This is a genomic window from Streptomyces sp. ML-6, assembly GCF_030116705.1.
In the GTDB taxonomy this organism is placed as follows: Bacteria; Actinomycetota; Actinomycetes; order Streptomycetales; family Streptomycetaceae; genus Streptomyces.
This window is the reverse complement of sequence record NZ_JAOTIK010000002.1, coordinates 1-57,671: the sequence shown is the minus strand read 5'-3', so window position 1 is coordinate 57,671 and position 57,671 is coordinate 1. Positions and strand designations below refer to the sequence as shown.

The following is a 57,671-nucleotide window of genomic DNA, read 5'->3' as shown; positions in this document are numbered from 1 at the left end:
TACCCCCGTCCTGACACGTCTCGCCGACGGCTCATACCTGTCGGTGATCGCCGCCGTGAAGGTACGTGTGATCGACGCGAACATCACGGTGACCTGCGCGGACGGCACCGTTTTCACCGGCTCCTACAGGCTGGTCACCACTCTGACCGACGCCCGCCGATACCCGGCGGCCGCGCTGGTGGGCCTCTACCACCAGCGGTGGGAACACGAATCTGCGTACTACGCGCTCCGCCACACGATCACGAACGGGCGCGTCCTGCGCTCGGGCGACCCGGCCGGCGTCGAACAGGAGATGTGGGCCCTTCTCACCCTCTACCAGGCCCTGTGCACCATGATGGTCGAGGCCGCCGAGTCGCTGCCCGGCACCGATCCGGACCGCTGCTGCTTCACCATCGCGCTCCAGACCGCCCGCGACCAGGTCGTCCAGGCCGCCGCCGTCATCACCGACCCCGCCGATGTCGGCCGCGTCGGGCTGATCGGGCACCGGATCCTGGCCCGTCTCCTGCCGCCCCGACGGCAGCGCGTCAGCACCCGCAAGGTCAAGTCACCGATGTCCCGTTACAGCACCCGCCATGACGACGGCAGGCCCGACACCAGCCGCACGATCACCGGTCTCGACATCAGCGTCCTCGAACCTCGCGAACCGCACCCTCAACTCCCCGCCATCTCCCGCGACGACCGGCACACAGCCCTCGCCGAGCGCCGACGTCACCGGATCCTGGGCCTGCTCGAGGAAGACCCCACCCGCCTCTGGCGCCCCCGTGACATCGCTTCCCACTTCGGCGACATCACCATGGAGACCATGTATCGGCAGCTCTCCAGATGGGCCGATACCGGCCTCATCCACAAACTTGGCCCCGGCCTCTACGCCGCCACTGCATGGACCCCAACACCCCTTGCGTGACCTGCGAAAACGTTAACTACCCGGCCTTGGGTCAAGGCCCGTCCTGCGAGCCCGCGAGCTGGATGCCGGGAAAGCAGAAACGGATCCTCCCAGCTCATCCACCTCAGCCTCGCCGAAATACGACGGCTGATCACCCGCCTCACCGACCGTCGGCCCACACCCGTCGAGCACATCCTGCACTGGTCGACCTGGCGCCGACGACGACAACACCAGGCCCGCATCAGCCACTACAAACGGCGCGGACACAGCCCATGACCTGGCCATCAGTCACGGCAAGCACTGTTGCAGTACTAGTACTGCAATCACAGTTATGGGGTCTGGCCTCGGCGTTTGTAGTGGCTGTGGCGAGCGCGGGTCTGACTGAGTCGTCTCCACCATGACCGGTGCAGATGGTGCGTCGGCGTGAGGTGTTGTGGCCGCAGGATGAGTCCGATCAGGCGGCGTATCTCTGCGACGGACAACGGGATCAGGTGGGTTTGTCCGAGATGGTTGCCCCCTTTGACAGTTCCTGGGCGCGGATGGCGGTCAGTGCGGCGAGTGCGGCCATGGACAGGGTGATGTGCCGGTACCAGGCGTCGTAGCGGCGGACCTGGTAGTGGTCCAGGCCGCACTCGTTCTTCGCGGCCTGGAAACATTCCTCGACCTGAACCGCCCCGGGTTCGGTAGAGATCTCAGATTGTGGTTGTGACCTGGGGTTTCGTGGATTCCATGTAGTAGTTGGCTTCGTACTCGACGGGCGGGACGTGGCCTATCTCACCGTGGAGCCTGCGGTGGTTGTACCAGTCGGTCCATTCGGCGGTGGCCAGCTCGACCTGGGCGAGCGATTTCCAGGGCCGCCGGGGCTTGATCAGCTCGGTTTTGTACAGGCCGATCGTGCTCTCCATCAGGGCATTGTCGTAGGCGTCACCGACCGATCCGATCGAGGCGGCGATGCCGGCGGTGTCCAGATGCTCGGCGAGCCGGAAACTCGTATATTGCGATCCGGCATCCGAGTGGTGGATCAACTCGCCCGGCCGCACCGGATGTTGGTCTCGGTCACGTTGCCACACGGCCATCTCCAGGGCGTCCAGGACGAAGATCGTTTCCTTCACGGTGGCTGCGGACCAGCCCACGATCCGGCGGGAAAACGTATCCACGACGAAGGCGACGTGGACGACACCGGACCAGGTTTTGACGTGGGTGAAGTCCGCGACCCAGCAGCGGTTCGGGGCAGCGGCGACGAAGTCGCGGTCCAGCAGATCCGGCGCCCGTTCGGACTGGCCGCCGGGCAGCGTGGTGATCACGCGCTTGCCGCGGACCGCTCCGGCGATGCCAAGTTCACGCATCAGGCGCTCGACGGTGCAGCGGGCCACGCGGTGGCCCTGCCGGTTCAGCTCACGCCAGATCTTCCTCGCCCCGTAGACACGGTAGTTGGCCTGGAAGGCCTCGCTGATCCGTTCCTTCAGTTCGGTATCGCGCACGGTCCTGGCCGACGGTGTGCTCCGGCGTTTGTGGTGGGCGTAGTAGGTGGAAGGGGCGATCTTGCAGTCGTGCTCGGTGAGCGTCCTGCAGATCGGCTCGACGCCGCCGAAGCGGCCCTTGTGCTCGTCGATGAACGCTACGAGCGTGTGTGTGGCCGGTCGAGCTCGGCCGCGAAGAAAGACGCCGCCGCCTTCAGGATCTCGTTGGCCCGCTTCAGCTCGGCGTTCTCCTTCTTCAACGCCTTGAGCTGGGCGGACTCCTCCGTCGTCGTCCCCGGCCGCTGCCCGGCGTCGATCTCGTGCTGCTTGACCCAGTTCCGCAGCGTCTCGCGGGAGCCGATGTCCAGCTTCTCGACCACCGCCTGCAAGGCCGCGGTCTCGGTCGGGTGGTCGCCGCGGACCTCGGCGACCATGCGCACCGCACGTCGGCGCAGCTCAAGCGGGTAACGGGAAGGTCGTGCCATGACTCGATCCTTTCATGAAATCGAGTCTCCACTTCACCCGGGGCGGTTCAACCTGCCAGCGGGCTCCCGCCACCCGGGCCAGGTCCCTCAGCCGGGTGCCGACCGGGCCGTAGCAGACGTAGTAGGCGATCTCGGTGGGATCGGTGGGACTGCGGCGGGCCAGCACCCAGTGCCCGAAGCCGTTCTCCCACCAGATCCGGACCGGCACCCGGGCCCAGTCATGGAACCGCTGCCCGTGGGCGCCGGCCCCTGCCGACAGGCGCTTCCACGCCTGCCTCGGCAGGCCGGCCATCAGGGCGTCGACCCGGATGTCGGCGCCCCGGGTGGTGATGACGGTGTCGTTGACCTTGGTCGCCAGCACGTGCGCGACCCCGCGCTGCTCCAGCCAGTACCGCAGTCGCTTGGCCTGCCCGTATGCCTCGTCGGCGGTCACCCACGCGAACGGCACCTTCGCGTCCAGGGCGCGCTGGAGCATGGCCTGGAAGTGCTCGATCTTCGTGGCGAACGGCACGTCGTCCGGGATGCCGGCCGCCCGGCACCGCTCCCGGTCGTCCGTCCAGGACTTCGGCAGATACAACTCCCGGTCGATCAACGCCCGCCCCCGCCGGGAGGCGTAGGCGAGGAAGGTGCCAATCTGGGAGTTCTCCGTCCGCCCCGCGGTGCCGGAGTACTGCCTCTGCACGCCGGCCGACCTGGTGCCCTTCTTCAGGAACCCGGTGTCGTCACCGATCAGCACCGCGTCCTTGTCGCCGATGCTCTCCACGACGAAGTCCCGGACGTCATCGCGGACCCCATCAGCGTCCCAGTCAGCCTCGCCCAGCAGCCGCTGCATCCCGATCGGATGTGTCTCACCGGCACGTTCCGCCAGCGACCAGCCGTTCTTCCGTTCCAACGGCGCAACCAGCCCGGACATGTACTCCAGCGCCCGACCCCGCGGCTCCGAGCGGGCAAACCGCGCAGCGAACCGCGCGTGCAACCCCACCAACACCTCACGCCAGGAATCAACTTGACGCACACCAAGATCCACAGACACGACGACACTCAATCACACCAGACCCCATAACTGTGATTGCAGTACTAGTCGTGGGGAGGCAGCCGGTAGGTCCGCTCCCGGTCGACGGAGTCGACACCGTCGACGGCCGCCAAGGCCGCCACGCGGTCCTCCGTGACGGTGCCGGAGAGCGTGCCGAGGACCGGCTGCTCACTCGTGACCGTCAACCCGGCCCGCCGCAGGGCCCCGACCACCTCCGCGAAGCGGCCGGGGTCCACCGCGACGATCACCCCGACGGGCTCGGCCGGCCCCGTCGGCTTGCTCACGGCGCCTGCAGCAGACCCACGCCCACGTCCCGGGCGGGCTGCGGCAGCGGGAACGCCCCGGCCTTCAGTGCGGCGACCAGATCGGCCGCGGAGGCCTCGGGGTTCGCCTCGGAGAGCAGGGCGAGGACACCCGCGACGTGCGGCGTCGCCATGCTGGTGCCCGACATCGTCGCGTAGCCGCCGCCGGGAGCGGCCGAGTGCACGCGCACGCCGGGAGCGGCGATGTTGACCTCACCGCCCTGGCCGTTGAGGCCTCCGCAGGAGGAGAACGCGATCCGCATCGCCTTGTCCAGTGAGCCCACGGCAAGGATGGAGGGACAGTTCGCCGGGACGTCGACAGGCGACACGAAGCCCGGCCGGAGGCTGTGGTTGCCGGCCGCCGCGACGATCACCGTGCCGAGCTGCAGCGCGCGCTCGGCCAGGATCTCGTACGTCTGCGGGAAGAGCTCGCCCAGCTCGACGCGCCCGCCGAGCGACATCGAGATCACCTTCGCGCCCTTGGCGATCGCCCACTCCATGCCCGCCAGGATCTGGCCGTCTGTACCGTCGCCCTCGTTGTTGAGCACCTTGCCGGCCAGCACGCGTGCCTCGGTCGCCACACCGTAGCGGGGTCCCTGCTGGGGTTGGGCCGGACCGGCGGCGGTACCGATACAGTGTGTGCCGTGCCCGTGGCCGTCCTCGACGGTCTCGTCGGCTACGAAGGACGCCGTCTCCTCGATGCGGCCTGCCAGGTCCGGGTGGTCGGTGTCCACACCGGTGTCGAGGACGGCGATCCTCACCCCGCGGCCGGTCAGGCCGGAGGCGTTGGCCCGGATGGCCTGGAGCCCCCAGGTCGTGGTCTGCTCGTCCAGCGCCGGTCCCTGGTCCGCGGCGGCCTCGGCACGGGATTGGCGGGCGAGCACGTCCTCGTCGCCGCGGTAGGCCGGGAAGAACTTGGCTGGCGCCCGGTCGGGGGCGATGATCTGCGAGGCGCGGACCCATCGCTCCGGCTCGGCCGCAAGGATCGCGTCCTCCGCCTCCGCACTGGTCACCAGCGCGAGCCGCTGCTCGGGCCGCACCTCGACGACGGCCACGGCGAGGTCCTCGAAGACCACCGAGACGTCGGGGTTTTCGAGGAGTCCGGAGGCCTCCGCGGCGGCCACTCCCCGGACCCGTCGCACGGGAGCGATGCCCGCGGCCGAAACCAGCGCGTCCAGTCCGCGCTGCTGACTGTTCGGGTCGAGCACGACCACGTACCGTCCGGTGTACTGCGTACCGCGGCTCGTACCGTCGGCTGAGGGCCGATCGGGCTGCTCGCCGAAGGCGTGCATGCTCGTGGATCCGTTCGCCATGAGGTTTCCCGCTTTCTGTGTGCTTCCCCCGGTTCGTGGACGCGCCGGTCCACCGACTGGCAGGTGCCGGGGAGGGTGGGGCGCGGTTCAGCCGTGCATCGGCCCGCAGTGCCGTCGCCCGCAAGGCCGTCGGCATCGCCCCCTCGACCAAGGTCGCACTGGGTGCACGGGCCCGCAACACAGCGCAGCCACCCGGCGTACCGTCCGTGGCCAACCTCTGCGCCCACCTGAGTAGCCGCACTCATGACCCCGCTCGCCCGGCCCGGTTCGCGACTGTCGGCGAATCCCCGAGAGGACGAGGGCAATTACGCTGCGGACCTGAGGGCGGTCTCCGGCAGTGACGATACCCGCGCCTCGGGCCACCAGGGTCACCCAGCCGCTGCCCTCCCGGACGACAGTGAATCCGGCTGGCTCGGCGTGCTCGGCCTGTGCCGCTGTCGGCTGCAGCCGTCTGCCACTCGTACGAGGCCGCGGTCTGGCCCTTGGTTCGGCGTACCGGGACGAACCCGAGCCCGCCCCGGTACGGTTCTGGACGTACGAGCCGTGAGTTCGGCTACGAGCCCCCTTTGGAAAACTCGAACCCACGGCCTTTGGCCGTCTCCTCCAACCGCGTGATCACAGTCTGACAGTCGCCCAGGGCGCGGTGTCCGCCGCCCAGCGGCTGCCAGGTGTAGGTGCCCCAGTAGAGGTGCCAGGCGCCGTAGAAGACGGCGTACTGCTCCGTCGCGTACTCATCCCACTGCTGTGCGTCCAGCCAGGCGTCCGCGGCCGGGTGCTGCTCGCCGCTCCACAGGCGGTATTTGGTCAGATCGACCGTGGCACGGGTGTGGTGGAGGTGGAGCTCCCACCGCAGCCTGCCGGTGTCGCAGTCCCGGTTGTAGATCACGATCCGGCGCCCGGCCAGGGCCTGAAGTTTCCCCGTGATGTTGGACACGCTCTTGTTATGCCGCGAGGGCTTGATCGCTTTGGTAGCGCAGTCGTGTCTCGTGGGGTGTGAGAGGGCGGTTCGTGACTCCTTGGGTGGTTCTGTCGTCACCTGATGGTGTGGGCACGGGCGGAATCTGCTGGTCCGCAGCCGGTGGTCTGCTGGTGTGATCAGATGAGTGAACGCAAGCCGTACCCCAGCGACTTATCGGACGCGCAGTGGGCTCTGATCGAGCCGGTGATCACCGCGTGGAAGGACCGGCATCGTTCGGTCAGCGGCCACCAGGGCGCCTACGAGATGCGGGAGATCGTGAACTCGATCCTCTACCAGGGCCGGACCGGTTGCCAGTGGGCCTACCTCCCGCACGACCTGCCGCCGAAGAGCGCGACGTACTACTACTTCGCCGCCTGGCGGGACGACGGCACCGACCAGGTCATCCACGAACTCCTGCGCTGCCAGGTCCGCGAGAAGGCCCGCCGATTAGAGGACCCGACCCTGGTGGGGTTCTGGCTCGCTTTCCGTGAACCGGTCACGGTGGGTCATGCGACGTAGCTCAAAGGCTGTGGTTCTGGTGCGCTTCTGTGGCGAGAAATTCTTGCGCCGCGGAGGTGACCCGGTCGCGAATGTGCTGCTGGTCCGAAGGTTGATCGTTCGGCAGGTCGAGCGCTCTCGCCAGATCAACGATGGGTTGCAGCGCGTCGGGGTAGTCGAGTTCGGCTGCAGCTTCCTCATAGATCAGCTTCGCTCCGTGCACGGGATCGAGTTGGCACGCCACGATCTGGCTGGCCCACCACTGGGCCGCGGTCCATCGCGCCTTGGCAAGATCGTCCGAGATCAGCGGCAGCAGACCCAACTCTTCCAGTACAAGGTCGAACAGCTCGCGGGCCTGGGGATACTCACTACGAGCGAGGCCAGCCAGCAGGCGAAGCGAGGGAGCCTCGATGTCGGCCATCAGGGCATCCAGGCCCAACTCGACCAGGTAAGCGTCCGAGGGGCGCTGCCAGGGTTCCATGGCCAAGTCTGCAGCGGCCATGCGGATCAGGCTGATCGCTACTACTGCGTCCACGCTGTCGCCTTCTCATCGTCTTTCCGTAGAGGGAAGTCCTATCACCGAGAGGCGGGTGGTTGATCAGGTGGCCAGTAATACGCGCTTGCGTAGCAGGCTGAAACCGGCTCGGCCGAACATCTGGCGCTTGAGCATCTTGATCCTGTTGACGTGTCCTTCGACGACGCCAGAGTTCCAGGGCAGGGTGAGGCCGGCGATGACGGCGTCGCGGTCTCGATCGATGCCGGCCGCGAGAGTGTGGAGGCTGGGAAGGTCGTCCTGGCGGACGGCGTCGAGCCACTGCGGGAGTCGTTCCCCCTGCCGCTCGGTGAGCATTTGGGCGAAGGACCGGACGTGACCGGTCAGGGCGTCGAGTTCAGGGCAGTTGGCAAGGACGGCTTTGAGCCGGAGCTGTTCGATCTCGGTCAGCGTCTCGGGTCGGCTGAGGATCCATCTCGTCACCACGCGGGGTGCTGGCGGTTGCGCGGTGACCGGCCGTGGCGAGGTGCGCTTCTCTCGAAGGTAGGCGCTGACCCGGCCGTAGCTGCCGCGATAGCCCAAGGGAACGATCTCCTCCCAGAGCTTCCAGGCGTTGGTGCAGCCCTCGTCCCAGCGTTCGTCCAGGTAGGGCTTGTACTCGTCGAGGACGGAGGTCCTGTTGTGCTGCCACTGGCCGCGAAAGAGGTCTTCCGGTTTCGCAGCGTCGGCGAGGCTTTTGACGGTGCGGTGGGTCATCTGGAGCTGACGCCCGATGGAACGGCGGCTGTGGCCAGCTTCCAGCAGCGCGTGGACCGTGGCGTGCCGGGCTCGGACGCGGTTAGCGAATCGCTCGCTCCGCCATGGAGAGTTCGCCTTCTCCTCGGGCGGCGCTGGTTCGTCGGCCTTCGCCTCGCGATCGGGGACCAGGACGCGAAGGCACTGGCGGTGGCGGGCGACAGCCCGCTCGGCGGCCTCCCCGAGGTTGTGCCACAAATGCCAGCGGTCGGCGACCTGTGTCGCCTGTGGTGCCCCGGCTGTGGCGCCTTCCGCGAAGAACGGTGCGCGGTCTCGGCAGACGATCTCGATCCCGGGTCGCTTCGCCAGCCATGCGGCCAGGCTGGACGCCTCTCGGTCGGGCAGCAGATCCACCGGCCGGTGGGTCTCGACGTCGACGAGCACCGTGCCGTAGACCCGTCCTTTGCGTGTGGCGTACTCATCAATCCCCACCACTCGCGGGGCCGGGACTGCGGGTTCAGGCAATGCATCGAGCAGCCGTAACACCGCGCTGCGGCTGACGGACACCCCGAAGGCCCGTGCCATCCGGGCGCCGGCCCGGCCGGCGAGGGCGAGACCCACTGCGGCGAGAGTCGACCGTAACCGCTCCGTCCACCTGCTGTGCCGCCGGGTCAGTCCCGGCATTTGCTCAGCGAACGTCCGCCGAGCACACGAAGGCTCCGGACAGAAGAACCGCCGGACTCTCAGTTGCAGGACGACCAGACGTCCCCCACTCGGCACGTCCGCTGGAAACCGCAGGTAAGAGCTGTGCACCCGGGTCGACTCGCTCCCGCAGTCCGGGCATGCCGCCCTGTCCGCCGTACTGCAGGCGTCGATGCGTATCGCCTCGTTGCTCACGTCCAGCGACAGCACCGACACGTCCGCAATGGACGGTAACAGCAGGCCCTCCAGGCGGGGCGCCATCTCTTCCACGACGCCGCACTGTCGACCACATCAAGATCGGCCCTGGTCATTTTCAGGCAACTTCCCGGAGCTCGATCGGAGCGTCAGTCGTCACTCAGCGTGCGCACATCACGGAAAGCGAGCCAGAACCACTTCACGTGAACGAAGCCACCCCTGTATGACGGCGACGTGCACCCCACGTACGATCCCCCTCCACCATGATCAACCCGAGGATCCTCCCACGCCATCCGCCAACGTGACAGTTCCCATCGAACTGCCCGAAGGCGAGGCGAACTTCGTCGTGAAGGTGACGGCGGCGACCGTCCTTCTCAGCGTCGTCCTGCACGGAGTGACCGCGGAACCCGTCGCGCGCTGGTTCGCCCGGCACCCCCGGCCCGGGCAGCCCGACACCACGCCGCCCTCCGCGGCGTGACGACGGGGCGAAGGGGGCGGCGGGGTCACGCCGGGGGCGTGCCGCCGTCGGTCACGACCCCGCCGATGAGGTCGCGTACGAGTTCCGCCGCCTGGACGCGGGTCCGCTCCGGCTCGTCGGCTTCCGTGATCGTGATGGAGAGCTCGGTGAGCGCGCCGTAGAAGGCCCGGGCGACCAGAGCGGCGGGGTGGGGCCGCAGGCGCCCGGCGTCCAGAGCGGCGTTCACGACGTCCAGCACCAGGCCGCCGAGGTGGAGCTGGTCCAGCTCGCGCCACCGCTGCCAGCCCAGGGCGATCGGGCCCTGCTGCAGCACGACGTGCCGGTACGCCTGCCCGCTGCAGACGTCGAGGAACGCGTCGGCCGCCCGGTAGGCACGCTCCCGAGGATCGGGCACGGACATGACCACCGCCCGGATGTCCTCGGTGGCCTGGCGCTCCAGTTCCTCGAAGACCGCTTCGAAGAGGCCGGCCTTGCCGTCGAAGTGGTGGTAGAGCGCGCCGCGCGTCAGCCCGGCGGTGCGCACCAGCTCCTCTGCGGAGACGGCCGTGTAGTCCCGCTCGGTGAAGAGGCTGAGCCCCGTGTCGAGCAGGGTGCGCCGCGTGTTCTCCGCGTATTTCTCGCGCAAGGTTTCCATACGCCATGGATATCACATACGCTATGTATGTCAGATGCGCTTCGTATGAATGGTGGGCGTGATGGAGAAATCAGCGGACGTCGTGATCGCCGGCGCCGGTGTGGCGGGCCTGGTGGCCGCCCGTGACCTCGTGAGGAACGGGGCGGATGTACTGGTCCTGGAAGCACGGGACCGCGTAGGGGGCCGGCTCCTGAACGGCGAGCTGCCCGGGGGCGCCCCCATTGAGGTCGGCGGGCAGTGGGTCGGCCCGGCCCAGCACCAGGCCATGGAACTCATCAGGGAACTCGGTCTGCGCACCTACCCCACCCACGGCGACGGCGAGCACATCGGTGAGTTCCGCACCACCCGCGTCCAGTACACGGGCCGGATCCCCAAGCTCAACCCCCTCGTCCTCGCCGACATCGGACAGACCCAGTACTGCCTGGACCGCATCGCCCGCCAGGTCGCCGCCGCCGATCCCTGGCGGGCACCCCAGGCCGAGGAACTCGACCGTCAGACCTTCGACACCTGGCTGCACCGCACCGCCCGCACCCCGGGCGGCAGGGACTTCTTCCGGCTGATCACCGAGGCGGTCTTCTCCAGTGAACCCGAGGACATGTCCGCACTCTGGGCCGCCTTCTACGTCGGCGCCGCCGGCGGCCTCGACCAGCTGATCAACGTCTCCGGCGGGGCCCAGCAGGACCGCGTCCTCGGCGGAACGCAGCGCATCGCGCTCGAACTGGCCGAGGAACTCGGCGAACGGATCGTCCTCGACGCCCCCGTCACCGACATCGACTGGCAGCCCGCCGCCACCTCCGGCGTCCGCGTCACCACGCGCAGCGGCCTCACCGTCCGCGCCCAGCGCGCCGTCGTCGCCGTCCCGCCGCCGCTCGCCGCCCGCATCCGCTACACACCCGGCCTGCCCGGCGACCGCGACCAGCTCATCCAGCGGATGCCGATGGGCCGCGTCATCAAGATCAACATCGCCTACGAGGAGCCGTTCTGGCGCCACGCCGGCCTCAGCGGCCAGGCCAACAGCACCCACCGCCCCTTCGGCACCGTCCTCGACAACACCCCCCACGACGGATCGTGCGGCGTACTCGTCGGCTTCCTCGAAGGACGCCACGCCGACACCGGATCGCGCATGGACCCCGACGAGCGCCGCGCCCAGGTGATCAACGACCTCGTCGGCTACTTCGGTCCCAAGGCCCGCAACCCCATCGCCTTCATCGAACGCGACTGGGCGGAGGAGGAGTACAGCCGCGGCTGCTACGGAGCCTTCGCCGTACCCGGCGCCCTCACCCGCTTCGGCCCGGCCCTGCGCCGCCCCGTCGGCCCCCTGCACTGGGCCGGCACCGAAACCGCCACCCGATGGGCGGGCTACATCGACGGCGCCGCCGAATCCGGCCACCGCGTCGCCGACGAGATCCTCCCCAAGCTCTCCTGACCCCCAACACGTGAGCGAGGCCCCACCATGACCGACCAGCCCTCCACCCACAGCACCACCCCCGCCCCCGACCTCGACGCCCTGGTCGACCGACTCGCCACCGGCGAACGCGCCTGGGCCCGCACCCACCTGCCCGAACGGCGCGAGCTGCTCCTCGAAGTCGCCTCCGCCACCGCAGCCACCGCCGACACATGGGTGCGCACCGCGGCCGACATCAAGCAGCTCAACCCCGCCTCCCCGCTCCTCGGAGAGGAATGGCTCAGCGGCTCGTACGCGGTGCTCACCTACCTCCAGGCCCTCCAGGAAACCCTGCGCCGCCTCGACGAAGGGACCGACGTCCTCGCCGGCACACGCCTCACCCGGGCCCCCGGCGACCGGCTCGCCGTCCAGGTCCTCCCGTACGACACCTACGACAAGCTCCTCATGAACGGCTTCCACGCCGAGGTCTGGACGACCCCCGGCACCACCGAGGAGCAGCTGCGCGCCACGGTCGGCCTCACCCAGCGCACCCCGCGACGGACCAGGGGCGTGGCCCTGGTCCTGGGCGCCGGCAACATCTTCTCCATCCCGCCCCTGGACGTGCTGTACCAGCTGTTCGCCGAGAACCGCACCGCCGTCCTCAAGCTCAACCCCACCACCGACCCGCTCGCCGACGTCTATCGCGCGGCCTTCAAGCCGCTCATCGACCGGGGCCTGGTCGAGATCGTCACGGGCGGTCCCGAGGTGGGCGGGGCCCTCGCCGGGCACCCCGGCATCACCGCCGTCCACATGACCGGCAGCGAAGCCACCCACGACGCCGTGGTCTGGGGCACCGGCAAGGCGGCGACGGCCGCCAAGGCCGCCGGCACACCGCACCTGTCCAAGCCCATGACCAGCGAACTCGGCGGCGTAGCACCGATCATCGTCGTCCCGGGAGAGTGGTCCGAAGCGGACCTGCGCTACCAGGCCGAGCACGTCGCCACCATGCGGCTGCACAACAGCGGCTGCAACTGCATCGCCGGCCAGATCCTGATCCTCAGCTCCGACTGGCCCCAGAAGAACGCCTTCCTCACCGCCCTGCGCCGGGCCCTGGCCGCCGCACCCGCCCGCCCGGCCTGGTACCCCGGCTGCGAGGCCCGCGTCCGCGCCGCCCGCGAGCTGCATCCCGGCCACGCAGAGAAGCCCGGCGGCACCCCGGAACGCACCCTCCTCACCGGACTGGACCTCACCGACCCGGACGAGTCCGCCTTCACCACCGAGTACTTCGGACCGGTCCTCGGCGTCGCCGAACTTCCCGGCACCGGCGCACGGTTCCTGGACGCCGCCGTCACCGCCGCCAACGATCGCCTCCACGGAACCCTCGGCGCCAACCTCATCGTCCACCCCGACACCATCAAAGCCCTCGGCCCGCGCCTGCGCGCCGCGATCGCCGACCTGCGCTACGGCACCGTCGCCGTCAACGCCTGGACCGGTGTCGGCTACGCCACACCCCGCGCTACCTGGGGTGCCTTCCCCGGCCACACCCTGGACGACGTCCAGAGCGGCATCGGCATCGTCCACAACGCCCTCCTCCTGGACCACACCGAACGCACCGTCGTCACCGGCCCCTTCCGCCCCGCACCACGCTCCGTCCTGAACGGCGACGCGTCCATCTCCCCCAAGCCCCCGTGGTTCGTCACCAACACCACCGCCGCCCGCACCGGCCGCCTCCTCACCGAGTTCGCCGCCAACCCCCGATGGCAGGACCTCCCCGCCCTCTTCGCCTCTGCCCTCCGCGGCTGATCGCCACCTCGTCGGCGAGGGGTATGCGCCATGCCCCAGTGCGCATACCCCCGCCGCCTCCGCAAGGGAGCAGAACCAGATGTGAAGCCGTTCGCGCTGCAACGGTGCCAGCGGCACTGTCACGTTGGCGGATGGCGTGGGAGGATCCTCGGGTTGATCATGGTGGAGGGGGATCGTACGTGGGGTGCACGTCGCCGTCATACAGGGGACACCGGTACCCGGTCGAGGTGATCTCCCACTGCGTGTGGCTGGACTTCCGCTTCCCGCTCAGCTTCCGTGAGGTGGAGGAGTTGATGCTCCAGCGCGGCGTGATCGTCTCCTATGAGACGGTCCGGCGGTGGTGCGCCAAGTTCGGGCAGGCCTACGCCGACGGACTGCGTCGCCGCTGGCCCCGACCCAGGGATAAATGGCACCTGGACGAGGTGTTTATCAAGGTCAACGGGGAGCGGAAGTACCTGTGGCGGGCCGTCGACCAGGACGGCAACGTGCTCGACATCCTCGTGCAGAGCCGCCGGGACAAGGCCGCCGCCCGGCGCTTCCTTCGCCGCCTGATGAAGAAGACGAGCGCCGTGCCGCGCGTGATCGTCACGGACAAGCTCCGCTCCTACGGCGCGGCCCACCGCGAGGTCATGCCCTCGGTCGAACACCGCTCACACAAGGGCCTGAACAACCGGGCCGAGAACAGCCACCAGCCCACCCGGCAACGCGAATGCGCGATGAAGGGCTTCCGCTTTGTAGGCGCAGCACAGCGGTTCCTGTCCGCCTTCAGCGGCATCTCACCCCACTTCCGGCCCCGCCGCCACCTGATGACCGCCCCCGAACACCGAGCTGAGATGACCATCCGCTTCGCCATCTGGGACCAGATCACCGGCGCCGTCGGCCGTCTCACCACGGCCTGAACACGGCCCGGACCGCGGTCCCATCATGCCCCGACGCACCGTCAGACACTTACACACCCAACAACGTGACAACGCCCGCGAAGGGCATCGCGGGTACTACCTTGCCCCCACCGTGATCTCGGGCGTGCGCCAGCGGGACGAGATCGTGCAGAAGGAGATCTTCGCCCCGGTCCTGACGGTGCAGAGGTTCACCACCGAGCAGGAGGCCATCGAACTGGCCAACGACCAGCCGTATGGTCTGGCCGCCTCGGTGTGGAGCACCGATCATGCCCGTATCCTGCGCACCACGAGCACGCTCGACTTCGGCGCGATATGGGTTAACACACACGGACCTCTTACTCCTGAGATGCCGCACGGCGGGTTCAAGCAGTCCGGACATGGCAAGGACTTGTCCGCCTACGGACTCGCGGACTACACGCGCATCAAGCACGTCATGAGCGCGGTCGATGCCTCGGCGTGATCGCCGGGCCCCCGCGGGCCTTCCGGAGTGGGACCGTTGCGCGGTCATGGGGGTCGTGAACGTGACCCCCGACTCCTTCTCCGACGGCGGGCGCTGGTTCGATACGGCGCCCGCCGTCAAGCACGGCCTCGACCTGGTCGCACGGGGAGCCGACCTGGTCGACGTCGGCGGCGAGTCCACCTGTCCGGGCTCCGGCCGCGTCGACGAGGCGGAGGAGCTGCGCAGGGTCATCCCGATCGTCCGCGGCCCCGCTTCCGAGGGCGCCATTGTCTCCGTGGACACGATGCGCGCCTCCGTCGCGGTCGAAGCCGGGGCCGTGCTGGTCAACGACGTCAGCGGCGGCCTCGCCGACCCCGCCATGATCTCGGTCGTTGCCGCCGCACGGGTGCCCTTTGTCGTCATGCACTGGCGGGGCCATCTGCAAGGCGGCAACGTCAAGGGCCGCTATACCGACGTCGTCACCGAGGTCGTCGACGAACTCCAGGCACGCGTGGATGCCGCCGTGGCCCGGCGGCATCGCACCCGACCGCGTCATCGTCGACCCCGGGCTCGGCTTTTCCAAGAACGCCGACCACGATCTTGCCCTCCTCGCCCACACTGACCGCCTCCACACCCTCGGGCTCCCGCTGCTCATCGCCGCCTCCCGCAAACGCTTCCTCGGCCACGTCCTCACCCGCGCCGACGGCGCACCGCCGCCGCCTCCGGAACGCGACGCAGCCACGGCCGCCGTCTCCGCGCTCGCGGCAAGCGCCGGCGCATGGGCCGTACGCGTCCACGCGGTGAGCGCCACGGCGGACGCGGTACGCGTCGCCCGAGCCCTCGAGCAGGCCTGACGGCGCCCCAGCGGCAGTGACCGGGGATGTTTGCGGCACATGGCGGTCTGCGGACCGGAAGGTCGAGCCGCAGCCAGCGGCGGCCTATGCGCCTGGCGCGCATGTGACCAGTCTTCAACGCCCGCAACCCCACCCCGAGCATTAGTGCAACTTAAGCTCGGCATCAGGCGACCCTGCTTCTCCTGCCGCTGAGTATGAGCCACGCTGTTCACGCACGCGTAAACCGCCCTTATCCCTTCTGTCGTATTGCGGAATTCTGGCCGACCTCTGCCTACCGGCAGACGCCTGGCGGATATTCCGCGCCGCTTCCTCATCACCGGAGCCGGCCGCCTCGACAGGCGTGTGGGCTATACAACGCTGAACCAGAGCATGCACGCCGCTATGAAATGAGTAATACGCTCATGGGAAATCCCACGCCGATCGGCCAGCGCAACGAAACCGAGATGCCTCGCTACGGCGGGATCGCGACCTACGCGCTTCTTCCTCGGATCGAAGACGTCGCTCACGCCGACGTAGCTGTCCTCGGAATTCCCTTCGACAGCGGGACCAGCTTCCGGCCCGGCGCCCGCTTCGGTCCCGCGCATATCCGCGAGAATTCGCGACAGCTGCACCCGTACCACCAGTTCCTCGACGTCTTTCCGTTCGACTCGCAACAGGTCGTCGATGCCGGCGACGTCGCGGTGGGTCCGTACGACATCCCCCGCGCAGTCGCGACGATCGAGGCCGCCGCGCGGCGTCTGGTGGACCAGGGCACACGTGTGGTCGCCCTCGGCGGTGACCACACCGTCGCTCTGCCCCTCATACGGGCGGCAGCCTCGGCACACGGGCCTCTGGCGGTCCTGCACTTCGACGCCCACCTGGACACCTGGGACACCTGCCACGGGGCAAGCGTGTGGCACGGGTCGCCCTTCAGGCGCGCGGCCGAGGAAGGGATCATCGACCTCAACCACTGCCAGCATGTCGGAACGCGCGGCGGCATCTACGACCCGAGCGAACTTGCCGATGACCGGGAAGGCGGATTCGAGATCATCGACAGCGAGGCGTTCCAGGATCGGAAGGTCAGCGACATCGTCGCGCAGATCCGGCGCCGCCTGGGTACACGTCCCGTCTACATCTCCGTCGACATTGACGTCCTCGACCCTGCGCACGCCCCGGCCACCGGAACTCCCGAGGTGGGCGGACTGGCGACCCGTGAATTCTTCAAGACGCTCCGCGGCCTGTCGGGTCTGAATGTCGTCGGATGCGATGTCGTAGAAGTCGCCCCCGCCTACGACCACAGTGACATCACTGGACTCGCCGCCGCCCACACCGCATGGGAACTCATTTCCCTCATTTCGCTCAGCGAGAGCCGGTAAATCAGGAAGCCCGCAGAGACGGCGATGCGCCCCCGCGTCCTGCGCCACATCACGTCTTCACCACCGGCGGCCTACTTCGCACATGGCCGGATCTCTCCATCGCGGGCAAGAAACACCAAGCAGCCTCCGGACTTTCTGGGCCCGATCCGAGAACGGCACCGCACAACGGCACCAAGGCCCACACCGGGACAGCCAGGTGGGTTGAGGGACACATCCAGGAGTACTCATGAGCCTCAGGCCGAACCAGCTGCTTCGCCGCAAATCCCTTGACCACATGCTCGCCGACGCAGCCGGCGATCCGCTGGACGGTCCACCAGCGGGGACCACTCTGCGCCGCACGATCGGCCTGGCCCAACTCACCCTGATCGGCATCAGTTCGGTCGTCGGCACCGGCATCTTCTTCATCCTGGGCACCAGCGTCCCCCTCGCCGGCCCCGGCGTCGTACTCTCCTTCGTCATCGCCGCCACAGTCGCAGGCCTGGCAGCCCTCTGCTACGCGGAACTGTCCGGCGTGCTTCCTGCGGCAGGCAGCACATACTCCTATGCCTATGCCTCCCTCGGCGAGGGCATGGCCTACCTCGTCGCCTGGTGCCTGATCCTTGAATACGGTGTCTCCGTCTCGGCTGTGGCGGTCAGCTGGGGCCAGTACCTCAACGAACTGACCGACGCGCTCTTCGGGTTCTCTCTCCCGGACACGATCAGCCAACCACCGGGCGCAGGCGGCGTGGTCAACATCCCCGCACTCGTCGTCATCCTGCTCTGTTCCGCACTTCTGGCCCGTGGCACCCGCGAGTCAGCCGTCGTCAACGCGATCATGGTCGTCGTCAAGCTCGCGGCACTGGTGATGTTCGTGGCCATCGCCTTCACGGCCTTCCGGTCGGACAACTTCGCCGACTTCGCCCCCCACGGCCTTGCCGGCATCGGCACCGCCGCCTCCAGCGTCTTCTTCACCTTCGTCGGCTTCGACACAGTGGCCACGGCAAGCGAAGAAGTCCGCAACCCCAAACGGACGGTTCCGCTCGCCCTCTTCTTCACCCTCGCCGTCGTCACCCTGATCTACGTGCTGGTCTCCATCGCCGCGATCGGAGCCCAGCCCATGGACCGGTTCGGCGCTCAGTCCGACGCGGGTGAGGCCGTACTCGCCGAGATCCTCCGCAACGTGACCGGTATGGGCTGGCCTGCCGTCCTCCTGTCCGCCAGTGCCGTCGTGTCCATCTTCAGCATCGTTCTGGTCACGCTCTTCGGCCAGACGCGCATCCTGCTCTCCATGGCCCGAGACGGTCTGGTCCCGCAGATCTTCCAGCGGGTGAACCGCAAGCGCCACACTCCGGTGCACAACACCTGGATCGTCGGGCTCATCACTGGCGTCCTCGCGGCCCTCGTCCCGCTGAAGTACCTGGTTGACCTCACCAGCATGGGCACCCTCATCGCGTTCGTCGCGGTGGCTGCCGCAGTCAGTGTGCTCCGTCGGATCGCCCCCACCGCACACCGCCCGTACCGGGTGCCCTTTCACCCCGTCGTTCCGGTACTGGCTGCCGCCTCCTGCCTCTACCTCGCCTACCTTCTCCCCGGCATCACCTGGACACTCTTCGCAGCCTGGCTCCTTCTGGCCGCCGTCCTGTACGTGGTCTTCGGGCGCCGCCACTCCCGGCTGGCAAGCAGGTCGAGCAACGGTATGTACGGGCTGGAGTCATCAGTCACATCACTGCCCGCAACGACTGTTTCTGCCCCCGAGCAACCCCCGACAGGCCTCGCCTAACCGCTGTCCTTCCCACATCCAGGGACGGCCGGCACGGGACCGCTCGGGCTCGACCTGCCTGAGCGGGCTGCACTGGCCGTCCCCCTGACCAGCCCGTCCCGCAGTCGAGCCAGACGTCGCCCTCCTGCGGTGCCGTACAACAGATCCAGTCCCAAAAGGGACCGCCGACGATCGATTCATCCCACACTGCTCACCCTGTTGGGGAGCCCCCCGCTCGTCGGCTCCGACCTGCCCGATCTCGGCGCCCTCCTGGAAGCGACCGCAGCCATTCGGCTCGCTGCCCAGACTGGGCAGCCGAGGGACATAGGTTTCTCCCATGCTCAACACTCGTCGGCTCGGCCTGCTTCGAGACCTCGTACGCACAGGCACCATCGCCGGAGCGGCTCAGCTGGCAGGCTGCACGCCTTCAGCCGCCTCCCAGCAGCTCTCCGCCCTGGAACAGGACATCGGTACCGCGCTGCTGGAGCGCTCCGCCCGCAGCGTACGTCTCACCGAGGCGGGGCGGGTTCTGGTCGAACATGCCCATCGCGTGTTCGTCGAACTCGAGGCTGCGGAGGCCGCCGTACGGGCTGTGTCGGGTTTGCGTGGAGGCAGGGTCCGCATCGCGGCCTTCAACAGCGTCGCCACCGGGCTCATCGTGCCCACGCTGATGGCCTTCCGTCAGCGATACAAGGACGTGAGCATGACATTCACGGAGGCGGAGCCGGAGACATCCATGCCGGCGGTGGCGAACGGAGACCTGGATCTGGCCGTCACTCATGAATACGGACGTCTGCCAAAACCCGGTCTCCAGGGCCTGCGCCAGGTGCTCCTTCACCGCGACCGGATGCTACTGGCTGTGCCCCCTCACCTTCAGCGAGCCGGCCAGACCACCGCGAATCTTCGGGACTACGCCGATGCCACCTGGCTCTCTGCACTGCCGAGCTCTGGCTTTCAGGCAGCGACAGAACTCATCTGCCGAGCTGAGGGCTTCGAGCCCGACATTGCGTTCCGCTCCGACCAATACGATGTCCTGTCCCTGCTCGTGGCTGCGGACTTCGGCGTGGCACTCATCCCCGCTCTCGCGGCAGCCCCTCGCCCAGGCGTGACCTACCTCGAAGTAGCGCAACCTACCGGCCTCACGCACGACATCCACATCACGACCCGGGAGGCCGACACTTCACCCGCAGTCGAAGCTCTCTCCTTGTTGCTTGTACAGCGCGGCGTCGGAGGCACCTAGGAGGCAGGCGCGCTGCATCCGGACTGTCCACGCCGCCCGGTACGAGAGAGCACCGTGCTCATCCACGACGCCAATTCCAGCGCTGCCGCGGGCCGTTCAGTCGGGTGGCCGGACCACGATGCCGTGACCCGGACCCCTCAGACTTCGCGAGTCCTCGCCCGTAGCCGGACGGACGTGCACTGCTGGTCAGGCTCCGCGCAGGGCCCCCTCTCCAGGTGGCGCGCCCATCGCAGGGCGGGGTCACGCACTCCTGGGTCCTGAGTTCCAGGCGTCGTCGTGGTCCGACGACCTGTACGGCGGCATCGGTGAAGTCACGGACCGGCACGGCGACCGAGCACAAGCCGGATTCTGCCTCCTCATCGACGACGGAGTAACCGTTCCGCCGGGTCGCCTCCAGTCGGCGCCCTCGCTGAATCTCGTCAAGCGTTTGGGTTTCCAGCGCGAGGGCTACTCAGCAGGCTTCCAGTTCGTCAATGGTGAATGGCGAGACCACGAGTGCTGGGCCATCACCGCCGATGCGGCCGCAGATCACCGGATCGAGCACTAGCACCACAGGTGTCGTGATGCGTACACTCAGCTACTGAGTCGCTGAGCTGCATCAACATGAACCAGAGCCTGCGAAGACAGCTCCGACCCCCAGAGAATCGACGACTGGTCGGTGGCCCATCAGAAACTCGCCCTCGCCCGCCGCGGCGCCGGCGACCTCACCCAGGCCCTGCACTTCATCGACATCGCCCGCAACAGCGGGACCACCGAATCACCGATGCAACGCGTGCGACTGGACACCGCTCATGGCCACATCCTGCTCTCCGACGCAGCGACCCGGGATGATGGACACCTCGTCCTCGACCAGGCCGCCAAGGTGGCCGCGCAGTACGGACTCGTGCACCAGCTGCGCAGTATCGAGGGCATCAAGGCCATGAGCGAGGGGCCGACCGGCCCCCGGCAACGGTGACCAGGGAGACAACGCGTGAGCGACAACCAGCAGGCCATCACCGAGGACCAGTGGCGCCAGGCCAAGCTGATCTGGGACTACCACCAGATGAACCACGAACTGCGGCCCGTCGACGTGGCGATCGGGCTGGGCAGCCACGACCTCGGCGTCCCCGCCGAGGCGATCCTGCTGGAGCCCAACGCCGGGAACACCGGGCAGAACATCACCCTCTCGCGTGAGGTCCTCACCGGCGCTGGAATCCACCCGAGCACGGTGCTGCTGGTGTCCAAGCCCTACATGGAGAGGCGATCGTTCGCGACCGCCCGCAAGCTGTGGCCCGACGTCGAGATCCTGTGCGCGTCGGAGCCGCTGGAGTTCGACGACTACTTGAAGTCCATCGGCGACGAGAAGCTCGTCCTGGACATGCTCGTCGGTGATCTCCAGCGGGTGATCGAGTATCCGAAGCTCGGGTTCGCCACCGAGCAGGAGGTCCCGGAGGACGTGCATGCCGCGTACGAATCCCTCATCGCCGACGGCTTCACCAGCCGCCTCATCACCTCGTGACCTGCCCGCCCCGGGCGGGCTGTGCGCGATCCACCAGCCCAATGTGTTCCCGAGACTGACGACGCTGGCCAAGCTGTTCGCGGCGGACTGCTGGATCGTCCTGGACGACGTGCAGTTCACCCGCCGCGACTACCAGCACCGAGCCCGTCTCGCCGACCTCGACGACCCGGCCCGCCAGCAGTGGCTCACCATCCCCACCCACCTCCCCAATGGGCGGCCCACCCTCATCCGGGACGCCCGGATCGACGACCCTGCCTTGGCCTGCCGCCGAACCGCCGGGATGCTGCGGCAGCACTACGGCTCCAGCCCCCACTGGCCCGCCCTCGCGAAGGCCCTGGACCCGGTGCTGGACGCCTTCACCACCGGCCGGACCGCGACGGTCGCCGAGATCTCCACCCGCGTCCTGCTGGACCTGCTCGGCTGGAAGGGCCAGATCCTCACCAGCAGCCAACTCCCGTCCCGGCCGGGCCGATCCGTCCGGCTCGCGGGCCTCTCCGCCGCGACCGGCGCCCGCGCGTATCTGTGCGGGACCGGTGGCATGACCTATCTCGACCCCGCACCCTTCGCCGCCCGGAACATCGCCGTGGCGCCGTTCCGGCCGCCGTTGATCAATATCTGCTCCTCCGGCAGCCAGCTCAGTGCCCTGTGGGCCCTTGCGGCTCTCGGCCCGGATGCCGTGGCCGACCGGCTCCAGGCCCTCGCCGCCGTCCACACCGTCCTACAGCCCGCCGCCTGACGCAGCCGTCCCCCTCCTCAAGGAGGGGGACGTACCACTGAACGTCCCCAGTCGCGTACGACTCCGTCCTGCACGATCGCGTACGGGATGCATACTGCAACGACACTTCGTGATGTCCTCTGCGTTGGTAATGGCTGGTACGGGCTCGTGCTTGACTCCTTCTTCGCCATAGCGACCACGCGAGTACGTGCTGAATGTGGTGGTGAATGGGGGAAGAGACGCGGTTGAAGATTCGCCGGGCCTCATTCATGGTCATGGGTATGAGCGATTGAGTATGGCCGGTGTCTGGATCCCCTTTTTTGCCTCCGCTCGCAGGATGGCGAGGAAGGCGAGGGCGGCCATGGAGAGGGTTATATGCCGGTACCACGCGGTGTAACTGCGGACCTGGTAGTGATCGAGCCCGGTTTCGTTCTTCGCCGTCTGGAAACACTCCTCGACCATCCACCGGGACCCCGCTGTCCGCGCGAGTTCCTCCAACGGGGTCCCGGCAGGGGAGAAGCAGATGTAGTAGGCGATGTCCGTGGGGTCGGTGAGGCTGCGCCGTGCCAGTAACCAGTGGTCCCAGCCTTCCCGCCGCCAGGGCCGGATCGGGGCCGCCGCCCAGTGGTATTCACGCGGCCCGTGGGCGCCGTCCCCGCAGCTCACACGGACCCAAGCGTCATCAGAGAGCTCGCCGACCAGCTTGTGTGCACGCGCCCGGGTGAACCGCCCCGGGTGAAGTGGAGACTCGATTTCATGAAAGGATCGAGTCATGGCACGACCTTCCCGTTACCCGCTTGAGCTGCGCCGACGTGCGGTGCGCATGGTCGCCGAGGTCCGCGGCGACCACCCGACCGATACCGCGGCCTTGCAGGCGGTGGTCGAGAAGCTGGACATCGGCTCCCGCGAGACGCTGCGGAACTGGGTGAAGCAGCACGAGATCGACGCCGGGCAGCGGCCGGGGACCACGACGGAGGAGTCCGCCCAGCTCAAGGCGTTGAAGAAGGAGAACGCCGAGCTGAAGCGGGCCAACGGGATCCTGAAGGCCGCGGCGTCTTTCTTCGCGGCCGAGCTCGACCGGCCACACACACGCTCGTAGCGTTCATCGACGAGCACCGGGACCGCTTCGGCGGCGTCGAGCCGATCTGCCGTGTGCTGAGCGCACACGACTGCAAGATCGCCCCCTCCACCTACTACGCCCACCACAAGCGCCGGACCGTGCCGTCCGCCAGGACCGTGCGGGACGGCGAGCTGAAGGAATTGATCCAGCACGTCCACGACTCCAACTACCGTGTCTACGGGGCGAGGAAGATCTGGAGGGAGCTGAACCGGCAGGGCCACGTCGTGGCCCGCTGCACCGTCGAACGCCTGATGCGCGAGCTCGGCATCGCCGGCGCGGTCCGCGGCAGACGTGTTGTCGGGGCTTGGTTTAGTTGATCTTTGGGTGGTGGTGTGGCCTGGTGTTTTTCAGATGGGCTGAGTGATAGCCCATGGGAGCTGAGTCAGTTTTCCTGATCAGCGGGATGACGTCCTGGTGGTGCACTGCGGGCGCCGCGTAGGCCTGTGGCTTGTGTGGTGTGGCGGGTGTGCAGGTTGGTTGGGCGGCTGGTCAGCTCTACCGAGTGTGGGTATGAAGCGTGTGCTGGAACCCACACGGAGGGGTGCGTGGGGCTACTGCCTTGGTGGACCATGCAGCATGCTCACGGATGACTGGCAACTCACTGAAGACATCGATGTCTTCCTCGCTCACACCGGGGACTTTCTGCGCTCGCGGCCTGCTCTCCACAACACGCCGTTGACGGACATCGAGAAGCTGCGTGTCAGCGGTACAGGCGCACAGGCCGAGGCGGCCGTCTTCGGCTGGTTTGCGTCACAAGGCGAGGTCCGCGCCATCTTCTACCGCACTCCGCGTGGCCGTTTGGGCCTTACCCCGCTCTCTGCCTCGCAGGCCGATGGCCTCGCTGCCCGTCTGACCCGGCAGGGCCACTTGCCGGTGAACGTCATTGCGGACCACGACACCGCCACCGTTTTCGCACGGGCATGGCAGCAGCGCACAGGAGCAGTATCGGAGATCTTCTGGCGGACTCACCTCTACCGTCTCGGTACGCTCACCCCACCGCAGCCCCGCCCCGAGGGACAGGGGCGTATCGCGGACGGGACAGACCATGAGCAAGTTGTGCGCTGGTGCCGCGAGTTCTGCGTGGATGTCAAAGAGCAGTCCTCCATCGATTTGATCGATGCCGGTCGTTGGGTCGACTCGCGTTTCGGTGACCGGCACTTCACGTTCTGGCATACCTCGGACGGCACTCCCGTCTCCATGGCAGCCACGACCTCGCTTGTCGGCGGCATGATCCGGCTGGACCCCGTCTACACCCCATCCCACCTGAGGGGCCGCGGATTCGCGGGCGCCGTGACCGCCGAGGCGAGCCGCGCCGCGTTGGCCGCGGGCGCGACGGACGTTGTCCTGTTCACGGACCCGGACAACCCCACCAGTAACGCTCTCTATCAGCGCCTCGGATACATCCACGTCGGCGACTTCGCCGGGTACCGGTTCTCTTACACCGGGCCGGACACCCCGTCCGCCTCGCAGCCCTGACGGTCGGCGTGTCGTTTGAGGGCCCAGGTCAGGGGCGCCACGTGCAGGGGTGCCGCGCTCGCGTCGCCGTGGCGGCTGTTCAGCCAGCGCTGTAGTTCGCTGCGTGCGTGTCGGGCGAGCCATCGAGCGAGGGTTCCCGCCTCGTCGGCGGGGTCTGGGCCGGTGTTCGTCCGGAGTGCGTCGGACAGAAGGCCAGCCAAGTGCTCTTCGGCTGCGGCGTGTTGGTACGCGTCCGCGTCCGCGGTCATCGCGGTGAGGGCTTCGGCCAGAGCGAAGGTCTCGGGATAGGTGACCAGGTCGCGGGCGATGATCCACCACGGCCACACCTTGCCCATACGACCGGCCTGTGCGGCCAGGGCGTCAAGGCGCTTGTTCCACGAAACCGGCACAGTGCCCGACATCAATTTCTGGTCGGTGTAGAGGTGTTGGATGGTGCCGCGGGCCCACAGCCACGCCTCGGCGGCTATGCCGCCTGGGTCGGTGAGGTCCTGGTGGCGTCGGTGTGCGGCCAGGATGCGGGCGGCTTCGTGTTGGCCCAGGTGATCGAGCGGTATCTGGGTCGGTCCGGTGTAGCCCGCCTCGCCGCCGACGAGCCAGATGCGATGCGTGTGGCAGACGCGCTGGTGCCGGCCCCGGTACTGCCATACCTGCTGTCCGCGGCTGCGTGGTGCGGTGCATTTGAGGCACCCGGCCATGACCGACGCGGCCGTGTGCGTGGTGGGGGACTGCCAGTGCGCGGCCGGCCCGGTGTGGTGCCGTAGAACATCCAGGTCGAGCGGCCAGGCGGGCAGTACGCGTGCCAGGACCTGCTCCTCGATGCGGCTGTAGGCGGCCACGCGTTCGCGGGCCGCGGCATTGAGGTAGAGCTCGGCGCCCAGCGCGCTCCGGCCGCTCACAGTGGCGCGGCCCTCTTGCTGAAGGACGGCTCGGAGGTAAGGACTTGCGGGCAGGTGGTAGCGGGCTGCGCACCGGGTGATCCATGAAGCGGTCGTCTCGCCTTCGAGGGGCGCGGTGCGTATCGCGCCCGCGGCCAGGCGGCTTTGGACAGGTGGGGACAGGGGCATAGCGTGGTGAGGTCAGCTTTCGACTGGCCGGTGGACGCCCGCAGATGGGGACGTCCACCAAACAAGCAGAACAAGAGGCAGGGGCGAGTACGTGCTGTTCAGGCGGCCGTCCGGGAGTGGCCGGACGGGGCCTGCTCGGCTGGGGGCCGTGCATCCTGCTCAGCGAGATGGTCGAGACGGACGGCATCGAGTTGTTTCTTGGTGATCTTCTCGGTGCCGTCCAGAATCGCGGTGATCGCTCCTTCGCGGATCAGCGCGGACAGACTCCCGAGCCGCCCGCCGGTGCGCTCGTGCAGATAGCGGGCCATGCGCCCCAGCGATCCGGGACGGTGCCGCTCAAGACGCAGCGCGTTCTCCATGCCGTCCAGCAGCCCGCGCCACGCTGCCTGCTGCTCCCGACTCCCGTATGCCAGGGGAGGGTTGGACAGGAGCTTGAACCGCCCCGCCAGCTGCGCCCCGCGGATTCCGCTCAGCAGGGGCGAGTCCTCGACGGCGACTCCGGCGTAGACGAAGGTGGCGCCGACACGTTCGGACAGGTACTTCATCTGGTCGGACGTCTCGGCGCCCACGCGGGTGCGGGTGTCCAGGAGGTGGATGTCGTCCAGTTTACCGACCGCAGGAGCTCGGAAACCGGCTCTGAACTGCGACGATTCATAGACTACATGTCCGTGATGGAGAGTTGCTGTCGTTCGTCTGTGTGGTCTCGTGAGACGGCTGTCCGCGTACTCCCCGAAGTTCAGCCGAGTATTGATGAACGGGCTCAACTCACGGCAGTTGAATACACGCCGCTACCAGGCCCCAGGACCAGATACCGTTCACGAGTCCCGGCGCCGCATCCGCTTCGTCAAGGCTCGGCGCCCCTGAGTGGCTCCCAGGAGACCCTGTGCGATTCGTGGTCCAAGCCGATCGACAGTCCCCGTCGGACGAAGGCCCCCAAGAAGCCATCCTCGTCCCAGTTGCCGGGGACGACCACGGCTACCAGACCAGCTACGACCTCTGGTTTCGGGACGAAAACAGACAGATCCAGCGCCTGGGCCGCGTCAAGATCGCCCTCGGCGCCCAGGAACCGGGGCCCAGTCCCCTCCCCGTAGGGCAGTTCGAGCACCTTGACTCCCTCCGCAGGCCCGAGTTGTTCTCCCTGGGCCAAGACGACCTGTACTACGACAGCATCAGGAAACTCGGCACCCAGGTACGCTTGGAGATCCTCATCGGACTGGGTGATATCGCTCTCTCATCAAAGCGTCTGGACTTCGCCCTCCAATACGACGTGACGGCCCTCTCGCTGCTGCGCAGCGTCGAGAAGCGTACGGTCATGGCCCAGTTCAAGCGCATCGCCAGCGGTGGTTCCCGGCTCACCGAGTACCGCTTCAACTACCTCGTTCCCGCGCCAGACAGCGACGTCCCGCCGCCCCCGCCACTCAGCTTCGTGGTCACCCCCCGCACCACCCCGTCCAGCAACATTCACGTCCTGATCGGACGCAACGGAGTCGGCAAAACCACCCTGCTGCGCAACATGGCCCAAGCGGCCGTCCACCCTGACCGCGCCGACGTCAATGCCGGCCGAATCGAACACCTCCCCACCCCCACCGCGGAGGACGGTGAACCCTTCGTCAACGTCGTCTCCGTCACCTTCAGTGCCTTCGACCCCTTCGTCAGTGTGGTTGGCGACCCCGACCACGCAGCGACCACGTACGCGTACGTGGGGCTCGCTAGCGCTGGGAACAACCTCGGCGAGCCCAAATCACATGAACAACTGGGCTCGGAGTTCGCCAGTTGCCTCAAAGAGGTTTGGGCGGCCGGACGGCTCGGACGGTGGGTCCATGCCCTGCGCATTCTGAGCAGTGACCCGCATTTCGCCGCCTCCCCGTCCATGACTTCGCTCGACGCCTCCGTGAGCAGTCGCCACAGACATTCACGGAGAGCGATCAAGAGGCAGCCCGAAGGATCTTTGGCCAACTCAGTTCAGGCCACTCGATCGTGCTGCTGACCATCACGAAGCTGGCCACGCTCGTGGCCGAGCAGTCCCTGGTGCTCCTAGACGAACCCGAGGCCCACCTGCACCCACCGCTCCTATCTTCCTTCATCAGGACGTTGTCGTACCTGATGGATGACCGCAACGCAGTCGCGGTCATCGCCACCCACTCCCCTGTCGTCCTCCAAGAGGTCCCCCGCTCCTGCATCTGGAAACTGAGCCGTTGGGGCAACCGTCAGGCCGAGCGGCCCACCATCGAGACTTTCGGTGAGAACGTCGGTGTCCTCACACACGAGATCTTCGGCTTGGAGGTGAAGGAGTCCGGCTTCTACGCGGAAGTCAAAAGGGCGGTCAGGGCCCATGGCACCTACGAAGAAGTCCTTGCCCACTTCGGCGGCCAGCTGGGCGGCGAGGCCAAGGGGCTGGTGCGGATCCTCCTCGCAGACAAGGCCGCAGGAGAGAGCCGCTGATGTGGCCGCTGGAGCCCCCCGCCGAGACAGCCCGCGAGAGCTACGACGCATGTGTGAGCAGCACCCGGGACACCAGTCGGCAAGAGAAGTTGACAGCCGCGGCCGAAGCCGTCGAAGCTGCAGGAGAGCGCTTCCGGGAAGCAGCCCACAGCCAGACGTTGCACGCCCTGGAAGCCGCCGAGTTCAAGGTTCCAGGCATCGACGACAAGGCCGCCGTGACCTGGGCGTACGAGAACGGGATGCGGGGAACCAAAAGGGCCGCCTAATCTATGACAAGCTCATGGGCGCCCCCGTCGACGAGAGGTGCCCCCTGTGCGGGCACGGAACCGTCCGTCAGCTCGACCACGTCCTGCCTAAGATGTCCTTCCCCGCTCTTTGCGTGGCCCCACTCAATCTGGTGCCAGCCTGCAGCGACTGCAACCACATCAAAGGCGATCAAAAGCCGACCACGGTTGAGACCACACCTTTACACCCGTATCTCGACCGTATCGACGACGTGACCTGGCTGCAGGCCAAAGTCATTCACGACGCCCCCGTGCGGCTGGAGTTCTTCGTGACCCCGCCACCAACATGGGGGCAGGGCCTCATAGCCCGGGCCACGCACCACTTCACTATGTTCGGGTTGGCGAAGACCTACGCAGTGCAGGCCAACCGGACCCTGAGGAACATCCAACACACCCTCGAAGGACAGTTCAAGGCTGGCGGCAAGGAGCTCGTGCACGAATACCTCGCGGCCGAAGCCGCCACTCGACTCGCTGTCCAACCCAACGGGTGGGAAGGCGTGACCTACCGGACCCTCGCAGCGGATGGTGCCTTCTGTAACGGAGGATTCCTGGAGTGACTGCAGGCCACTTTCACGTGTACGCCGACATGGCCCGTCCACCGGACGGAGAACGGGCCATGAGGCCGGAAGAGCGAAGGCGAGGTCAGATGCCTGACGCTGGGTCAACGATCCGGGCTTCGAGGTCAGCGACGCGGCGGTCCTGGAAGCGGAGGTTGGAGCGGGCCGCCTTGAGCCGCTCGTCAAGGCTGCGGTTGTCGGCCGTGAGCTGACGGACTCGCTGTTTGAGGGTGGTGTTCTCGGTAGTGATCCGCTGGACGGCCTCCTCGGCCCATTCGGCCTCCAAGTCCCGCACCTGGCCGATGAGTTCACCGATGCGATTCCGCTGGGCGAGGATCTCGCTGTGAGCGGTCTTGAGGGCGTCTTCGGCATTCAGAGCGCGTTCACGCCAGGTCGCCTCACGTTCCTCGCCCTGGTCGGCGAGCAACTGGGTCCGGCGCTCTCCAGCCTCGGCCATCGCGGAGGCGATGACGGCTCTGGCCTCGGGATTGTCGTAGAGGAAGGTGCGGGAGACGTCCGCTCGACGGGCGACGGCGGTCACGCTGACCTGGGCCTTCTCACGCCGGAGCCGGATGATGGCTTCACGGACCCGCTTCAGGGCGGTCTCGGTCTTGTGGCGGCGGGCGGCCAGGGCGGCGGCCGTGCGGGGTTCTGGAACGGCAGAGGTCTTCATGCGATGTCCTGCTCGGGGTCGTTGTCGGTTGTGCACGTATCGCTGTACTCGCTCTGCTCGTCGTCGCCCGCGTCGGCGAGGTCGGCGGCGCGGAAGGCCGTGGACCACACGCGGTGGAAGTAGTCCTGGGGTTTGCGCAGGTCAAGGGCGAGGGCGTCGCCGAGGAGGCCGAGGCCGACCAGGGCCTTCTCCAGGCCGTCGATGGCGCGGGCTGTGGGCTCGAAGTAGCGGTGGAGATAGTCGGCGATCGCGTCGTCCGGGGCGCCTTCGGCCAGCAGCCGCCACTGTTCGCGTTTGCGCCGCCAGTAGAGGAGGTCGGCGCCGGAGAGGACGAACTTGTCGCAGTTGTGGCAGTCGAGGTTCCAGGGGCAGGCGCCGCCGTCGACGACGGGCTGGAAGGTGCAGAACCCGCCCTCGGAGGGGGTGCTGCGGCGTGAGAGGTCGATGGCGAGGGCCTGGGCCTGCTCTCGGGTGAGTGGGGTGGTCTCTCCGGCGAGGAGTTCGCCGGGTTGGGCGGTGCCGGGGCCGGTGACCCAGACGTGCTGGAGGACGTTCTCCAGGTCTTCGCTGGTCAGGTGGACGTAGTGCTCGGCCATCCGGTCCGAGACCTGGCCGAGATAGCGGCGGATGTGGGTGAGGCTCGCCCCGGCCCGAAGCAGGCTGGTGGCCAGAGTGTGGCGAGCCTGATGGGGGACGAGCTGGCCGAGGTCGAGCTCGGTGGCCCACTCCCGGAACCTTCGGTGGAACCACTGGTAGGACAGAGCGGTAGCGCCGTCGGGGTTGCGGACCTTGCTGGTGAACAGGGCAAGCTGAGCGCGTTCGGTGCCGGTCGGGCGGCGTCCGTGCCGGGCGACGAACCGGTCCAGTGTCTTGCGCTGCCGTTCGGCGAGGAGGTCGTAGAGCCGGTCGGGGATACGGATTGCGGTGTCGTAGTTGCCGACCTTGGTCTGGTCGTGCCAGAACATCGGCAGGCCGCCGTAGCGGCCGATGCAGTTCCAGCGCAGCTTGAGGACCTCGTTCACGCGGCGGCCGGTCAGCACGATGGTCTCCCAGACGTCCCGCATCCCCTGGTCATCGGGGTCGTACTGCTCTGTGAGCTGGGCGAGGTTGGCCTCGTCGGCCAGGGCTCGGGCGACCTCGTCGGGAAACGGACGCCGGGCTCGCAGCGGCTCGCCGCCGGCGAATGGCATGGCGATGATGAACTCGCGGTCCAGGCCGAGCCGTTCGGCGGCGCCGTTCTCCATCGCGTTCCGCAGCAGCTTGCGGACGCCGTTGAACACGTCGGTGCGGGTGACGGAGGTGACCGTCGACGGCTTTCCGTAGAGCCCCTTCATCACCAGCGAGGGCAGCCCGTGGCGTTCACGATGGCGCTGATCGGCGATGAACCGGTGCATGTGCTCCACCCGCAAGGCGCTCGGGTCGTGGCCGCCGCCGGGGGCGTCGACCTCTATGAACGCGCTCAGCTCGGTGCAGGCCCGGCGGATGCCGTCGATGGGCACTGCGGTGCGTGGGCGGTGGGGCGAGCGGATGAGCTCGGCGGTGTAGTCCCAGAGCAGGTCACGCAGCCAGCGCTGGGTGATGCGGGTCAGGTCGATGTGGCTGGCCCGGTGAGGGAAGCGGATGCCGAAGTGGTCGGTCTCGAGGAACCCGGCGTCCCGCGTCTGCTCGGGGGTGAAGTAGACCAGCCGCAGGTAGTGGAGCATCTTCTTCACAATCGAGGTGTGAAACCGCGGGAAGTCGTCCAAGTCCAGGTCGGTCAGCGAGCCGGCGTCGCGCTCTCGCGCGAGGTTGACGAGCTTCTGGATCCAGTCCAGGCGCCAGATGCTGTGCCGGTCCTGCTGGGTGTGGGCGAACAGGGTGTACTGGATCTCGGCTCGCAGCAGCGGCCGCAGACCGCGCAGGTTGACCAGTCCCGGCCTCGGGGCCGGATCGACCCTCGCGCACCAGGTGCGGAAGGCGTTCTCGTCCGTGCAGGAGACGGGGACGGAGCGTCCCTGGCTCTCGTATCGCTGCCACCAGCTGGCCGGAAGGGCCGCCCCGCCGGGGCGGCGGTCGCGCTTGTAACGGTGCCAGTGCCAGCTGCACAAACCCAGCGGCGACTCCGCCAGCCCGGGGCAGACCGTGACCTTGCAGTTGCCGTAACCCCCGCGGGGCTCCTGTTCAGCAGCCCACTGCTCAAAGTCCGCCCCGGAATCGCGCGGGGCGACGTAGTACTTCCAGGAGCTGTAGTGGGCGCGGCACAACCGCAGGTCGGTTCGCGGCTCCGCCGGCCGATCGGGGCAGATCGAGCACGGGCCCTCGCGCTCGAACTCGGCCCGGGACAGCGGCTGTGCCGCAGTGAGGAACTCCGCCCGGGTCGTGCCCGATTCCCGCGCCTTTCCCCACTGCCGGAGATGGTTGGAGCACAGGTCCGTCCCTCCGGAGCGGACGCGTTCGCAGGCGCCGACGACGCATCCCCACTGGTAGACGGAGTGGTCTTGGGGAACCCGGACGAGTACTCCACGGAAGATCGGGTCGAAAAAGGGGGCACTGATCAGCGCGGTGAGGATCTCCAGCCTGTCACGGCCCTCGCGGTCGGAACGTTCGGTGTAGAGGGGCAGCAGCGAGTTCGCGGTCACTTCGTCTCACCCCAGACCGTGCGAAGCGCGGCATCGAAGACCGGGTCGTGGACATCGACGTGCCCGTAGACCTCATCGACCATCGCGGCCGACGCCCAGCCGCCGGCGTCCCGGGCGATCAGGGTGTTGCCGTCCGCGGCATCGAGAACCGCCGAGGTGAAGGTGTGCCGGAAGGCATGGGGTTTCACCAGCCCCAACCCGGCGCGTTTCCCGGCCCGGCCGAGCATCCGGCGGGCGCCGACCGGAGCCCACGGCTGGCCGCTATCGGCGCCGTGCAGCTGGACCAGGAGCATGCCGTGCCCGGCGCCCCGCGGGTACTCGGTCGTCATGTACTCGAAGTAGGAGTGCACCATCGCCGGGCTGACCCGCTTGATCAGCCCGCCGGTCACCGTCCCGCGCTCGACCCGCCAGGGATGTTTGGTCTTGGCCTCGGCCCGGTTCGGGTTGCCGGGCCGGTGGCAGACGTGCAGGTGCGGGGTGCGGCACTCGCCGCAGGCCGCGTTCTCGCGCAGGTGCAGGTCGACCAGGTGCAGCCCGCAGAGTTCGCCGATCCGAAGTCCGCCGTCGGCGAGCCAGTCGATAACCAGCCGGTCCCGGGCGGCGTTCACTGTCCCCAGCAGCCTCTCCCTGGCCTTTTCCGGCAGCATCTTCGGGTGCCGGCGGTGCGGCCCCTTCGGTGCCAGTGGGTTGGTCGGCAGCTTGTTCTTCACGTGCCCGAGGAACGAGCGGCGCTTGTCGGCCCGCGTCGGCAGACGGGACTTGTCGAGCTTCTTGCCGAGTTCGCCGTTGATGCCGCGAGAAGCCTGCTGCAGGTAGAAGCCCTTCAAGCAGGCCGCCGCGGTCGACAGCGCCGAGCGGCCGTAGGGGCGCTTGCCCACCCGCCACGGTTCCCCGAGCGGTATGCGGACCTCGGCGCCGACGATCCCCATATACCGTTCCAGGTCACGCAGTTGGACCGTGTCGAAGGCCAGGCACTCGCGCTCCAGCCACCGCAGGTGGTCCACCAGGTAGTACGCGTACGTCCTCTGCGTGCCCGAGCCCTCGTGCTCACGCAGGAACCGGTCCGCCTCCGCGTGCAGTGTTCCCTCGGGCCAGACGATCGTCCATGACCGCTGCCCGTCCTTCCGCTCGATCCGCTGGACCCTCAGGTCCCCCACCACAACGTGCCGTACCACTTGTCCTCCGTACCGACTCCAGAACATGACAGACGTCCCGGACCCGGTCGGTAAACAAGCCCAGGACGTGCTGGTCACAGTCCCAGACGGACATCACGGGCAGGACTACGGGCGGTCGGTAAAGTCGATGATCCCCAGCTGGGACTCGCAGGATAGAACGCAGTCGAGCGCGTGACTGGCCAAGGTGGCGGCATTGGCGCGGTCGGCGGCCGGGTGGCCGTAGAACTCGCAGATCATCCGGTTCAGGGTCCGCAGTGTGGTGTTGGAGGTCAGCCCGACACGGAAGACGGGGATGCGCTCGTGCCCGGCGTCGGTGACCTGGCCCAGGCGGCGCATCTGCTGGCGGTCGAAGGTGCGGCCGAAGAGGTTGGCGATGGTGGTCTTGCCCAGACCCGGCAGGGCGTCGATGACGGCCGCGGAACGGATGCGGTCGCCGTCTTGCCGGTTGGACGCGACGATCTCGTCCAACGCATCGTGGACGGAGGCCAGCTGGGGTGTCTGCACGATGCCGAAGTTGGCATGCCAGTCGTGCCGGGCGTCGTTGTAGTCCTCGGCCGCCTCCTCGCCCAGGGCCGCCAGCTGGCGCCGGGTGAGGGTCGCGGGGCGCTGCCGGGCCGGCTCGTCGACGAAGCGGCGCCAGCCCTCCTTGCGGGAGAGGCTGAACAGATGCGGCTGCCTCATTCGATCACCTCGAAGGCATCGGCGTAGTAGTCCTCGCCCTGCGGGGCATCGAAGAGCTCGTCCTCGTCGTCGCTGTCGCCGAGGGGAGGATCTGGCACCACCGTCAGCTCCGGCCGGCTCGTGGCCGTGGCCTGGTCCGGCAGGGTGGGCAGGGACAGCGCGGCCCGCTCGGCCGACAGCCGCACCGCCATGCGACGCTCGCGGCGGTCGGTGACCAGCCCCTGGTCCCAGCGGGCCAGCAGATCTCCCAGAGCCTTCGAGGCATCGATGTGCCGTCCGGTGCGGGCGGCCAGCCGCCGGGCGTAGGCGGCGGCCTCGGTGCTGAAGGCCATGTTCAGCGCGGGAGCGTGTTCCCATTCCAGGGCATGCCAGGAGCCGTCGTCGGGGTCCTGGAAGTAGACGAACCGCACGTCGTCGGGGTTGACGCGGATCGGCCACCGCCCGGCCAGACGCCCGCCGTAGGGGCTCGTCGTCCCGCGCAGCCCGTCCAGCGCGGGCCCGTTGTAACGCAGCCCGTCGACATCGACGCCGTAGTGCTGAATGGTGCGCGGCCTGACCTGCAGGAACTCGAAGGCCAGCTCGGCGGTGGCGGGCATCCGCAGCCGTCCGGCCCGGTGCACTCCGACGCGGAGCATCTCCAGCGGGGACAACTGCAGGTGGGGCCAGTGCGGGACGGTGAGTCCCTCATGGGCGCGGCGGTGGAACACCTCGCTGATCCACTCGCGGACGATCTCCTCGACCTCGTGGAGGTAGAAGAACGCCTGGTCCTCGATCCTCTCCCCGCGGCTGTGGATGTCCGGGCCCTTGTAGGCGGGCAGATGCTGGATCAGCCCCTCCCGCAGCGTTCGGAAGAAGCGCTCGACGGTTGGCTTGTCGGTGGGCTTCTTCGGCTGGGCAGGCTGGATCGACATGCCCAGCCGGGTGCAGACACTGATCACGTGGGCCGACATGAATGCCTTGCCGTGGTCGACGACCAGCGTCTCCGGCGGACACAGCCCCCGCCCGGGAACCGCGTCCTCCTCGGTGAACACCACGTGGTCCCACAGCCCGTGATAGGGAGCGAGCTCGGGGCGGTCCGCAGTGTCCATGGGCGGGCAGACGGCTTCGAACAGCACCCCGGCGACGTCGACCGCCTTGGTGGAGCACGCTGTCACCCGCAGGCCCACGATGCAGCGGGAGAACAGGTCCTGGGCGACAGTGAGCTGGACGGGAACCCAGCGGCAGGTGACCGGCTCCATCGCGTAGATGTCCAGGTCCTGCGTGTCGAGCACCACGTACTCACCCGGCCGCGTCGCCCGCAGCCGACCGTAGGCGCCGCGGGGCCGGTCCGCGATCGAGCGGCGGGACTTGGCACTGCCGGACACCGCGCTCGTGCCCTTCGTCAGCTCCGCCAGGCGCCGGTAGGCCGTAGCGCGCGAGGGAAGAGGCACCGTCCCGGCCCCGAACTCCTCTTCCAGTCGATCTTCGGTGCGGCGCAGCACCGCGGACCGGGTGGGGGTAGAGGCGTTCACCAACTCGGCCAGCACCCAGCGCAGGGCCTCCTCCCAGCGCGGATCCACCCGCGAACCCCGGCCCTTGACGGCTCGGGCGTCCACCAGCCCGGCCTCGCCTGCTTCACGGTAGGCAGCCACCCACCGGTCGATCGTCCGAGGTGAGACCTTCAGCTCCGTCGCCTTGGCCGCGGTGCGGTCCCCGAGCGGCAGATCCGGCTGGAACTGCGGGCGCGGCTCGTCGGCCGCGGCGCCGTCCGGGTGCCCGGCTCGGAAGCCGGTCAGCACCTCCCGGACATGCCGAGCCCTCTCATGCAGCCTCGCCCGCCGGGCCGGGGACAGGTTCGCCAGCAGGACAGACCCATCCTGCGTCTCCGGCTCACTCCCCGCCCCCAGGGACCGGGCGTCGGCCGCCAACCGCCCGAGCGGCAGTGTGCTGAACTCACCCGTCCGCTCGTTGCGCAGCGTGGCCGTGAGTCCTTCCAGCTCGACAACCTCGGCCACGTCGCCGCAGTAGAGCAGCCGCACCCCCGGGAAGACGGTCACTGCCCGGCCGGTCATGACGCCACCTCGATCGAGGTGGCCGCCGCCAGGGGCGCCGCAGGTCCGCGACCAGGGCTCCCGACCAGATCAGGTGCAGCACCAGCGGACGGACCGCATGTGCCGGAAACCGAGCGGCCAGGGCCGCCTCGATGCCGCCGATGGTCGACTGGCCCCGGGCCGCCGCGAGCACTGCCGGCGCCCGGTCCATCTCCAGCAGCTGAGGGCGCCGGTAGCCCGCGAGGAACCGTACGTTCTCCACCACGGCCCGATCGCCGCCCGACCAGGTCTCGTAGGACCAGCCGCGACGAGCGCAGATGCGCTTCGTCCAGGCGAACTGTGCAGTCACTTTCGGGTCCTTCATGCGTGAGGGGCTTTGACATCGACGACGGTCACCAGACCGTCAGAGTGGACAAGCAGCAGGTCAGGGATGTGCCGCCGAAGCCGGTCACCGTCACGACCGGCCAGCTGGAAGGGCTGGGAGGCGATCTCCACGACACCGCGGTCGAAATCGGCCAGCAGAATCCGAGCCAGCTCCAACCGGCTCTCGTAGGCCACCAGCCGCCCCACTGTGGCGGCGTGGTACCAGCCCGAGTAATGACGACGGCCCTTGTACCAGCGGAAATCCCGTACCGGCAGGCCGCCGGTCACCTCGGGAACGATGAGGCGGTCCAGGACCGCTTCAACGAACTGGCCATCCGCTTGCCGGTAGCGGACCGAGACCGTCTCACCTTCTGTCGTGCTCTTCTGGCTCGAAGCGCGTGCCACAGCGACCCCTTGTGTAGGCGGAACCGACACCGGGACGATGGCGCGTGGCCAGCGGGAATCTGCACGGAAGGCATGGAAAACCAAGCGAAAGGCTGGTTCTCGAACCGAGATGACGTTCGTCGTTTACGTCGAGCCCGTCCTGTAACTCGGGCTGCTGGACGACAAGTTGATGACAGAACACTGAGACAACGACATCTCCAATGAGAATCTACACGACTTCATAGCACTCGGCGTACGTCCCAGTCGTACCGCTCCCAGTACCCGGACGTTGAGGTGGTCTCGACGGTCTTTCCGGGCCGGGGCGCGTGGACCATGGTGTTGTTGCCGGTGTAGAGGCCGACGTGTCCCCAGTTTCCGTCGTTGTTGATGACGATGAGGTCGCCGGGCCGGATCTGCGAGCGGGGGACCCGGGTACCGGAGTGCCGCATCTGCTGGGAGGTGCGGGGAAGCGTGACCCGGGCGCCCTGGTAGAAGGCGTAGAGCATCAGGCCCGAGCAGTCGTAGCCGCCCTTGGTGGGGCCCGTGGTACTGCCGCCGCCCCACACGTAGGGAGTGCCGCGCTGTGCCAGCGCGGCGTCGACGACGGCGCCGGCCCGGCCGGTCGCCGACCCCGCCGTGCTGTCTTGGGCGGCGGGGAGGTGGTCGTACTCGTCGACGTAGCCGGTGACGTCGCCCACGTACGCCTCGGAACGGTTGTAGCGGTAGACCGCCTTGCGCAGCTGGTCGGTCCGGGACAGGTCGGTGGTCCCGGTTCCGCACAGGTAGACGGCGGTTCCGAGCGCGGCGTCGAACGCGTTGTGCGGGTCCTTCACCCCGTCACCGTTTCCGTCCTGGCCGCTGGGGCCGTTCCAGGTGGAGGGCAGGAACTGCATGGGGCCGACTGCCCGGTCGTACGCGGTGTCGCCGTCGAGCCGGCCGTGGTCGGTGTCGGAGAAGACGCTCGTGTTCCCCCCGGCCCCGGATCCGTTGAGCCGGACCCCGAGAATACGCGGGCGGACATCCCCGCCGACTGTGATGGTGCGCCCGGAGGCGTGGTTGGACTCGACCTTGCCGATCCCAGCGATGACGGACCACCGCATGCCCGTGCACTTCGGCCGCAGGGCGCGCACGTTCGCGGCGGCGCGGGTGTAGGCGGACAGCATCACCGGACTGATGCCGGCCACCGCCCCGGGGCCGCCCCGGACACGGACGGCGGGGCGGCGGCCTCCTTCTCGTGTCCGGCCGCCCCGTTTGCGACAGCGGCAATGAACAGCACCAGGACGCCGACGACACCCACAGCCGAAACCAGTACAGGGAAACGGCCAAGGCCACTTTCCGTGCGCCGCTCATGAGCGCCCTCCCAGGCGCGGCGCGGCCTGCGAACGACGCGCAGGGGCGGAGGGGACGGGCGCAGGCGGGGTGCTGCTCCCGGTGTTCCGCGGCTGGCGCATGCGGTGCAGGCGCTGCTGGAGCATGGCCTGGGCCGCGCTGGAGGGCGGTTGGGCGACGCGCGGCGGCGCAGGGCGCCGCCGGACGGGCGGTGCGGGGGCCGGCTGGGGTGCAGGAGCCGGCCGGGCGGGGCGGGGCGCCGGTGCCCGCCGGGGACCGGGAACAGCGGCCCGGGGCGGGGTGTAGGGGCCGAGCCCGGGCCGGCCCCGGACGATCCGGCCGAGGGAGCGCACGTTGTGCCGGTACTCCCCGGCGAACTGCTGGGCGGGCTGGACGTAGCTCCGGTGGAAACTCTGCGCGCTCTGCTGGAGGTTCTGGACGGCGCTGCTGACCCGGCCTGCGGCCTGGGCGGGCAGAGCGGTCGCAGCCGCGCCGACCCTGCGGGCCGCGCGCGGCCCGTACACCGGCAGTCCGACAGTGGCTTTGAGGCCGAACACCCCGGCCTTCACGGTGCCTTTCGCCCCGGCCTCGATGGTGCGGCCGGTGAGCCGGGTCAGCCCCGCCACGGCACGGCCCCCGCCGTGAGCGAGCCAGCCGCCGATGCGTCCGGCGAGCCGGGTGGAGCCGATGCGTCCGGCGCCGCCGAGCACAGCACCGGTTCCCCCGGTGGCGGCGGCCGCGCCGAGCATGAGCCCGCCGAGCAGCAGGCCCTTGCCGAGCCCGCCGCGCCTCGGCATGTCGACGGGGGCGGGGGAGACGGATCCGCCCAGGGGCGAGTTGCCGAGGCGGTGACGGGCGCGTGCCACCGCTCCGCGGGTGGAGCGGGCGAGCTTCTTGCGGTAGATGAACGCGGCGACGCAGACGCAGTCCAAAAGGACGAACCGGACGGTGAGACCGCCCGGCAGGTCGCTTTCCGGTGTGTTCAGCACGGCGTTGACGACGACGATGAAGACGGACATGGAGGCGATGGAGGCGAGCATCAGGGCGAGGCCGCGGGCGATGGCCGCGGCCCGGCCCCACAGCCAGGCCCGGCCGGGGCCGGGCAGGATCCCCGCCGCGAGGGCCACCTTTGCGATCATCGCCTCGATGGCGATCTGTAGCTGGGCGAAGAGGAATGCACCGTCCAGGACGATGACGAACATGCAGGTGAGGAACGCGGCCAGGAGCATGAAGAGCGCGCCGCCGACCTTGTCCATCGACGCCTTCTTCAGTGTGCCGGCGTTTTGGACGCAGGCCTTCTCGAACGCCTTGATGGGGCCGGACGCGTGGACCTGTTCCAGCATCTGGGAGGTGGCGGCGTCGACGGTGGTGTCGACCATCCAGTTCTTGACGCTGTCGGGCAGCGCGATCCCGAAGCCCGGCAGGTCCTTGAGGAAGGACTTGCCTTTCTCCATCTTGGTGTCGACCAGCTGGTCGAACACGGCCTGCTGGACCCGTGAATCGCGGAACTTCTTCCCGCACCTGCCCTCGAAGGTCCGCCCGTAGGACAGGAGCATGGCCGGCCGGGCCACGAACGCGTCCACGAGGGCGTCGGTGATGGGGCGGGCCAGCGCGCTCGGCGAGGACCGGACCTGCGCACCCACGGTCGACCCGGACGGCTTCTTCTCCCATCCGCTCTCAGTGGTCGGCCGGGCCGTGTCGATGGCTTCCTTGTCCAGGACCAGGGCGGCGGTCTCGACCGCCAGGTCCCGCACCACGCCCACCACCCCGGTGTCCTTGCTGAGCAGGAGCTGCGGGGAGAGGCGAGAGCACCGAGCGCGAGTGCGGAGATGACCAGGGCAGCCGCCATCTCGCCCCAGCCGCGCACCCGGTTTCCGAACAGCAGATGCCACGACGCGACGACCATCGTGAAGGTGAGGAACAGCACCGGCAGACCCATCTGCACGACAACGCTCCCGTACAGCGACGTCGACACCTGCAGCGCCGGCTTGAGCATCAGCCCGGCCAGGGAGAACGCCAGGCTCCAGGTCAAGAGGAAGCAGGCGAAGCTGACGATCCACTTGTTCCCCATGAACATCATCTCGACGAGGAACCCCTGCACACTCAGGTCCCAGTCGTTCCAGTCCCCGGTGTCGGAGTAGATGCGGTACGAGCTGACCGGATTCCCGTCCCGGTCGGTCACCTCGAACGCGGACAGCACCCCGCCCTGCGCGGCCCGGTCCTTCTTGTACTTCTCCACCAGCTTGTCGAACTCGGCGCGGGCGGCCTTCTCCTCCTTCTCGGCCTCCTTGATCCCGTCCCGGATCAGCGGGGAGTCATCCGGCCGGCCCGACGTACCCGGCTGGGGGACGAGCGGGCTCGGCTCGAGCGGGTTCTGCGGGCCGGGCAGCGTCGGACCCACCGAAGGCGAAGGCGCCGGCGTCGGTGTGGGGGCCGCGCTCGCCGACACGCCCGCCAGCACCAGCGACACCAGGAACGACAGCACCAGCAGCATCAGCCCCGCAGCCATGGACCGCCCGGGGCGCGCCCACCGCTTCACCCCTGCAGCACCCCCACGCCCCGGGCCCGGGCGCGCGCCCTCGGTGTCCCCGCCGATGCGGCAGCCCGCCTGGTCATGCTGCTGCGCTCTGCATGGGCTGGGAATGGATGTGGGCCACAGCCTGCTCGTCGGCGGGCAGTGTGACCTGCATGGCACCGATTCGGCCGGTCAGGTCGCGGTGCAGACATTCACCGGCCCGCGCCGCCCGTTCCTCGTCACCGAACTCGGCGCTGTTGGGCGACAGCCCGGTCATGACCAGGGCGAGGAGGTCCTCGTCGTCCGGGTTGCAGCCGAGGAAGAGCAGGGTACGGCGGGCGAGATTGCGGTCCGTCTGCCGGAAGACGAACTTGCGGGGGATCAGCCCGCGCAGGATCTGCCCGCCCTCGTCGTCAGGGCCGATGTCGTCATCGTCGTGCCCGCCGAAGAGAGCACCGGCATTGTGCTTACGCCCGTCCTTGACCAGCTCCAGCGCCAGCGCCAGGCCCTCCGGGCTGGACGTCAGCCACCAGCACTCGTCCCACACCACCAGCGCGAACTCGTCCAGGTCCGCATAGGCGACCTTCCGGGACAGGGCGGCGATCAGGTACATCACCGCACGCCCGAAGATCTTCTCGAACTCCATCTTCTCCAGCCGCTCCCCGCCGCGCAGTTCGCTCTTGGTGGGCAACGCCAGCGAGGACACCGAGAAGACCAGGGTGTCGGCCGACGAGCCGCGGACCACGGGCAGCGACTCGTCGAACACCGCGCGAGCCAGGTCCTTGCGCCTCACCGCCGACAGGCGGCGGGCAGCCATCGCCGAATGCGTATCACCCGAGGCGCCGCGGTTGGTGAGCTCCTCGACCAGGACCCGCATCGAGGGATGCGGCTCGGCCAGCACCGCCTCGACCGCCTCCGACAGGGCGATGCCCTCATCGCTCATGGGAGCCAGCCCCAGCAGCAGTGTCAAGAACGACTCGGTGAACCGCTGCGCTTCCCGCCCGGCGAACAGCCGCAAAGGATCGAGAGAAACGGCCGCCTGGTCGTCGATGGTGATGCACTCGGTCTCGCCGGGGCACGCCTGCGCGTAGCGGAGCCATTCCTGGCGCGGGGTCCGGTCCACGATCACGGCCCGGCCCCGCCGGGTACCGCCCCGCAGCCGCCGGCCCGCGGCGAGCACGGAATACACGGCCGACTTCATCGCGGTCGTCTTGCCCGCACCGAGCTCCCCGATGAACGCCGCGGTCGCCGAGGTGTTCTCCCGCGGGCCGCGCGCCCAGTCCGTCAGCACCGGCCTGACCCCGCCGCCGGCCAGCTGCAGCCCGAACAACGGCCCCGAGGCATCCCCCAGCCCGCTGCCCGTGAAAGGGCCGGCCATCGCGAAGTCCCGCGCCACCAGGTACTGCGCGTACTGGGCCATGACCCGCGGAGTGCGGGTACCAGGCAGCATCCCGTACCAGAGGTTCTCCTGCTCACCGTGCGGCCGGGTGAAGGTGTACTCGTTGCCGGTGAAGTGCCCGGCGAGCTCCCCGGCCCGCCGCTCGGCCTCCTCCGGGGTGCCGCCCCACACGCACAGGGCGGTCATGGCACGGACCTCGACCTCCGTCTGCGAGGCGGTCAGCCGCTCGCGGTACTCGTCCAGCCCGCCCACTGCCTTGTCGACGCTGGCCGGGACACCCGCGGTCTCACCGTCGTATTCGCTGTACTGGTTGGCGAGCTCACGCGCCTGACGCCGCGTCTTCGCCTCCGCCTCGGTACCGGAGGAGACGCTCAGGCGCACCACCCAGTCCACCGGGAACGAGAACGCATCCAGGGAGGACAGATACTCCGACCCGGGAAACGCGAACGCCTCGGGCATCTCGGAGAGCGCGAGCATCACCTGATACGAGGGCCCCCACTCCGTGGTCACCTCCAGCCAGCGCCGCGCGAACGGATTCGCTCGCCCTGCCTTCTGCCTCCCCGCCCGGACAGAACCGGCCCCGCCACCGCCCAGGCCCTGCCCGTCGAGTTCGTCGAACAGGTTGCCGCCCTCGGCGAGCACCACCTGGCCGAGCGCCGCCGCACCCCGCCCCCGGCCCCGCATCCCCGGCCCCGCACCCTCCGGCAGCACCGGCTCGAACACCCCACGACGGGCACTGTGCCCGTAGATCCACAAAACCTCCGCCGTCGTCGCCGGACGCAGAGCAATACCCGGCGGCCACACCGACGCCATCCGCTGCGCCTGGGCCAGGCGCTCGTCCTCCTCGCGCGCCGACACCGGCCGCGGAAGCAGCCCCAGCTGCAGAGCAACATCCGCACGCGCCGCCGCGAAAACCTCCCGTACCGACTCCCCGCGCGTCATCGCAAGCGGAACTGCGAGCCAGTCCGTACGCCCCGTCAGCTCCAACTGCTCCAACTGCCCCCGCAGCACACCGATGGCCTGCCGGTACCGGCCACAGCCCGCCAGATCGATCCCCTCGGTCATCTTCGCGACCACACTCGCCGGGTCGACGGCCGGGCACAGACTCAGCAGCATCGACTCACCCTTGAGCGCCTTGACCAGCGCCTCCAGCTGCCCCAGCCGCTGCTCCTTCGCCCGCCGCGAGGCATGAGCGGCATCCGCCCCCGCCACCCGGTAGACCGCCCAGACCTGACCGTGCACCGTCCACATCACATTCCCGGCCACATGCCGGATCGGCATCCGCATCACAGGTCACTCCCCTCGCTGCGCCACAGGCGCATCACTCGTGCTGAACTGGCGGCCGCGGCGCCGGGCGGCGAGCAACGAAGCCGCGACCGGCGCCGGCCGACGGCCAACCGCTCCACGGGCTGCGCCGACGTCCTTCCGGCCGACGGGCACAGGGCTCTCGGACACAGAAGCGCTTGTGGTGGTGCGGCCGGCGCCCATCACACGGGAGGCCGCAGCCTGAGACCGGACCGGGCGGAGCACGGGGCGGCCCGCGCCCCTGGCACCTGCCCCGGGCTGCGGTGCGGCCCAGGTCACGCTGCACACCCCGATCAGCGGCTGGTGACCACCCCGCGACCTGAGCGGACGACCGCCCAGCCGCCCTCCCCGCGGCCGCGCCACCAGCGAGGCGGAACTCGCGGCCACCGCCAGCGGATTACGGCCGTCGACCCGGATATGGCGCACCAGCAGCGACAACCCATAGGGCCCACCGATCGCGATCGCATAGTTGAACAGCCCGAAATGAGCCCACACCCCCCGCGTCAGCACCAGGCCCGCGAGCGAGGCGGCCAGGACCACGATCTGCGGCACCGTGTACGGACCACCCCAGATCCGGCCCCGCCCACCCGGCCACTTCCCGATCATCAAAGGGTGACGGCGCGCCCGGGTGTAGCACCGGCCAACCAGCACTTCCGGCGCCGCAACGCCGCTCACCGCTGCTCACCGGCCGCAGGTTCGATGCCCCGGACCACCGTGTGACCGGCGCCCGCGCTCTTCACGGAACCGTCGAAGACGATCTCGACACCGGCGCTGTCGTGGAACACGGCCGCCAGGAGCACGTACAAGAAGAGCGCCGTGCCGACGAGTACTGCGACCGAAGAAAACAGTGAGCGGACCTTGGCCCATACATGCGACACCGAGAAGAGCACCACAACTGCCGTCAGGAAGACGGCGAGAACGCTGGTCATCGCCGCGCACCGTCCACCGGTTCGACGACTCGGACCACCGCATGAACAGCGCCCGCGTTCTTCACGGAGCCGCTGTTCGGAGCGATGTCCTCGCCCACACTGTCGCGGAACACCGCAGCATTCATCACCGCGAACCACAACGCCACGCCACCGGCGAGCGCCACACCGGCAGCCAGAATCGATTTCGACTTGGCCCAGGCAGTCACCACTGCCGCAACCACCATGAACGACATCACCGAGCCGACCAGCAAACCGGTGATCCTCTGGGTGAGCTGGTCGACGTCGTCGATCGCCCCAGCCAGTACCGTCACGTCCATCACTGCGCGCTCTCCTTCGTCCCGGCCCCGACCGGCTCCTTGCTCAGCACGGGGGCCCCTTCCACGGATGCGATCTCCCAGCGCCCGTCCCGCGCGGTGATCGTGACGGCGTACGTCAGCGGCCGTTCCTGCCCGCCGGCATCGGATGCGGTGACATCGACGAGGAGCTGCCTGCGCTCCCCGTCGGACACGGGAACGCCCCGCTCGTCGGTGCCAAACGGGTCGTTCGTGCCGACCTCGGCGAACCGGGCCACCTCGACCCGCCCGTACGGGGCAGGCGACACCGCGGCCAGGGCCGTCCCGGGGGACAAGTAGCGGTCGAGCTCGCCGCGGCCGGCCAGATAGGCGGCAAAGAACCCCGTGAGCGTCTGCGCAGCAGGATCGGTACTGCGGACCGGGACCGACTGCCCATACGCCAGCGACGGAGCCTCACCCGACAACGGCGCACCCACCTCGGCCGGGAGCGCCACAGCCGCCAAACCCCCGCCCGCACCGGCCCTGACCGGAACCTGGAAATACCGCAGCACCGGCCCGGCCCCACCCGGTTCCAGCCCTGTCTTCTTCCCGCCCGCGGCACCGGCCGAGACCACCCGGGCAGCCACGGTCACCGACCAGTACCCGGCAGACACGGCCCGCACCCTTACCGCCGCGACCTCCTGCGCCCGCTGCACGCCCGGATCAGCCGTCAGACTCACCTCGCGGGCATTCGGCAAGAACGGCGCCAAGAACTCCTCGGTGCCCTCCCCAGCCGTCAAATACGCGCTCACGAACAACTCGGCGAACCCACCCGGCCCCGCAGGCTGCCCGGCCGCCGGCTGCTCCTGGCGCACCGGGGCCGCAGGCGCCGTGACCGCAGGCCGGGACACGAGCGCCCACCCCGCCAGAACCGGCCCGGCCACCAACAGCACCCAGGCCGTACGGCGGATCACCGTTACCGCGTTCGCCGCACCGCCCAGGGAACCCAGCGCCCAACCACCCGCCTCGGCAGGCAGCACATCCTGCGGCTGCTCCTTGCGGCGCTTCACGGCTGCTCCTGCCGCATCCGGGCGGCCAGCGTGTCCCGAGCCGCTTTCGGCAACGCGGCCCAGCGGGCGAACGCGGCCTGGGCCGGTGCCGCATCCTCATCGAGGTAGGCGCGCATGGACCGCGCCGTTCGGTCAGCGAACGGCGCCACCTCCAGCTGCACCACCAGATCACGCAACCGTCGACGCGCCCGCACCAGCAGCTCGATGTCCCCGCCGTCCTCCGCCGCGAGCACCGGATCCGCCATGTCCCGCTCACCCCTTCCAAGCCCGAGTACGGCAGCCGTTCCGCCGCACACCCAGACCAAGGAGCGCCCGCCCCCCAGACGTGACAGCCACAGCCGAGAAATCTGAGAAATCGTCATCACGCCGCCTGCACCCACCGGTCCGCGACCGACCGCAGCTGCCGCACGGTCCGGCTCCGACGCTGCCGCCACGCAATCGCGGACACACCAGCCCGCTCCGCGCTCTCCCGCGCCCCAGCCCGGGACTCTTCCGCGATCACCCGAGCCCGTACCACCTCGAGCAGTCCGGCAGCCACAGCCCACACCAGCAGCTCGACCAGCTCGCCCCGCGCACCGTCCGGGACCTCACCAGCTGCGAGGAGCCCGGCCTCAACAGCCTGCCGTCCGACGACCGTCTGCCAGACCTCTTCCGCCGGATCGGCCACCGGCCCGTCAAACACCACCGCCGATTCGAGGGCCGGGTGCCACGGCAGCGCGTCCGTCTCCGCATCCGCCCTCAGCTCACGGCTCGCCAGATGCAGCGTCTCCAAAAGGAGGTTCGCCGCGACCCCGCCCGCCCTCTGCAACGGGTACCGGCGTACGACCTGGTACAGGCACGCGACGACGACCTGCCCCACCTCGTCGAAATCCCGGCCGGCCCGCAACAGCCGCTGCGTCAGCCGCACCGCACCCGGCACCATCGCCTGCACCACCACCCGCGCAGCCAACTGCGCACCAACACCCTCACCGGCCGCCCGCTCCAGCAGCACCCGCATCCACCGGTCACTGTGCACACGCCCCTGCCCCCGGTCCCGACCCCCCAGTTCGGCCAGCACATCCTCGAGACCTGCTGCTCGCCCGCAGCTGAGGACCACCCCGCCCTCCTGCAACCAGCCCAGCACCATCTCGGCGCTCCCGGCCTCGGCGCAGACCAGCGCCCATTCGGCATCCAGCGACTCAAAAACCCGCGTTCCAGTCACGACAGCTCCCGTTCAGGTGATGCCGTGAACTCTTCTCAGCACCCCTGACCCGACCGCTGACCCAAACCATCAAATGCGCAGGTCAGAAGGTTGCCCAAAAGCAGACCCACGTCGCACTGAGCGCTCGCGCTGACCCGGGTAACCACCAGATGCCACTACTGCCGTTGGCCGCCACAGGCCCATCACCGGGATATCCACAGGCCCCGGCAAGCCCAGACGTTCCGTCGTAGCGTGCTCTCCTGCCGATCACCGGGGGTGCGCAGAATGCGGTACGTACGGCTGGAGTGGCTGGCCGCGGAGGTGATGGACGGGCTGCCGTCCGCCGCGGCGCGGAGCACTGTGCAGGACCTGATCGTCGACGTCGCGAAGCGACCCGACCGGTGGCCGACGCCCGGCGGCGAGGACGTTGTCGACGTGTTCGGGAGCCGGTGCTGGGTCTCGTACGTGGCCTACCGCGACGGTCTGGAGGTCCGTGACATCGGGTGGGCGGGCTGACCGAGGCCCGAGCATCCGGCCGTCCTCACGAGACGAAGGAACCCCCGGGGATGGAAACCTTCTCCGACCCGAGGGTTCCTTCATCCCGTGCCACCGGGGGAGCCGCAGAGGTCAGGAGTCCTCGGGCGCGGGCCGGGGTTGGGGAGCCGGTCCAGCGCCCGGTACAGCGCTTTCACCAGCCGGGCCCGTTGCTGGGCGTACGCAAGGGTGGTCCGGGAAGTGACCGACAGGCGGCGCTCCGCTTCCTGGAGGACCTGGTCGATCAGCGGCCGCAGGTCACTGTCCTTGGGCAGGTTTTCGAAGCGCCGGCCCACTTCGGCGGCGACGACGCGGGCGTGCCCTGTGAGGAGCAGCGCGATCTGCGCGCAGTCGCCCGCCCGTAGACCCTTCACGTTCTTCCGGGCCAGAATCGCGTCGGCCAGCGCCGTGACGGGGGTACGGTCGAGCGGCAGCTCCTCGGCCAGGAGCGCCTCGGGGTCGTGCAGCACGCCGTAGCTCATGCCCGTGATTCCTCCGGTTCCAGACCCGTGACCGTGTCGGTGGCGGTGACGAACAGATTGCGGCCCAGCAGCCAGGACCGTTGCGCGTTCCAGTCGTGCCAGCGGTAGGCGATGTGCGCGAACGAAGGGACGACGATCCCGGAAATCCGGCCGCCGTCCACCGCTGCGCGGATGCGTGCCCAGCCCGGCCGCAGCTCCGTCTCCTGGTCGAGTGGCCCGGTGTCGGTCACCGCACACCCGGCCGGAACCCTCCAGTCCCGTGCCTCTGCGTGCGCGGCCAGAGGAGGCAGCACCAGGTGTTCGGTGCCCGGCACCGGTACCACGGCATACAGCGCCACCGCGGTCACCGGGACGACGAGGGGCCCGTCTGATGCCGGGGCGCGGAGCGCTGCGATCTTCCTGCGCACCCGGGCCGGTAAGGGCCGGGCGGTGCGGTGGTGGCCGGACGAGTTCGGCATGAGGGCCTCCCCGGGACGGTTGTCGGCGTACTCCCAGACAACCGCGACACGTTCGGGTGGGCTCAGGCCGGATTCCGGGCAAGTACCGGCCAGGGACCGGACAGTTTTACCAACAGGAGAAAACCGGCAGGACTACCGTCCGCGCCGCGACCGGTACTTACGGGGGGACCTGATGGACAGGCAGCGGAACACCCGGCTCGAGGCGGTGATGGCCGAGTACGGCTTCACACACCAGGGCCTAGCCGACGAGATCAACCAGGTCACCGCCCGGATCTTCGGGGAGAACCACCCCCGCAAGTGCACCGACCGCCACGTACGGCGCTGGATCAGCGGCGAGGTCCGATGGCCCTGGACCCGCTACCTTCACGCCCTGGAACAGCTCTTCGACCGCCCGGCGCAGGCACTCGGCTTCATCCCCCGAGGCAAAAACAGCGCGAACCTGCCCACCCCCCCAAGGCCTCCCGCACCGACGAAGGAGGTGCCCGTGCGCCGCCGCCGTTTCATCATCGCCACCGCCGCCACCACAGTCGCCCTCGCCCTCAGCATCGACGAAACCCCCACCGGCGGCCGCCTCGCGATGAGCGACATCACCCGCGCCCGGGAGAGGATCAACCGCCTCGACGCCCACTTCGCAGCGATCGGCGGCGAACCCCTCCTGACCGTCGCCACCACCTACCTCGACCGCCTGACCACCGCAGCCGACCACTGCACCTACGGCCCCCGCGTCGAACAGGCACTCCACACCACGATCGCATCGCTGTGCAGCTCTGCCGGATGGGCCGCCGACGACGCCGGCAACCTGGACGCAGCACACCGGTGGCGCACCACCGCCCTGCAAAGAGCCATCCTCGGATCCAACCCGCAGGCCCAGGCCCGAGCCTGGTCCGACCTCGCCATCCACGCCCGCCGCGGCGGCCACCACCGCGAAGCTCTGCGCATCAGCCAGACCGCCCTCACCAGCCGCGCAGCCCGCCAGAACCCCCGCTACACCGCCCTGCTCCAATCCCGCCTGGCCATCAGCCACGCCCACACCGGCAACCGCCCCGCCGCAGCCCGCGCCCTGCTCGCCGCCCAGACCGCACACGACCGCATCGACCCCACCCAGCCCGCACCCCGGTGGCTGAACTTCCTCACCACGGCCGAGATCAGCGGACTCGCCGCCATCACCCACCAGGCGATGGGGCATCTCGCCGACGCCGAGACCGCCACCGCCCAGGCCCTCACCCTCCTCGAACCCGGCCTGCGCCGCAGCCACGCGTACTACACCGTCCAGCTCGCCGAACTCCAGCTCGCCCAGGGAAACACCACCGACGCCCACACCACCACAGCCGCCATCGACACCACACACATCGGCAGCCGCGCCATCACCGACCGGCTTGCCACCCTCCACCGCGCCCTCGCCACCGCATAGGAGAACCACCCGAAGTGACCACCGGCATAGAAATCCGCCACTACACCACCCGCCACACCCCCCGCCTGCGCCCGCTCCTGCTGGACATCTACGCCGAGGTCTACGCGAAGGAGGCACAGAGCGACCCGTTCTGCGCCCTCGACCGGTTCGCCGAAGGACTCGACAGCTGGATGACCCGCCCCGGCTGGACCTGCACCGTCGCCTACGACCACGACCAGCCCGTCGGCTACGCCTACGGAGCCCCGCTGCCTCCCGCCAGCCGGTGGTGGAGCGGACTGCTCACCGACACACCCGCCGACACCATCACCGAGACCGGCACTCGCACCTACGCACTCAGCGAGCTCATGGTCCGCGCCCCCTGGCGCAAGACCGGCACCGCCCGCCGACTCCACGACGCACTGCTCATACCCCGGCCCGAACAACGCGCCACGCTCCTGGTCCTCCAGGAGCACCCCAAGGTCCGGGCACTGTACGAATCATGGGGCTGGCAGACACTGGGCGGCCTACGCCCGACCCTCCCGGCCGCCCCGCTCTTCCACGCCATGCTGCTCGATCTCCCACCACACGACGGAACCGTCGCCACCATGTCGACGTAAAGCCCGCAGGCCCACCGGTTGCTCAACAGGTTGCGTAACGGGTTGCCTAACAGGTTGCGCAACGGGTTGCTCAACAGGTTGCCAACGGTGGATTCGCTTGCCCGCTGTCCTCGCAGGTCAGCGGCATGGGTCAGCGTGACGCAGCCGCCGACACCTCTTCCCCCGAAGGGGAAGAGCACCTTTCCCTTTCCCTCGGCCTGGGCGCCGACCCACTGTGCCGGGGTCGTCCGCGCCGGGGTCGTCTCCGGCACCAGGACGCCGACCTCAGCGAACTTTGGCGTGGACAGGAGGACACCCATTCCGGACCATGCAGGCGCGCCCTCCTCCTGTCCACGCGCCACAATGGCCCCGCTGGACAGATAGTCGACACCGGTCAAGGTCACCGGGGCGCTCCACACTTCCGGATACAACGGACCGCCGTCCGAGGCTCCCTGTACGGGCTGGCACCGGGCCGGGGTTCGGACGATGTCGCCCGGACCGACCGCGTCCCACATGGTGAAGCGCCATCCCTGGGGTGGCTCAGTGCGCCGCCGCATGTTGCGCGCCATGTCGGCTTCAGCAGCGACCCGCATGTCAATCAGCGCTACGAGTCGGGCCGCTGCTGCCGCGCGGCTGGTGTGACTGGTCGCATGCTCTTCGGAAAGGCCGATGGCCAACCATGTGCAGCGAATTCGGTAGACGTGGCCGACAAACGCGCCATCGACCGTCACCGGGTAGCATCCCCGGTCGTCGCATCGCCTGAATCGGTACCGGGGCACGCCTTTGACGGGTGTTGGTACTACGGGCGCGTCGGAGACAGGTTCTGCCACCTGCAGGAGAATCTCGCTCGACCCGTTCGCATTAACGCCCTGACAGGGCGCTGTCGGGCAGGGATCATCGACGCCCGGAACCGTGCCGCCGCCCTCCCACGTCTGGACACTGCCCGGGTCGGACACCCTGGTAGGCGCCGGCGTGCTGGCCCCCGTCGGTGCTCCGGTCTTGATCTCTCCGGCCTCCGCGCTCTGGCTGATTGTGGTCTCGGCCGCTGCCTGGCACTCGACGAGCCCCGAGGGACCGGCAGCCCCTTCAAAAGTGGCGACGTCCTCGGCCTCCTCCTCGATGATCTCCTCGTAGCTCACCGAGTCGCCCCATTTGGCCAGTACGTCAGCCGGGGACCAGTCCGCACGCGGGGCCTTGCGCGGCTTGATGATGCTCGGGGCCGGGGTCCACTTCGGAGCCGGGCCATCGGCCGCGGCCTTGATGATCCCACGCACTTTGGACTCACGGCCACGCCGCTCCTCTACCCGGGCGATCATCAGGGCTTCCGCCTCTGCCCGGCTCCGGATCGGGCGGCGGTCCGAGTGTCGGACCTGCTCAGACTTGCGCCACTGCTTCGGGTTCTTACTGAGGTCCGCCGGGTGCATTCGCTCGCGAGTGATGAACCACTCCCCTTGTGTTGTGCCACCCAGAAGCCGTGACCGCGCCATGAGGCCGTGACCTCCCACCTGTTCAGGGCCCCGGCGCCGCCTTCGCCCCAGCACAGCACCACACGCGCGGAGTCATCAGGGTTGCCCGTTCGGAGGATCGGCCCTTTGGCCACCATGGCAAGGGTGTTCCGGGCGTTGCGCACCGCCACAGTCGCCGTCTCAGACACGGGTGTCGGGAGTTTGCTCACGGTCATTCCACAGGTCCTTCCGGGGCGATGCCGCAGGGCTTGCCCGTGCGGTTGGTGCAGCCCCCACCGTAGCCAACTTTCAGTACCGCTTCAAGTGTCACTGAAAGTTGCTCGCGGTGGAGTCGCGCCAACCGCAGCTTTCCGCTGCCGCTCCCCCGACTAGCTGCACAGCATGTAGAAGGGCACCGAAAGCAGGACCCATAGAGCCCCCATTGCGCTACTGCGCCCACTCCAGCCCGAGGCCAGCCAGCGCCTGGCGCTTGTCGGTCAGGTCGTCTCACTCCGAACTGAACTGGTCCTGGCCGCGCCGCAGTTCGGTGAGGGGAGCGGCCCAAGCTCCCAGGCCCTACACGCACACCAGTGCGATGCCGCAGCTCGGAACCCCCGGGCATCGCACCTCAGTGCGTGTAGGACCTGGGAGAGGCGTCCCCGGCCCCGGACAGTGGAGGACCCCGGGCCGCCCTGCGCCCCGGGGTCCCTCCGCCGGTCTTACCACCGCCGCTCACCAGTCGTCAGGTGTGCTGCCCACCCACGCTATCGGCTGGCCCTCGCTGTTGCGGCCCCAGTGCGGTTCCTCCATCGAGGTCTCATGCCCGTCGGGCAGGACGCAGATCCGCCCCCAGCGGCCGTGCTTGCCCGGGCAGATCCCGGGAGCCGGGCCACGTCGCCACCCGCCACGGCCTGGTCATAGCGGTCCTGGAACGACTGGAGACGGATGCACAGCTCCATGCCGAGCTCCGTCTCCGCCGTCCACCCGCCCCCGCGTCACCTGCACCCGAGGGTCGGACAGCACAGCCGAGACGAAGCCCTCCGCCTCCGCGAAGGCCCTGGTGCGGGCGTGCCGCCGCACAGCATCCTGCACACCCCGCTCTTCCGCGGCTGCGATCATCACGCCGCTCCTTCCATGGCCGCCCACTCCAGCCCGAGGCCGGCCAACGCGACGAGCTTGTCGACGGTCAGCTTCGCGCGCCTGGACTTGGTGTTGGACAGGAAGACTCCGAGCTTGACCTCCGACCCGTCCGGCAACACCTCCACGTGAGCCCTGGGCACCTTCACAGAGCCCGTGCGGGCCTTGTACTGCTCCAGGGCCGCCACGCCCCTCTCGAAGGCGCTCACAGGCGCCGTGGACGACTCGGCGGGCATGCTTGGCTCCGCCAGGGCCGGGGCCGGGGCAGGGACTTCCGGGAGCACGGTCACCGGGAGCGGGGTGACACCGACCGCCTCCAGGCGCTCGCGCTGACCCTGTACCAGGGCCGCCCAGACCTCGGGCCTGCGCTGCTGGGCCAGCCACTTGCCGACGTCCATGCCGTGCACGGTGAACCCGGGCAGAACCTCCGCCGGCCCTTCCTCGTCGCGCACCAGCTCCCGCAGCGCGGCGAAGTGCCGCTGCCACTGCGCCGGCCACGACGGATTCCAGTCCTCGTCCAGGGCCACCAGCGCGGCCTCCCACTCCGGGTGCCCGGCCAGCGCGCCGGGACGGCGCAGGTTGGACAGCCACTGCCCCACCGGCCTGTCCAGCACCGCCGCCGACCGGGGCGCGCACAGCGTCCAGTGCTGCTCGTAGTACACCCTCGCCGCCGCCAGATTCTCCTGGAACCGCGCATCAGCGGCCGACCAGGCCATGCCCAGCTTCTCCAGCCGCCGGGCACGCACCCCGGCCATCTGCCCCGCCCCGAACGCCCGCCGCTGCTCCGCGACCCACCGCCCCAGAGGAAACGCCCTCTCGCGGTGCTCGTACGGCACCCGGGCGTGCCCCTCGCGCTCGACGAAGCCCCTGAGCGCCGCCCAGCCACGAGCCCAGTCCTGCCGCTCCGTGTCGATCACGTTGAAGCTGACCCAGTCCGCGACCATCACAGGGTCCCTGGGAGCCGCGAAACGGAGCAGCAACCGGGTTTCCTCCTCGTTATCACCAGGCGCAGCACCGAGGTATCTGGAGGGCTGCACGACGTCCTTCTGCGGCTCCTGCGGAATAGCCAGCAACTCGATTGCCTCTTCATCGTGAGCCCGCAGACCTTCCAATACCTTCACCAAAGGCCGGTACGAACCAGAGGTGAACATATCCTCCGGGCTTTCGTCAGGCCGGAGGAATACCGGCACGATCAGGGAAGCGAGCTTTCCTTCACCGGGCTTCTGACGTAGAGCGCGGCCGATCGCCTGCACGATGTCGTGCGGGGCCCCCTTGGGGTCCAGCAGGGCCACCGAGTCCACGGCCCGGATATCCACGCCCTCACCCAGGACGCGGCAGTTCGAGAGCACAGCCCGCCGGGCGGTGGAGCCGAACCCGCGCAGCACCTCCCGCCGACGCTCCGGCACGTGCTCACCGCACAGCCAGTCCGCCCAGATCCGAGCCGGGTACTTCTCGGGCCGGTCGGCGTGCAGCCGCTCGGCCACCCGCTCCAGACCCTCCGCATACGCCGCGGCCTCTATGGTCCGGTGGTGGAAGGTGATGCACGTCGACAGGTTGTGCTGCTCCATCGTGTGCAGCAGCGCAGCCTGGAGGGCACCCAGGCGCTGCCCGCGGACCTCCTCGGTGTGCCGCTCCTCACCCATCAGCCGCTCCGGCGTCACGACCGGGTCCTGGAGCTCCAGAACGATGATCTGGTACCGCGCCAGCAACTTGCGCGACACCGCCGACGCCAGCGACAGCTTGTAGAGGACCGGCCCGAAGACCTTCTCGTCATCCATCGAGGCCGCCATCTCCCGCGGCAACGGGTCACGCACCCCCTCGGCCACTTCACGGTTCAGCCGCTCCTCCCAGATCCGCGGCGTCGCCGTCAGATACAGCCGCCGGCGCGCCGGGATCTTCGTCTGGTCATGGATGTCCGCCCACGCCTTCCCCATCGACCCCGACGTCCGGTGCGCCTCATCGACACAGGCGAGGTCCACCGGGCCGAGTTTCTGGCCGTAGGCGCCCTCAAAGGCTTCCCTGAGCACGCCCAGCGAGGCGTAGGTGGCGTAGATGGTCACTGGCCCCGTGGCGTGCCACAGCGCCAGCTGCACGGGGTTCGTGGTGCACCGCACTCCCAGGTGCCACAGCTCCGGATCCTCCAGCGGCGAGCACACCATGACCGCCGGCCCTCTGTGCCCGACGCTGCTCCACGCCTTCACGGTCTGCGCCAGGAGATCGAGGGTCGGCACCACCACGAGAACGCGGCCCTTGGGAACAATCCTTTTCGCGGAGGCCGCCGCGATGATGGTCTTTCCCGTTCCGCACGCGGCGTGCACCTGGCCGCGCAGACCATTCCAGGGAATACCGCCCGGCGGGATATCGAGACCGCGCACAATCGCGCTCACGGCCTCGATCTGGTGGTCACGCAGCTTCATCACGGTCATGTCCCGTGTTCTCCTTTTCGCGGGTGACGCGTAATCAGGAAGGAAGCACCGATGCGGTGCCCCGCCTCGGGGAGGCCCGCTTCCGTGCGCTCGTTGTCAGGGGTGGTCTCTCAGGCACGGGCCTCGGGGGCGCCGTCCTGGAGCGCCGCGGCTGCGGTGAGGAGCCGTTCCCAGGTGCGGGGTGTACCTCCGTGCTCTGCGGCCAGTTCGGCGGCGATGCGGCTCTTGGGCGCGCTGTTCGCCGCAGCGAGGGCCTCACTGGCGGTACGGAGCCGCGGGTCTCCTTCGTAGGAGTGCTGTTTGCGGGGGACTTGAGGTTCGCCGGCGCGGCGGCCGCCGCCCTTTCCCTGGCCCGGCGGGTTGTCGCGGCGCTTGTTGACTTCGCGGCGGGGCCACAGCCGGGCTCCGTAGACGGTCGTGCCGGCCGAGAGGTAGCCCTGAACGGCGTAGGCGCGGACAGTGCCCGGGTTGATGCCGAGGACCGCGGCGGCCTCGTCGGCGGTGAGCAGGTCCTCGGGGTGCTCGTCCTGCGGCAGTGCGGGGATCGGCTTGCCGTCGATGTAGGCCTCGGCCTGGGCCAGGTCGTAGACCAGGTAGCGACTCTCAGGGAGCAGGCTGGGGACGCGGCTGCGGAAGCCAGGAGCGTCGCGGCGGCGCCAGGTGGCCAGCGGCACGCCGATGCGGCGGGCGACGTCGGCTTCGTTGATGACCGGCCGGTTACGGGGGATCACATCGTCTCCTCGAGGGCTGCTGTGCCGCAGGTGCGACCTGTAGAGTTTGGGTGCAGGCTGGTTCCTTTTCCGGGCCTGCGACGTGGTTACGAGGCCGGCGGTGTGCCGGGTCGCTCTCAGAGCGGCTCTCCGTCGGCCTCGACCTTTTCCCGACCCAGCATTCGACAGTTACAACATTACAGTATCTAAGACTCTTCGGTGCCGCCTTCATCCCCTGCGACCCGCTCACCGTCCCGAGAGCTGCCGCGCGAGCCATGCATCCGCCTCCCGCCCACTGCGGAGCCGTACGACACGGACGCCCAGCTCGGCCGTCTCGGCGACCTGCCGGGCATACCGGGGGCGGTTGTTGCGATACTTCCGGACAGCCGTGCGCAGCAGGGACCGCCGCCCGAAGAAGGCACGCTTCCACGTGAGCCGCTGCGCCTGGATGCTCGCGTCCAGGCCGGTGAGCTGGCGCAGGCTCCGGTACACGATCCGGCGCACGATCAGGGGCAACGGGAGGTCGAGCCAGACCAGGACATCCGCCCGGTGCCACACCACGTCTGCAAGCTTTGAGTAATTCCCCTCGACCACCCACGATTCCCCCCGCGTGATCCGCTCGGCCTTGCCCCGGAATTCATCGAGTGGAAGAGGACCGTTCTCGGTGAACAGCACATTGTCAAGGTCAGTGCAAGGAATTTCCAGCGAAGCGGAAAGTTCTTTCGCGATCGTCGTTTTCCCGCTCGCAGGAGGGCCGAATAAGGCGATCTTCTTCATCGGATATTCCTAACTGTTTGTCGAGCGATCCAGGCAGTGCAGCGGAAATTAATTATCCCGGACTCGGGAGCATTTTCCACCCCATTTTGCCTAATCCTGTTTTTCCGGGGCGGGCCCTCCCCGGAGGCAGCGACGCGACCACTCGGCGTCGACGGTCCGACAAGGCCGGCCATGGTGCACCTGCACGTACCCGCTGGGAGGGCGTGCCGAGGAGGCAGGCGCACCTGACACGACAGCGAACCGACGGGCGGGGTGTGGGTGTGGGCCTCGGCGCGGCCCTGGCCGAGCGCGGCCGCCCGCTAGCGCCGAACTGTCGTCGGCCAGCACCTCGCCGAGGCCCACACCCACACCCCGCCCGTCACACCGCTGCGCCCCTCCGCGCTACCGGCCTTACTACCCGCCACGATCAGGCCGCAGCGCAGGCCCGGAACGCGGAGTGCGGGGGCCAAGGCGCGGCGATGCGGGGGCTGGGGAGCGCCCAAGCACGGGCTGGAGAGCCTGACGGCTCTTCAGCCGCGCCTGACGGCCCGAATTCCGCCCGGCTGCGGGGCAGGGTGCAGAGGGGGCCGTGCCTGACGGCATGACGGGCGCAGCATGCAGCCGTCGACGGGACGGGGCACAGGGGCGGGGAGCGGCGCGGGCGTGCTGGGGCGCGCCTGAGGACCTTTCCCGGGGGCTGGGGCCGGTGCCGCGCCGCCCCGGGCGTGCCCGGGGCGCTCCGCCCCCGGGCACGCCCTGTTGTGGCTGGTGCCGTCG

At 68.9% G+C, this 57,671-nt stretch carries 49 protein-coding genes and 8 pseudogenes (1 of these 57 running past the window's edge); 24 read left to right on the top strand and 33 right to left on the bottom strand.

The window, feature by feature from the left end:
* Positions 1-904, top strand: partial view of an IS4 family transposase gene (locus tag OCT49_RS34265; protein WP_283856059.1) — the 3' portion only. It extends 737 nt beyond the left edge of the window; the window shows 904 of its 1,641 coding nt (coding positions 738-1,641); the start codon falls outside the window, past its left edge; it ends in the stop codon at positions 902-904.
* A 466-nt stretch (positions 905-1,370) separates the two neighbouring features.
* Here the strand turns inward: OCT49_RS34265 and OCT49_RS34260 are convergent.
* From OCT49_RS34260 to OCT49_RS34235, 6 genes and pseudogenes are all read right to left on the bottom strand, one after another.
* Positions 1,371-1,547, bottom strand: a pseudogene (locus OCT49_RS34260) (IS701 family transposase); the annotation flags it as partial.
* Positions 1,548-1,575: 28 nt separating this feature from the next.
* Positions 1,576-2,828 (bottom strand): IS3 family transposase gene (locus OCT49_RS34255; RefSeq protein ID WP_283849835.1). Its coding sequence is split into 2 segments (ribosomal slippage): positions 1,576-2,546 and positions 2,546-2,828, totalling 1,254 coding nucleotides; the frame shifts between segments, so codons are not numbered across the junction.
* Between the two features lie 46 nt (positions 2,829-2,874).
* Positions 2,875-3,843, bottom strand: a pseudogene (locus OCT49_RS34250) (IS701 family transposase); the annotation flags it as partial.
* Between the two features lie 62 nt (positions 3,844-3,905).
* Positions 3,906-4,145 (bottom strand): hypothetical protein, encoded by a 240-nt coding sequence (locus OCT49_RS34245; RefSeq protein WP_283856058.1) that lies wholly within the window; start codon positions 4,143-4,145, stop codon positions 3,906-3,908.
* Positions 4,142-5,476: a S8 family peptidase gene (locus OCT49_RS34240; protein ID WP_283856057.1), complete on the bottom strand. Its 1,335-nt coding sequence runs from the start codon at positions 5,474-5,476 to the stop codon at positions 4,142-4,144. The genes OCT49_RS34245 and OCT49_RS34240 overlap by 4 nt, the downstream gene beginning before the upstream one ends.
* 553 nt (positions 5,477-6,029) lie before the next feature.
* On the bottom strand, positions 6,030-6,410 hold the full coding sequence (locus OCT49_RS34235; RefSeq protein ID WP_283856056.1) for a hypothetical protein: 381 nt from the start codon (positions 6,408-6,410) through the stop codon (positions 6,030-6,032).
* A 165-nt stretch (positions 6,411-6,575) separates the two neighbouring features.
* Here OCT49_RS34235 and OCT49_RS34230 point away from each other — a divergent pair.
* Positions 6,576-6,902, top strand: a pseudogene (locus OCT49_RS34230) (transposase); the annotation flags it as partial.
* Positions 6,903-6,954: 52 nt separating this feature from the next.
* On the opposite strand, the gene OCT49_RS34225 reads toward OCT49_RS34230, so the two are convergent.
* Positions 6,955-7,467, bottom strand: coding sequence for a hypothetical protein (locus tag OCT49_RS34225; protein WP_283856055.1), 513 nt, complete (start codon positions 7,465-7,467; stop codon positions 6,955-6,957).
* A gap of 63 nt (positions 7,468-7,530) precedes the next feature.
* The gene (locus tag OCT49_RS34220) at positions 7,531-9,123 is read right to left on the bottom strand and encodes an ISL3 family transposase (RefSeq protein WP_283856748.1); all 1,593 of its coding nucleotides are present in this window, start codon (positions 9,121-9,123) and stop codon (positions 7,531-7,533) included.
* 235 nt (positions 9,124-9,358) lie between these two features.
* Here OCT49_RS34220 and OCT49_RS34215 point away from each other — a divergent pair, with 235 nt between their 5' ends.
* Positions 9,359-9,535 (top strand): hypothetical protein, encoded by a 177-nt coding sequence (locus tag OCT49_RS34215; protein WP_283856054.1) that lies wholly within the window; start codon positions 9,359-9,361, stop codon positions 9,533-9,535.
* Positions 9,536-9,560: 25 nt separating this feature from the next.
* On the opposite strand, the gene OCT49_RS34210 is transcribed toward OCT49_RS34215, so the two are convergent.
* On the bottom strand, positions 9,561-10,169 hold the full coding sequence (locus tag OCT49_RS34210; protein ID WP_283856053.1) for a TetR/AcrR family transcriptional regulator: 609 nt from the start codon (positions 10,167-10,169) through the stop codon (positions 9,561-9,563).
* A 61-nt stretch (positions 10,170-10,230) separates the two neighbouring features.
* Between OCT49_RS34210 and OCT49_RS34205 the strand changes: the two genes are divergently transcribed.
* The 8 genes and pseudogenes from OCT49_RS34205 (at position 10,231) to OCT49_RS34170 (ending at position 19,881) form a co-directional block, all read left to right on the top strand.
* The gene (locus tag OCT49_RS34205) at positions 10,231-11,595 is read left to right on the top strand and encodes a flavin monoamine oxidase family protein (protein ID WP_283856052.1); all 1,365 of its coding nucleotides are present in this window, start codon (positions 10,231-10,233) and stop codon (positions 11,593-11,595) included.
* Between the two features lie 27 nt (positions 11,596-11,622).
* Positions 11,623-13,356 (top strand): aldehyde dehydrogenase family protein, encoded by a 1,734-nt coding sequence (locus tag OCT49_RS34200; protein ID WP_283856051.1) that lies wholly within the window; start codon positions 11,623-11,625, stop codon positions 13,354-13,356.
* Positions 13,357-13,487: 131 nt separating this feature from the next.
* Complete coding sequence (locus OCT49_RS34195) at positions 13,488-14,255, top strand: IS6 family transposase (protein ID WP_502963498.1); 768 nt, start codon at positions 13,488-13,490, stop codon at positions 14,253-14,255.
* A 76-nt stretch (positions 14,256-14,331) separates the two neighbouring features.
* Positions 14,332-14,715 (top strand): annotated as a pseudogene (locus tag OCT49_RS34190) (aldehyde dehydrogenase family protein); the annotation flags it as partial.
* Positions 14,702-15,548: pseudogene (gene folP, locus OCT49_RS34185) on the top strand (dihydropteroate synthase). The pseudogenes OCT49_RS34190 and folP, both read left to right, overlap by 14 nt.
* 401 nt (positions 15,549-15,949) lie before the next feature.
* On the top strand, positions 15,950-16,903 hold the full coding sequence (gene speB, locus OCT49_RS34180; RefSeq protein WP_283856049.1) for an agmatinase: 954 nt from the start codon (positions 15,950-15,952) through the stop codon (positions 16,901-16,903).
* 226 nt (positions 16,904-17,129) lie between these two features.
* The gene (locus tag OCT49_RS34175; protein WP_283856048.1) at positions 17,130-18,662 is read left to right on the top strand and encodes an APC family permease; all 1,533 of its coding nucleotides are present in this window, start codon (positions 17,130-17,132) and stop codon (positions 18,660-18,662) included.
* A gap of 316 nt (positions 18,663-18,978) precedes the next feature.
* Positions 18,979-19,881: a LysR family transcriptional regulator gene (locus OCT49_RS34170; protein ID WP_283856047.1), complete on the top strand. Its 903-nt coding sequence runs from the start codon at positions 18,979-18,981 to the stop codon at positions 19,879-19,881.
* Positions 19,882-19,939: 58 nt separating this feature from the next.
* Here the strand turns inward: OCT49_RS34170 and OCT49_RS34165 are convergent, their stop codons facing one another.
* Entirely contained in the window at positions 19,940-20,278 is a 339-nt protein-coding gene (locus tag OCT49_RS34165; protein WP_283856747.1) for an IclR family transcriptional regulator domain-containing protein, read from the bottom strand.
* Positions 20,279-20,527: 249 nt separating this feature from the next.
* Between OCT49_RS34165 and OCT49_RS34160 the strand changes: the two are divergent.
* The 3 genes and pseudogenes from OCT49_RS34160 to OCT49_RS34150 all read left to right on the top strand — a co-directional run.
* Positions 20,528-20,836, top strand: a pseudogene (locus tag OCT49_RS34160) (hypothetical protein); the annotation flags it as partial.
* Between the two features lie 15 nt (positions 20,837-20,851).
* Positions 20,852-21,379 carry a YdcF family protein gene (locus tag OCT49_RS34155; protein ID WP_283856046.1) on the top strand — a complete coding sequence of 176 codons (528 nt, stop codon included), beginning with the start codon at positions 20,852-20,854 and terminating at the stop codon, positions 21,377-21,379.
* A 43-nt stretch (positions 21,380-21,422) separates the two neighbouring features.
* Positions 21,423-22,115, top strand: coding sequence for a WbqC family protein (locus OCT49_RS34150; protein WP_283856045.1), 693 nt, complete (start codon positions 21,423-21,425; stop codon positions 22,113-22,115).
* A 252-nt stretch (positions 22,116-22,367) separates the two neighbouring features.
* Here the strand turns inward: OCT49_RS34150 and OCT49_RS34145 are convergent.
* Positions 22,368-22,820 (bottom strand): annotated as a pseudogene (locus OCT49_RS34145) (IS701 family transposase); the annotation flags it as partial.
* A 46-nt stretch (positions 22,821-22,866) separates the two neighbouring features.
* Between OCT49_RS34145 and OCT49_RS34140 the strand changes: the two are divergent.
* Positions 22,867-23,504 (top strand): annotated as a pseudogene (locus OCT49_RS34140) (IS3 family transposase); the annotation flags it as partial.
* Between the two features lie 286 nt (positions 23,505-23,790).
* Positions 23,791-24,690, top strand: coding sequence for a GNAT family N-acetyltransferase (locus OCT49_RS34135; RefSeq protein ID WP_283849834.1), 900 nt, complete (start codon positions 23,791-23,793; stop codon positions 24,688-24,690).
* Here the strand turns inward: OCT49_RS34135 and OCT49_RS34130 are convergent.
* Positions 24,651-25,754, bottom strand: a complete 1,104-nt coding sequence (locus OCT49_RS34130; protein WP_283849833.1) for a TniQ family protein — start codon at positions 25,752-25,754, stop codon at positions 24,651-24,653. The genes OCT49_RS34135 and OCT49_RS34130 overlap by 40 nt on opposite strands.
* 98 nt (positions 25,755-25,852) lie before the next feature.
* Positions 25,853-26,323 carry an ATP/GTP-binding protein gene (locus OCT49_RS34125; protein ID WP_283849832.1) on the bottom strand — a complete coding sequence of 157 codons (471 nt, stop codon included), beginning with the start codon at positions 26,321-26,323 and terminating at the stop codon, positions 25,853-25,855.
* Between the two features lie 314 nt (positions 26,324-26,637).
* Here OCT49_RS34125 and OCT49_RS34120 point away from each other — a divergent pair, with 314 nt between their 5' ends.
* The 4 genes from OCT49_RS34120 (at position 26,638) to OCT49_RS34105 (ending at position 29,037) form a co-directional block, all read left to right on the top strand.
* Entirely contained in the window at positions 26,638-27,741 is a 1,104-nt protein-coding gene (locus OCT49_RS34120; protein ID WP_283849831.1) for a hypothetical protein, read from the top strand.
* Entirely contained in the window at positions 27,699-28,196 is a 498-nt protein-coding gene (locus tag OCT49_RS34115; protein ID WP_283855626.1) for an AAA family ATPase, read from the top strand. The genes OCT49_RS34120 and OCT49_RS34115 overlap by 43 nt, the downstream gene beginning before the upstream one ends.
* Positions 28,197-28,249: 53 nt before the next feature.
* Positions 28,250-28,462: a hypothetical protein gene (locus tag OCT49_RS34110; RefSeq protein WP_283856044.1), complete on the top strand. Its 213-nt coding sequence runs from the start codon at positions 28,250-28,252 to the stop codon at positions 28,460-28,462.
* Positions 28,463-28,575: 113 nt separating this feature from the next.
* Positions 28,576-29,037, top strand: a complete 462-nt coding sequence (locus OCT49_RS34105) for a hypothetical protein (RefSeq protein ID WP_283856043.1) — start codon at positions 28,576-28,578, stop codon at positions 29,035-29,037.
* Positions 29,038-29,122: 85 nt separating this feature from the next.
* Here the strand turns inward: OCT49_RS34105 and OCT49_RS34100 are convergent, their stop codons facing one another.
* The 8 genes from OCT49_RS34100 to OCT49_RS34065 form a co-directional block, all read right to left on the bottom strand.
* On the bottom strand, positions 29,123-29,710 hold the full coding sequence (locus OCT49_RS34100; protein WP_283849829.1) for a DUF6262 family protein: 588 nt from the start codon (positions 29,708-29,710) through the stop codon (positions 29,123-29,125).
* Entirely contained in the window at positions 29,707-32,328 is a 2,622-nt protein-coding gene (locus OCT49_RS34095) for a tyrosine-type recombinase/integrase (RefSeq protein WP_283856042.1), read from the bottom strand. The genes OCT49_RS34100 and OCT49_RS34095 overlap by 4 nt, the downstream gene beginning before the upstream one ends.
* Positions 32,325-33,503, bottom strand: a complete 1,179-nt coding sequence (locus tag OCT49_RS34090) for a tyrosine-type recombinase/integrase (protein ID WP_283849826.1) — start codon at positions 33,501-33,503, stop codon at positions 32,325-32,327. The genes OCT49_RS34095 and OCT49_RS34090 overlap by 4 nt, the downstream gene beginning before the upstream one ends.
* 105 nt (positions 33,504-33,608) lie before the next feature.
* Positions 33,609-34,184 carry an AAA family ATPase gene (locus OCT49_RS34085; protein ID WP_283849825.1) on the bottom strand — a complete coding sequence of 192 codons (576 nt, stop codon included), beginning with the start codon at positions 34,182-34,184 and terminating at the stop codon, positions 33,609-33,611.
* A complete protein-coding gene (locus OCT49_RS34080; RefSeq protein ID WP_283849824.1) occupies positions 34,181-36,235 on the bottom strand; it encodes a TnsB C-terminal domain-containing protein in 2,055 nt (684 codons plus the stop codon). Before OCT49_RS34080 ends, OCT49_RS34085 begins: the two co-directional genes overlap by 4 nt.
* A 339-nt stretch (positions 36,236-36,574) precedes the next feature.
* Complete coding sequence (locus OCT49_RS34075; protein WP_283849823.1) at positions 36,575-36,982, bottom strand: TnsA-like heteromeric transposase endonuclease subunit; 408 nt, start codon at positions 36,980-36,982, stop codon at positions 36,575-36,577.
* Between the two features lie 218 nt (positions 36,983-37,200).
* A complete protein-coding gene (locus tag OCT49_RS34070; RefSeq protein ID WP_283849822.1) occupies positions 37,201-38,145 on the bottom strand; it encodes a C40 family peptidase in 945 nt (314 codons plus the stop codon).
* A 162-nt stretch (positions 38,146-38,307) separates the two neighbouring features.
* The gene (locus tag OCT49_RS34065; RefSeq protein ID WP_283849821.1) at positions 38,308-40,056 is read right to left on the bottom strand and encodes a hypothetical protein; all 1,749 of its coding nucleotides are present in this window, start codon (positions 40,054-40,056) and stop codon (positions 38,308-38,310) included.
* Between the two features lie 63 nt (positions 40,057-40,119).
* On the opposite strand from OCT49_RS34065, the gene OCT49_RS34060 reads away from it, so the two are divergent.
* Positions 40,120-40,431: a hypothetical protein gene (locus OCT49_RS34060; RefSeq protein ID WP_283849820.1), complete on the top strand. Its 312-nt coding sequence runs from the start codon at positions 40,120-40,122 to the stop codon at positions 40,429-40,431.
* A 471-nt stretch (positions 40,432-40,902) separates the two neighbouring features.
* Here OCT49_RS34060 and OCT49_RS34055 read toward each other — a convergent pair whose 3' ends face one another.
* The 7 genes from OCT49_RS34055 to OCT49_RS34025 all read right to left on the bottom strand — a co-directional run bounded on the left by OCT49_RS34055 (position 40,903) and on the right by OCT49_RS34025 (position 46,981).
* Positions 40,903-43,491, bottom strand: coding sequence for an ATP-binding protein (locus OCT49_RS34055; protein WP_283849819.1), 2,589 nt, complete (start codon positions 43,489-43,491; stop codon positions 40,903-40,905).
* 6 nt (positions 43,492-43,497) lie between these two features.
* Entirely contained in the window at positions 43,498-44,061 is a 564-nt protein-coding gene (locus tag OCT49_RS34050; RefSeq protein ID WP_283849818.1) for a hypothetical protein, read from the bottom strand.
* A 119-nt stretch (positions 44,062-44,180) separates the two neighbouring features.
* Positions 44,181-44,438, bottom strand: coding sequence for a hypothetical protein (locus OCT49_RS34045; RefSeq protein ID WP_283849817.1), 258 nt, complete (start codon positions 44,436-44,438; stop codon positions 44,181-44,183).
* Positions 44,435-44,755 carry a hypothetical protein gene (locus OCT49_RS34040; RefSeq protein ID WP_283849816.1) on the bottom strand — a complete coding sequence of 107 codons (321 nt, stop codon included), beginning with the start codon at positions 44,753-44,755 and terminating at the stop codon, positions 44,435-44,437. Before OCT49_RS34040 ends, OCT49_RS34045 begins: the two co-directional genes overlap by 4 nt.
* Entirely contained in the window at positions 44,755-45,780 is a 1,026-nt protein-coding gene (locus tag OCT49_RS34035) for a conjugal transfer protein (protein ID WP_283849815.1), read from the bottom strand. The genes OCT49_RS34040 and OCT49_RS34035 overlap by 1 nt, the downstream gene beginning before the upstream one ends.
* Complete coding sequence (locus tag OCT49_RS34030) at positions 45,777-46,025, bottom strand: hypothetical protein (RefSeq protein ID WP_283849814.1); 249 nt, start codon at positions 46,023-46,025, stop codon at positions 45,777-45,779. Before OCT49_RS34030 ends, OCT49_RS34035 begins: the two co-directional genes overlap by 4 nt.
* A gap of 116 nt (positions 46,026-46,141) precedes the next feature.
* A complete protein-coding gene (locus OCT49_RS34025; RefSeq protein WP_283849813.1) occupies positions 46,142-46,981 on the bottom strand; it encodes a hypothetical protein in 840 nt (279 codons plus the stop codon).
* Between the two features lie 264 nt (positions 46,982-47,245).
* On the opposite strand from OCT49_RS34025, the gene OCT49_RS34020 reads away from it, so the two are divergent.
* The gene (locus OCT49_RS34020; RefSeq protein ID WP_283849812.1) at positions 47,246-47,476 is read left to right on the top strand and encodes a hypothetical protein; all 231 of its coding nucleotides are present in this window, start codon (positions 47,246-47,248) and stop codon (positions 47,474-47,476) included.
* Between the two features lie 80 nt (positions 47,477-47,556).
* On the opposite strand, the gene OCT49_RS34015 is transcribed toward OCT49_RS34020, so the two are convergent.
* Both OCT49_RS34015 and OCT49_RS34010 read right to left on the bottom strand, forming a co-directional pair.
* Entirely contained in the window at positions 47,557-47,976 is a 420-nt protein-coding gene (locus OCT49_RS34015) for a DUF6415 family natural product biosynthesis protein (RefSeq protein ID WP_283849811.1), read from the bottom strand.
* Positions 47,973-48,434, bottom strand: a complete 462-nt coding sequence (locus tag OCT49_RS34010) for a hypothetical protein (protein WP_283849810.1) — start codon at positions 48,432-48,434, stop codon at positions 47,973-47,975. Before OCT49_RS34010 ends, OCT49_RS34015 begins: the two co-directional genes overlap by 4 nt.
* Before the next feature lie 172 nt (positions 48,435-48,606).
* Here OCT49_RS34010 and OCT49_RS34005 point away from each other — a divergent pair, with 172 nt between their 5' ends.
* Together OCT49_RS34005 and OCT49_RS34000 are read left to right on the top strand one after the other, a co-directional pair.
* Positions 48,607-49,845: an NsdA family TPR-like regulatory protein gene (locus tag OCT49_RS34005; RefSeq protein WP_283849809.1), complete on the top strand. Its 1,239-nt coding sequence runs from the start codon at positions 48,607-48,609 to the stop codon at positions 49,843-49,845.
* A gap of 14 nt (positions 49,846-49,859) precedes the next feature.
* Complete coding sequence (locus OCT49_RS34000) at positions 49,860-50,441, top strand: GNAT family N-acetyltransferase (RefSeq protein WP_283849808.1); 582 nt, start codon at positions 49,860-49,862, stop codon at positions 50,439-50,441.
* Between the two features lie 2,542 nt (positions 50,442-52,983).
* Here OCT49_RS34000 and OCT49_RS33995 read toward each other — a convergent pair.
* The 3 genes from OCT49_RS33995 to OCT49_RS33985 all read right to left on the bottom strand — a co-directional run bounded on the left by OCT49_RS33995 (position 52,984) and on the right by OCT49_RS33985 (position 56,915).
* Positions 52,984-55,428, bottom strand: coding sequence for a DEAD/DEAH box helicase (locus OCT49_RS33995; protein ID WP_283849807.1), 2,445 nt, complete (start codon positions 55,426-55,428; stop codon positions 52,984-52,986).
* A 110-nt stretch (positions 55,429-55,538) separates the two neighbouring features.
* Entirely contained in the window at positions 55,539-56,159 is a 621-nt protein-coding gene (locus OCT49_RS33990) for a helix-turn-helix domain-containing protein (RefSeq protein ID WP_283849806.1), read from the bottom strand.
* Between the two features lie 225 nt (positions 56,160-56,384).
* Complete coding sequence (locus tag OCT49_RS33985; protein WP_283849805.1) at positions 56,385-56,915, bottom strand: P-loop NTPase family protein; 531 nt, start codon at positions 56,913-56,915, stop codon at positions 56,385-56,387.
* Positions 56,916-57,671 lie beyond the last annotated feature (756 nt).

What these genes read in the sequence shown, in the direction of transcription:
- OCT49_RS34055 (WP_283849819.1), bottom strand. Translation starts at nt 43,491, where the DNA reads ATGCGGATGCCGATCCGGCATGTGGCCGGGAATGTGATGTGGACGGTG.
- OCT49_RS34080 (WP_283849824.1), bottom strand. Translation starts at nt 36,235, where the DNA reads ATGACCGGCCGGGCAGTGACCGTCTTCCCGGGGGTGCGGCTGCTCTAC.
- OCT49_RS34020 (WP_283849812.1), top strand. Translation starts at nt 47,246, where the DNA reads ATGCGGTACGTACGGCTGGAGTGGCTGGCCGCGGAGGTGATGGACGGG.
- OCT49_RS34130 (WP_283849833.1), bottom strand. Translation starts at nt 25,754, where the DNA reads ATGCCCCTGTCCCCACCTGTCCAAAGCCGCCTGGCCGCGGGCGCGATA.
- OCT49_RS34100 (WP_283849829.1), bottom strand. Translation starts at nt 29,710, where the DNA reads ATGAAGACCTCTGCCGTTCCAGAACCCCGCACGGCCGCCGCCCTGGCC.
- OCT49_RS34045 (WP_283849817.1), bottom strand. Translation starts at nt 44,438, where the DNA reads ATGACCAGCGTTCTCGCCGTCTTCCTGACGGCAGTTGTGGTGCTCTTC.
- OCT49_RS33985 (WP_283849805.1), bottom strand. Translation starts at nt 56,915, where the DNA reads ATGAAGAAGATCGCCTTATTCGGCCCTCCTGCGAGCGGGAAAACGACG.
- OCT49_RS34195 (WP_502963498.1), top strand. Translation starts at nt 13,488, where the DNA reads ATGGCGTGGGAGGATCCTCGGGTTGATCATGGTGGAGGGGGATCGTAC.
- OCT49_RS33995 (WP_283849807.1), bottom strand. Translation starts at nt 55,428, where the DNA reads ATGACCGTGATGAAGCTGCGTGACCACCAGATCGAGGCCGTGAGCGCG.
- OCT49_RS34220 (WP_283856748.1), bottom strand. Translation starts at nt 9,123, where the DNA reads ATGGCGCCCCGCCTGGAGGGCCTGCTGTTACCGTCCATTGCGGACGTG.
- OCT49_RS34030 (WP_283849814.1), bottom strand. Translation starts at nt 46,025, where the DNA reads ATGGCGGATCCGGTGCTCGCGGCGGAGGACGGCGGGGACATCGAGCTG.
- OCT49_RS34010 (WP_283849810.1), bottom strand. Translation starts at nt 48,434, where the DNA reads ATGCCGAACTCGTCCGGCCACCACCGCACCGCCCGGCCCTTACCGGCC.
- OCT49_RS34040 (WP_283849816.1), bottom strand. Translation starts at nt 44,755, where the DNA reads ATGGACGTGACGGTACTGGCTGGGGCGATCGACGACGTCGACCAGCTC.
- OCT49_RS34005 (WP_283849809.1), top strand. Translation starts at nt 48,607, where the DNA reads ATGGACAGGCAGCGGAACACCCGGCTCGAGGCGGTGATGGCCGAGTAC.
- OCT49_RS34135 (WP_283849834.1), top strand. Translation starts at nt 23,791, where the DNA reads ATGCTCACGGATGACTGGCAACTCACTGAAGACATCGATGTCTTCCTC.
- OCT49_RS34175 (WP_283856048.1), top strand. Translation starts at nt 17,130, where the DNA reads ATGAGCCTCAGGCCGAACCAGCTGCTTCGCCGCAAATCCCTTGACCAC.
- OCT49_RS34015 (WP_283849811.1), bottom strand. Translation starts at nt 47,976, where the DNA reads ATGAGCTACGGCGTGCTGCACGACCCCGAGGCGCTCCTGGCCGAGGAG.
- OCT49_RS34210 (WP_283856053.1), bottom strand. Translation starts at nt 10,169, where the DNA reads ATGGAAACCTTGCGCGAGAAATACGCGGAGAACACGCGGCGCACCCTG.
- OCT49_RS34200 (WP_283856051.1), top strand. Translation starts at nt 11,623, where the DNA reads ATGACCGACCAGCCCTCCACCCACAGCACCACCCCCGCCCCCGACCTC.
- OCT49_RS34060 (WP_283849820.1), top strand. Translation starts at nt 40,120, where the DNA reads ATGACCAGGGCAGCCGCCATCTCGCCCCAGCCGCGCACCCGGTTTCCG.
- OCT49_RS34170 (WP_283856047.1), top strand. Translation starts at nt 18,979, where the DNA reads ATGCTCAACACTCGTCGGCTCGGCCTGCTTCGAGACCTCGTACGCACA.
- OCT49_RS34205 (WP_283856052.1), top strand. Translation starts at nt 10,231, where the DNA reads ATGGAGAAATCAGCGGACGTCGTGATCGCCGGCGCCGGTGTGGCGGGC.
- speB (WP_283856049.1), top strand. Translation starts at nt 15,950, where the DNA reads ATGGGAAATCCCACGCCGATCGGCCAGCGCAACGAAACCGAGATGCCT.
- OCT49_RS34085 (WP_283849825.1), bottom strand. Translation starts at nt 34,184, where the DNA reads ATGAGGCAGCCGCATCTGTTCAGCCTCTCCCGCAAGGAGGGCTGGCGC.
- OCT49_RS34240 (WP_283856057.1), bottom strand. Translation starts at nt 5,476, where the DNA reads ATGGCGAACGGATCCACGAGCATGCACGCCTTCGGCGAGCAGCCCGAT.